Source organism: Chryseobacterium sp., from assembly GCF_019236175.1.
In the GTDB taxonomy this organism is placed as follows: Bacteria; Bacteroidota; Bacteroidia; order Flavobacteriales; family Weeksellaceae; genus Chryseobacterium.
Genome location: NZ_JAFAJM010000003.1, coordinates 1 through 57671 on the forward strand (window position 1 = coordinate 1; position 57671 = coordinate 57671).

The window sequence follows — 57671 nt, forward strand, 5'->3', positions numbered from 1 at the left end:
GCGGGTTCGAGTCTCGTCCGGATCGCAGAAGTTTTCTCAATTTCTTTTAAAAAAATTGATCCGGTAGTTCAGCTGGTTAGAATGCCGCCCTGTCACGGCGGAGGTCGCGGGTTCGAGTCCCGTCCGGATCGCAACTCAATCAAAAAACCTGTAAAGAAATTTACAGGTTTTTTTTGATTGTACTACAGATGAGGTAGATGGGGCAATGGTTTTTAAAAATATGGCTGCTGATTCATTTGTACACTGAAATCATAAGATAGTCCTGACAGGTCTTACATCTGTCAGGACTATGATTAAAAGAAGTATTGAGTTTGTTTTATGAACTTGTCTGATGAGATTTTATGGACATGAAGCGTTCAATGGGTTCTTAAGATAGCCCTTTCCTGGAGGAGGTTGTACAAAATAAGGGGTCCCATAAGTATTTCCCGGACGGAAAAAATCTGTAGATATCACCTGAGCACCGCTGCTGAAAGCAGCTTTAGACCGTGTGAAGTCATTGTTTTTTGCTTCATACGTTTCAATATCAGCTCTTGTTCGTACAATATATCCCTGTTTTATCAGATCCTGTATTTCTTTTTGTCTGACAATGGCATTATCCCGTAAAATAAAAGCAGCAAAAGAATCATCAGGTTCGCTGTTGAGAAACATCACTCTTTCTTTTAAAGAGCCGTTGATAAGATAGGGATTGTTCTTAGACGATAAAGTTCCTGCGCTGCCGGGTAAAAGCATGAAGATAAATTTACCGGAACTTTCTTTTAGCTTAGGCCAGTTGTTATGAGTCACCGCCTCTTTTAAAGTAGAGTAATTCCCCTGAACATCCTTCGGCATAATAATCTTATCTTTTCCCATGTATTTCACAATTTCTTCATCCAGATGATCGTAAGCATTCTTGTCAAAAGGTAAAACTTTAGTACTGTTCTCAAAAATAGGAAATCCGGAGTCCTTAGCTTCAATCATCATGAAAACAGGTGTATGATCAGGATGCAGATCAGACCAGTTTTTAAGAACTGTAAGGGCCTCTTTTAAGGTAGGGTAGTGGGTTCTGAAATCAATGTCGGCCATATGCAGTACTTTAAAGCCAGGCTGATCCAGTCCTTTTGTATTGAAAGGGGCAAGATCCGTGATTCCTTTTGCCTGCAATGTCTGGTAGGAAACAGGATGACTGAATCTGCTTCCTTCAGGATCATAATACACGTCAATTTCCAGTCCGCGAAGGTTGGCATTCAGCTGTTGTTCAAAATCAGGATGATTATAATGTAATCCTTCTTTCAGATCCATTCCGTAAGGATGATATTCTTTAAATTTAGCTTTCTGCTCTTCGGACATCAGACTGCCGTATTTTTGCATCATTCCGTTAATAATAGGGGTGACTAAATCCAGTACCCGTGGATCTGCAGGTTGTGCATACGAATTATGGGTTCCCACGATTTGCAGTTGATTGATCCTTAGATTCGGGCATTTATCCTGTGCCTTCAGTAAAGCTGTCATACATAATGCAGCTCCGTATATATACTTTTTCATATAAATGAATAATTTTGATTAAAAATTGAAATTGAATCCCAACTGTCCCCGTATTCCGGAGTAGGATATATTTTCTACGCGGTTTTTTACTCCCATATAATAGCGGTTGGGCTCATTGAAAATATTATTAAGCTCTACAAACAGCCGTATTTTCCGGCTAATGCTGTAAGAGGTTGAAAAGTCTACCGTAAAGTTTTTATCAAAATATTGGTAATGATCTGCTCCTGCGGCCGCTCTGATTTCACTCACATAATTACCTTTGTAGTTTCCGGCCAGACGCAGCATGAATTTACTGGTTTCATAGAATAGTATAGTGTTGAAAATATGTTTGGCCTGATTAGGAATGGTGGTAGACATGGTTCCGGTTTGTTTTCCGTTTTCGTAGACCGGCATATTCATCTTAGAAGAGATGTAGGTATAATTTCCCTCGAAGCCAATATTTTTCAAAAAGCCGGGAAGGTTTTCGAAACGTTTTGAAATTCCGAATTCAAACCCGAATAGTGTTGCCCCTTCCAGATTTTTCGGAGCGGTAAATGTGTAAGCTCTTCCTCCGATATCTGCAACAGACTGATCTTTATAGATAAGATTGGTAATATCTTTATAGAAAACTCCGGCTGTGATAAGATCCAGTTTTCCGAAATAGTTTTCAAACATAATATCAAAATTATTTGAAAATGTAGGATCCAGTTTGGTATTTCCCTGTGTAATTGTATTGGTGATATCATTGACAATGGTTCCCGGGTTCAGATCATTGAAGTCTGGTCTTGCAAATGAACGGGTGTAAGCAAGTCTCAGAATACGGTCGTTACTGATATTCCATTTCATATTGATCATGGGAAGCAATACATTATAGGTTTTGTTGTCTTTAATATCTTCTGCTGTATTATTTTTATCAGATCCTACTTTTTTCCCCCAGAATGTAATGGCATTATATTCATTTCTGACCCCGCCTAAGACCTGAAGCTGATCTGTAATTTTCCATGTCCCCATTACATAAGCTGCCCATACATTTTCGGTACCTCTGTACGAGCTGGTTATATTTGAATTGCTGTCTTTAGAGTTTACCAGCACCAGTCCCAGTCTCTTTTGAGTATCAGGATCATACATCCTGTCAATTTGTGTATTGGTGATCTGATCCAGGAGAACCCCGTTATAAGGATTACCAAGAGGATTCATAAAACCTCCTCTGTAAGGGAATCCTTCACGCTCAAGCTGGTTCAGGTAAGTGACGGGAGCTCCCGGTATTCCCAGGGAAGATTGGGGCATCCAGACCAGTAAAGAACTACTGACTGTTTTTTCTTTATTGTTGTATTTGGTTCCGAACTTAAATTCAAAGCTGTCAGAAGCTTTATATTTAGCATCTACCTGTCCTCTGAGGTCAGTTTCGCTGTTACGGTTCTGGCTGAGAATAATCTGGTTTAATCTTAGTTTATCTGCGGCAATGGGCTGTTGATTATAAGGCAGCGTATAAGTGCCGGTGTCTCCGATGCTGTCCGGAGCATCCATCGCCATGTATTTTTTCCCGTCCGCGGATAAATTTCCGTAGGTCATGGGTTGTATGAAATTAATCATTGGATACCCTCTTTCATATTTGTCAAGATTTTCCGGAGAGTTAAATCTGAATTCTGAACGTGCTTTAGATAAGGACCAGTTTATTTCTATGCGTTGCCCTGTCTGATGGTTTCCTCCCAGCTGCATAGAATACAGATCGGTAAGATAATCAGCATGCCTTGCCTGAAGCATTACATTTTTATTATCAAAATTAAAATAGGTTTCCCGTACGGATTGTCCGTCTTTATATTGGCTGTATAAGCCTTTAAAGTATAATTTATTCCTGCTGTTGATTTCATAATCCAGCCCAGTATTGAATCCCAGGGTTCTCCGGTTGGCCAGATAATCACGTAGCTGAAGCTGGTTGATAGAATAAGACGCTGTTTTATCCTGAAGACCGTAATTGAAAATGTTCCTCATCTGATCTATGGCAGTAGAACGTTCCCAGATTACTGCAGAGGCAATAAATTTCAGCTTATTAGTGATTTTGTTTCCATAGACGACTGAGGTGTTATAAGTAGGGGATTTGGACATATTCACATAGCCTGAAGCCATGCTTATAGCCAGTATTTCTTTGTTGGGAGATGTTTTCGTAATAAAATCGATATTGCCACCAATGGCATCTCCATCCAGGTCGGGGGTTAATGCTTTAGATAGACGGACATTCTGAATGAGCTCCGAAGGAAAAATATCCATTTGTATCCCCCGATTGGCGTTATCACCACTTGCACTTGGCATCCTGTTGCCGTTTAATGTCGAAGCTGTCCATTGTACCGGAGTTCCTCTTACGGCGACAAAACGCCCTTCCCCCATATCTCTTTCGATGGAAACTCCCTGCATACGTTGTACTGCATCGGCAGCGTTACGGTCAGGAAGTTTTCCAATAGCATCTGCAGAAAGAACTTCAGTAATGGTATTGGAGTTTTTCTTCATGGCGATTGCTCTCGCCTGTGAAGCTTTGTACATACTGGTAACAATGACCTCCTGAAGGTTGTTCTCTTTAAGTTTTGTTCCCAGTTTGATGAGTCCGAGCTCCACTTCCTTTTTATTCAGCACCGTAATAGGAATAGAGAGGCTCTCATATCCTTTGTACTCGATAATAAGTTTATAATTACCATCATAAACATTACTGAGGATAAAAGAACCATCGGTACCGGAAGTGATTTTTTCACCTGTATTTTCAATATAAATCAGAGCGTTGGGGAGGTTTCCCACGGGATCTACAACAATTCCATGAACTGTTGTCTGTGCAAAGGCTAAAGGCCCAAGAAGAAAAAATGCTGCTTTTGTTAAAAAAAGTCTTTTGCGTGCCATCTTTGTAAAAATTTCTATGCAAAGATGTCTGCTCTTTTAAAAGTTTTAGTTCATTTAAATTTTATACAACTTATTCTCTGGAGTCCGAGGAAAACTATGCTGTAAATCAGGTAATTAATAATGTTAAATTATTGTAACTAATGGGCGAGCTGGGAAGGAAGACAGTCATATTCCTTTTTAAAATACTTATAAAAAGTAGATTTGGATTTAAAGCCACACTGAAAGGCAAGATCAGTAACACTGGCCGAAGGATCTTCCGACAAGATCTGTTTAAAATGCTGAATCCGGTTTCTGTTGGTATATTCGTGAAAATTGGAATTAAGATGTTTATTGAAAGTAATGCTTAAGTCTGTCTTACTTATTTTCAAATGGCCGGAAAGCTGGTCCAGAGTAAATTCTTCATCCAGATAAACCTGACTTTCCTGATAGAAAGCGATGATGGATTGTTGTACGGATTCAAAATCTATTTTAGACAGGTCTTTATACTGATATGTTTCTTTTGGAGCTGAAAAATGAGGGGTATGCAGAGTCTGTTTCTGTAGTCTGCTTTGGTACGTTAAAATATAAACGTACAAAATCCAGCCAAATTGAAACAGAAATAAAAGACTATAAATCTTTTGATATACCATCGTATTCCAGCCTAACAGATATACTGCCCAAAAAACCAGTACGCCAGCTAATACATAGCAAAGCAGGTAACGAAAATTTTTTGCCACCGGATGGCTGATGTTTTTACGATATTTTGTTAAAAAGTAAATACAGAGGGAAAGGCAGGCTACCCAGTAATAACTGTAGTAGCTGAAATATGATTTATAGGATTTGATCGCTATATCCGCCCAGGAGAATTCAAAAATTTTTGCAGAGAGAGCAATCGCATGATGAATAACAATCAATGAGAACGGAATGATCAGGTATCTGAGTCTGTCTCTCCACCGAATATTGATTAAATAAGTCGTAATGTACAGGAATATAAGGCCTTTAAAAACACGAAGACTTCCCGGAATTTCGTACAGTACAGATTCGTAACCGAATTTTTGAATGATAAAATATTCATATCCCATATCCATACTGACTACAATAATATACAATAGCAACATATTCAGTACAGATTCTCTGTTTTTGATAAGGCACATCAGTAAAGTTAGGGTGATAAGTGCCTGTAGTACAACTACCATAATGATGTATAACATGATAACTGATATTTTGCCAAAATTATAGATAATATGAGCATGGTATCTTTAACAAATTATTAAATATAGTACGATGTGGCTTTATTCTTTTTTTCGGTGCTGCCGCGGGTATTAAACAGAATTTTATTCTTAGATTTTTATTCTTTATACGGATAATATTATTTTTAATTTTAGTTTTGCATTCAAAATGAAATTCTGACGGACCCATTTAATATGTGCCATTCAGCTTAAAGAATTAAAAAATGCTTTTCAATAACGTAACAAGGATAATCAAGCAAATATTCACGATAGATATTGATGAAAACAGAGTTTTTGGACTGGATCTGCTGCGTTTTTTTGCTATTTCTTTTGTTTTTATAGGCCATGGTTTACATTATCTGCCGTTTTCTGATTTTCTGGTCCGTTTTATGCTGGACGGCGTTACTTTGTTTTTTGTTTTGAGCGGCTTTTTGATAGGAGGCATATTAATCAAGATTTTAAATGAAAATAAATTTGACAGAAGGGTATTATTTAATTTCTGGATAAGAAGGTGGTGCAGAACTTTGCCTGCTTATTTTCTGGTGTTGTCTGTTCTTGTCATTTTGGAAGTATTTTTTACAAACGATTCTCCAAAATCTGATTATGCCCAGTATTTTTTGTTTATTCAGAGTTTTGCTTCTCCTCATCCCGGGTTCTTCCCGGAAGCATGGAGTCTAAGTGTGGAAGAATGGTTTTATTTACTGATGCCTATATTTTTATATGGATTGATCAGGGTGTTAAAACTTAAAGTAAAAACTTCTATTCTTTCTGTTATTTTCTTTGTTATTCTTTTTGTTACCCTATTCCGGCTGTACAGATATTCTACAGATATTATCCCTCATGATCTGCGTTCCTGGGATATTAACTTCAGAAAACAGGTGATTACAAGACTGGACAGTTTAATGTATGGTGTTCTGGGAGCTTATATTAAATATTATTACCCCCGAATCTGGAATAAAGGGAAGGAAACAATGCTTGTTGCAGGGCTCATATTAATTATTATTAGCCATCTTTCTTTTATAGGAATCATTACAGAAGCACGAAGTCTCTATCTTTCTGTATTTTCTTTTTCATTGATGTCCGTAGGAACTCTTTTTCTCTTACCTTTTTTAAGCAGCTATACAACCAGTCATTTAAAGATAGCAAAGCCGGTTACTTACATCAGTCTTATTTCATATTCGATGTATCTCGTCAATTTATCTCTAATTCAACCTTGGATTGTAGATCGTATCCCCGGATACTTCAATTTTCCGATTTACATTTTTTTATGTCTGATGATCCCTTTTTTCATCTATAAATATTTTGAAATTCCAACAACGAAATTAAGAGACAGACTGATCATCAGAAAAGCAGTTTAATCTTAAAATAATGAAAAGTGGTAGTGTCCTTTTTATCGGGAGCTGTTGTAAAAGAGTCTGAAAAAAAATTACTGTCTGGCAAGACAGTAATAGAGATAGATCAGCGATATGGTGCTTCGATCAGTTTTTGACTTTTAAGCAGTAATACTGTTAAAAAGCTGATCTTTAGAGCTGCTGTAATTCGGTCGTCTTTCTTTAATATCTTCAGTCTGAATAGATCTTCGTATTCCAAGTTATTTACGATAAAAACTTTATGGCAAAACCTATTTTTTACTTTAACCGAATTTGTTAGACAGCTTCTTTATATCATGGTTATTGATAACAGAGAAGAAGTGCTATTTTGAGCCTGTCTTGTGATGGTGTTCTAAAAAAGGTACAATCATGTAATTCTGTTGGCAAAAGTAAATCACTGTATTTTGAAAACTACTACACTTTTGTGTAGATTTGTGGTATTGTAGTTAAAACTACTCCTTTGGGTAGTTGACATACGAATACTTATAAGCATATGGAGCAAATTAACAGATTTTTTAATGATAGCAATGAAGTAAGACATGATGCAGATATTGACTTTAGCCAGTCGGGAGACTACCTGGAAGCTATAAGAGCTCTTTCCAGAACAACGTACCAAAGTCTGTATGTCATCAATTATCAGAACAGAGGATTTGAATATGTTTCAGATAATCCGCTCTTCTTGTGCGGGAAGACTTCGGAAGAGGTAAAAGCGCTGGGTTATGCTTTCTATTTTCAGAATGTAAAACCAGAGGATGTAGAAATGCTGATTAAGATTAATGAAGCAGGATTTAAATTTTATGAAACCATTCCTGTTGCTGACAGGAAAAAATATTCTATTTCTTATGATTTTAATCTGATCAACAGCAGAAAAAACCTGATTTTGGTAAATCATAAACTCACTCCGATGTTTCTTACCGAAGAAGGGCAGGTTTGGAAGGCATTATGTGTTGTCTCTCTTTCCAGTAACACCTCTGCGGGAAATGTGATCCTAAGCAAAGATGGTTCTGATGAAATCTGGAAATACGATCTGGATGCAGATACCTGGGAGAAAAGTGAAAAAATGAAGCTTTCATCCAGAGAATATGAAATCTTAAGTCTTTATACCAGCGGGCTGACGATCAATGAAATAGCTGAAAGACTTTTTATTTCAGCAGATACGGTCAAATTTCACCGAAAAAAACTGTTTGATAAAATTGGAGTAAATAATATTGCTGAGGCATTATCTTACGCTAAAACAAATAAACTACTGTAAAAAATACACTTAATTAACTTTTTTTTAAGATTTTTTTAAGAATATGTTTTGAATTTCAATTTTAGGTCTGATATTTGTACTGGGTAGCCAAACTACATGACCTAATTTAGTTATGAAAAACATATCTGTGAAAAAATCATTTTTTTATGCCTGTTTATGCGGGGTATTTCTTATTTCATGTAAAAAAGAAATAGAAAAAATAAGCGATACTTTTAAAGACACAGTTTCTTCTGTATCGGAAACTCCGAAAGCGGAAGCAGATTCTATTAAAAAAGATTCTGTACCTGTGGTGAAGAAAGAATCAGCTCCGCCTGCCATGCAGGAAGATGGTTTTTATAATGCTTTTGTACTTCCAAAAGATAAAAAAATGAGGGATTCTGTGTATGCAGCATTCAGCAAAAAATATAATGAAAAAGAACGAACCGCTATTTTAGCCCTAAACAGGCTGGATTCCAAAAGTAAATGGAATGCAGATACTCTTGTTGTACCGGCAAAAATAGATACAACACTGATGGCTTATTCTCCTTTTCCTATGCAACTGGATGTATTGAGCGGCGTGAAAAAATTTGTCATCTTTTCATATCCTATTCAGGCTTTCGCAGTGTATTCAAATGGAAGCCTTGTAAAATGGGGACCTACAAGTATGGGGAAAAAAGCAGCTCAGACGACAAGAGGTCTTACTTTTGCCAACTGGAAAAAGAAACTGTCAATCTCTACCGTAAGCAGCGAATGGAAACTTCCTTACAACTTCAATATTCATAATATAGGAGGAATCGGATGGCATGAATACACTCTTCCCGGATACCCGGCATCACACTCATGTTTAAGATTATTAAGGAAAGATGCCCAATGGTTGTATTCATATGCGGATACCTGGATATTGAACCCCGGCGGAGCTACTACAAAGGCCAGAGGAACGGCTGTTATGGTATTCGGAGACTATAACTGGGGCGGAAGAAAACCCTGGAAGAAACTTTTAAATGATCCGAATGCCAATAATATCTCAGTGGAAGAACTTACAAAGTTATTAGAACCGGATGTTCCTAAAATGCTGAAAGAACAAAGCAACAGAGAAAGAGTGGCGGATTCTATTAAAACAGCAAAAGCAATGGCTGCTCCTGTGGTCAGTGAAAAACCTGCGGAATCTTCGTCTAATTAACTTTTTTCTCGAATTGTAAAGTAGATTCTTCAGCGAATTTTCTTAGTTTAAGCATTTCTTCTTTTCCTTTATGCTGTCCGAATCTTGCAGCAGCATAGGTGAGAAGAATAAAAAATATCATGACAAAAGAAGCGCTTAGTGCCCAAGGGTACTCGGCGCTTTTTATTTGTTTTTCTACATAATACATCGTAAAGAATGTCATCCAGAGAATAGAAAAAGAAAAATAAAGGAACATGAAAAATGTCCAGACTGCAGAACTTGGCCCGAATACACCCCGGATGACCGTATGCTCATCCTCATGTTCGACACGCAGAGAAAGACGGGGTTTCCAGTAATTATCATACTTTGTTTCTACGCTGATTGTGGCTACTTCTTTATTGATATTACCGGAAAATTCATCTTGATGTTCCGCAAGGTATTTTTTTAAATTTTCAGCATACTCTTCTTTGGTAAGATGGGTAAACATCTTAAATCTGGGTCTGGTTCTTATTCTGTCTAAGGTGGTTTCTTCGGTTTCCATAGGCTAATCTTGATAAGGGATCGGATCTTCTAAGGTAAATCCTAAAGTTAAAGTTTCATTTTTTCTCTCAATAACAAGGGTGATATTTCGGCCCTCAGAAGATTTCACAAGTTCAATGATTTTTTCCATCGTCATATCCGATGCTTTGTTTCCATTGATACTGATAATTTTGTCATCTTTTTTTAACCCTGCTTTATCTGCCGGAGAATCTTTTCTTACCCCTGCGATCGAAAAAACAGGTTTCAGAATAAATTTATACTGGAAAGAATCCGGTGAATAGGCTTCATTCATTTTAATGGTGGACGGCTGAGTTTCAATTTTTACCCTCTCTTCACTCCATTCCAGCCCATCCTGTCTGAAGTCTAATCCACTCATGTTAAAATGAAAAGGATCATCAAAAAATCTGTTTTTCTTTATATATAACTTTTTGTTAGTGTAATCAAATATAACAAAAAATCTGCGCATAATTTCTCCGCCCACAGATCCTTTTCTGTTTTCCACCAAATTGACGTGCTGAATGGAAAACTCATCAGGCATAGAAGTGATGGGCTTTTCAAACTTAAATTTTCCGAGATAAAAGTTGTGGATTCTGCTTCTTTTGCCATAAATATCGCCATTGAATCCCCGGCCGAGAAAATCATCAATATTAGGTCTGTTATAGACAAAATTTTTAATTAAAGTAGGGAAGAGCCATAAAGCGTCACTATTGCCAAGATCAATCAATAATTTTGAGTTTTTCTTTTCATTGGTCATTTCTATATCGGCATAGAGATAAGGTTTTTCTTTTTCTATGCTAATGGAAAGTTCATCAAACTTTCTGATCTTCTTTGGAAGGGCATCCTGATTTTCATATACCGTTATTTTTTTTGCGGCATAGTCTATCGAAATAGGATGATTTTTAAAAAAATGATACCCAATCATTCCATTGACCGGAATTCCTACATGGGAGGAGATATTAAACTCTTCATCAATAATAATATAAAGAGACATGGAGTTATTAATGATATGGTCACCTATCCGGGCTAAATTCCGTTCAGATTTTAAGCCGTCAATACTTTTGCTGCCTCCCAGTCCTGAAAATTTCACCTTTTCTACATTAGCCAGCTTGACTTCCTTATTGTCTACACTGAAAAGCAGGGTTTCCGAAACACCGGTATCCAGTAAGAAAGTGAGTTCAGCACCATTAACGTTGATGGGAATAAAAATAAGATTATTGATGAACTTAAACGGAATCACTGCTTTGGAAGCATTGGTCAGTTCAAATGAATTCTGGGCATTGATTAAAATGCTTATAAATAAACCCAATAAAAGAACCCTGAATTTCATTTACTGAATTTAGTGAAAAAATACAGATTATCAATAAAAAAACATTCCAAATGCAGGAATGTTTGTATAAATTACAATAAATTGCAATACGTTATTGATTTATTTCAAATGGAATTAAGCGTTTTTAGAGAAGAATTCCATGAGGTCCATATAATTCTTCTGGTTCACTCCATGCCCACTCATATATTCTCTGAATGTGAAATAACAGCTCAGATCATACAACAGATCCGCAGCTTTTCTTCCCCATTCTAAAGGAATAACAGCATCATCAGTACCGTGTGAGATGAAAAATCTTAATCTTTCCAGTTTCTTTTTATCCTTTACAATACCATCCAGCAGCTTTTCTTCCGGATAGGTACTCAGGCAGGCAATATTATTAAAAAGCTCAGGATGTTGTAACGCTAAGGCATAGCATAGCATACCTCCCTGGCTAAAGCCGCATAAGTGTACTTTGCTTTCGGTAAGCCCATAGTGATTGATGATTTTTAATATACTTTCCAATACTGAATTAAAGGATTCCTTCGCCTGGTCTATATCAATAAAATTTTCAGCATTGTTAAAATCAATATCAAACCAGGAATATCCTTCAAACTGGGTATCTCTGGGTGCTCGGAAGCTTATAATAAGCCAGTCATTAGGCAATGTTTCTCTAAAGCTGAAAAGATCTTGTTCATTGCTTCCGTAGCCATGAAGCATAAAAAGAACAGGAGTAGTGGAAGTAATATTTTCCGGCTCTCTTACTATATAATCTAAATTCATACAGCAAATATAGCCAATAAATCATATTGTAAATTCTATGTTTTATTATTCATGTAAATAAGTTTGGCAATCAGATGCCGGATGTTTAATGATTGTTCATTTGAACTGTATTATTGTGTGTTAGACTGTTTTTTTTTGTTTTTGCTGATTTGATATTATTTGTAATTCTTTATTGAAAATTTTCTATAAAAGTTATTTTTATATTAATAAAAAACCTATATTTGGAACATTAAAAATCTATTTGGAGAAATGAAGCAATTTTACAAATCAAAAAGTTTACTAAGACTTTCTTTTTTATTCGTTTTATTATTTTCTGTAGTTACTGTTGTCAGTTCTTGTAAAAAAGATGATGATGACGGATCTCAGGATCACATGGTTCAATTTGAAGTAAAGACTAGTACCGGAGGGGTTATTAAAACAATTGTAACTCAGGTAGGAACTACTAAAACTGATATTTTTGATCCGGTAGGAACAACCTGGAAAAGTGATGAGTTTTTTGTGAACTCAAGCCAGGCACAATTAAATCTGGATGCTAATGCATCACTTCCGGATGTTGATTCAGAATTAACGATCAATCTTTGGATAGATGGCGAAATTGTAAAAACAGATAAGAAGAAAGGAAAAGGTGTACTTGTTGCTTCTATTGATTACAGCTTCTTAGAATTGTAAATTTATTATTAAAATAAAAAAAGCCGCTTTGAGTCAAAGCGGCTTTTTTATGGGGTATTTTCAAGCATATTCAGTTGTAATGCCAAATTGATGAGCTCGGTTGAATTTTTGGCCTGAAATTTCTGCAACAGATTTTTACGGTGAGTGTCTACTGTGAGCGGGCTGAGAAACAATTCATCAGCGATCATTATACTTGTTTTCCCTTCTGCTACCAGATGAAGGATCTGTTTTTCCCTTTTGGTAAGCCTTGGAACCGTATGGTCATGGGGTGATGGTTTACTGATAATCTGTTTTGTCTCATTGCAAAAAACAATATTTCCCGAATAGGCTCCCTGAAGGCAGGCAGCCAGTTCATCGATTGAAGTATTTTTAAGAATATAGCCACTGGCTCCATTTTGTACAGATTGCATGATAATACTTCTTTCAGAGCGATTACTGAACATGATTACTGCAGTGGCCGGGGATATTTTTTTTATTTCACGGCAGATTTCAGCACCATTGGCATCCGGCAGGGTGATGTCAAGAAGGATAATATCCACCTTATGATGCTGAATAAAATTGATAATTTCAGAACCTGTAGTAAAGCTTTCAGAAACCGTAAAATGAAGATGATTGCTAAACATCCTTTTCAATCCTTCGATAACGATGGGGTGATCGTCTACAATGACAATATTTATTTTTTTATTCTCCATGGATATTGAGTTCTATATTAATACTTGTTCCCTGAAGATCAGAATTAATTTCCATTTTCCCTTTCAGGTAATTGACTCTGTTTTTCAGATTTCGAAGCCCCATACTTTTGGTCATTTTTTCAATACCTTCTTTAAAGCCTTTCCCGTTATCTTCAATGGTGATCAGGAAGCTTTCCGCAGCCTGAGAACATTGTAATAAAATATTGCTGGCTTCTGCGTGTTTGATGGCATTGGCCAATAGCTCCTGTACAATCCGGTAGATATTAAGCTGAATATTCAGAGGGAGATTTTTTTCAATATCAATGGCCTGGAAATCAATTTCGAGATCTTTACGGCCGTAAAATTCGCACAGATCATTCAATGCGGTCTCCAGTCCGAAATTCAAAAGGGATTCAGGCATTAAATTTCTTGCTACATGACGAAGTTCGCTTACAGAATTATCCAGTTGTCCCAGAATTTTATAAAATTCCTGATTTTTTTCGGGATCTAAATGATTGGAAGACCATGTAGAAAAATTGATTTTTACGCCGGCCAGCATTCCACCCAGGCCATCATGAAGATCTCTTGCAATACGTTCTCTTTCTCTTTCTTCGCCATCCAGGATGGCTTTAGTCAGTGATAATTCTTCTTTTTGTTTAATCTCATGTATCTTTTGCTTAGAGATTTTTTTATTCTTCCTGAAAATAATAAGAAGGAAAATCAAGAGGCTTAAAGCCAGTAAAAGAACAAGGCTTAGTCCCCATAAATAGGAGTTTTTTTTGTTTACCTCTAAATCCTTTTGATTTTTTTCTGCATTTAATAAAGCTATTTTCCTTTCTTTTTCCACAGCATTATACTTCGCTTCAATTTTATTGATCTCCAGTTTCACATTTTCAGTATTCAGACTGTCATTGAGTCTGGAATATTTTTGTTCCCATACTAATGCTTCGCGGGGATTTCCCATTTCTTCACTGAGTGTGGAAAGCTGTTTATAAAAGGTTTTCCTATTGTTTAGGTCCAGGACAAGAGATTTTTCTGCCAAAACGTTTTCCAATACTTTTTTGGCTTCTGGATATCTTTTCAATTTTCTTAAAATATCATATTTATTGAAATAAAACATTTGAGCCAGCAGATTCTGATTAAATTTTTTTGCATAAAATATTCCTTTATCAATGACAGGTAATGCTTCCGAGTTTTTTTGTTTGGTAATAAAGTAAAGCGTTTTACCATAATAGTAGAAAGCATTGGAGGAAGACTCAGGATAAGGCTGAATTAGTTTTTCCGCTTTGTCCAGAAATTTTCTGGCTTCATCTCCTTTTGCCTGATAACAGAAATTACTGGCAGAATTGAGATAAGTGTAAAATAGTTCCGAAGAATTCGGATAGTTTTTTTCAAGAATTTCTAAAGCCTTTTTATTATAGTTTTCTGCTTTTTCAAACTGGGCATTATACGTAAGAATAATAGCAAGCTGGGTATACAGAAAACCGAGGTTTCTGCTTTTATCATATTTTTTAATCAGCGGAAGGGCTTTTTCAAGAATAATTTTAACAAGGAAGGGATAACCTTCTTTGTCTTTCCGGGTGACACCGTAGCTGTACCATGCGAGTGCCTGAAAAGTTTCAGATTCCTCATTTTTGAATTTGGATAATGCTTTAATTGCCTGTTCATAGAAAGGAGCCGCTTTTTCCTTATTCCGGTCCAGATAATACTGTCCTTCATAATAAGAGCCTTTTGCAGTCAGGAAGGGGCTGTTTTTAACTAATATTTTTCCGTTTTCCAGGTACTTTTTACTCAGCAGGGAATCACTATTCCGGTAATAGTTGGATAAAATAAAAGAAGCATTTCCTTTTGAAACAGCTGCGGACGGTCCTGTTATAATATGTTGTAAACTGTCTAAATAAGATTTTTCATGAAGCGGGATAATTTGCTGTGAATGTAAACTGAAAGATAATAAAATGCTTAATAGGATCAGTAATCTCTTCATGATGGGTCAATTCTGTATAATATTTTTTAAAATGCTGAATTTAATTAAAAAAATCAGCAAATAAAATACCTGAATTTAGGTAGAAAAAATTACCCTTTTTTTAGGATTGATAAAGTTTGAGGACTCTAATAGCTTTGCAGGTATCAAATCACTAATCATAGAATATTAAATAAAGTAACTAAAATTTAAACAAAAAGATTATGAAAAAAATGAGAATGAGCCGACTGTTGAAGGGAACATTTGTTGTATTGTTAACAGCAATGCTGGTAGGATTTGTGTCCTCTTGCAGTAAAGATGACGACGATAATGTACCGGGAGTGGGTGCAGGGAAAAGTCATAAAGTTGTTTTTAAAGCGATCGCTTCTGCAGGAAGCAATATAGATGTTGCAGCTTATGGAATTGACGGGAGTGCTACTACGGCAACCAGCCTTAGCGGAACAACCTGGTCAAGCCCTGAAATTACAACACAACCCGGAGCTTATACTGCGAATGTTGCGGTAAACGCCATTGGAGCGAATGCTTCTTCCACTTTAAAAGTTCAGATCTGGGTAGACGGGGAACTGAAGAAAGAAGGAACTTCAAGCGGACAGATTTTAGCAGCTTCTGCCGGTTATGGATTTTAATAATTAACGACCTTTCAAAATAGAATCGGTGCTAAGATTGATCTTGGTACCGATTTTTTTGTTTAACGGTAAAAAAACGGTCTTTCTTTTTTGCGGATCCGCGGAATATGATAATTATTCAATATTTTTTAGATATATCCATTACAAACAAAACCGGTGCTGAATCTGCCTCAACACCGGTTTTTTATATTGTATACCACGTTAAAAATTAAATTACCTTTACGATAAAGTAGCTTTTTTTACCTTTTTGAAGTAATAGGAATTTTCCGTCGATAAGGTCCGTTTCATTTGCTGTAAATGTGTCATTTACTTTTTGTTTGTTTACAGAGATTGAATTTCCTTTGATTTCTCTCTGTGCTTCACTTTTAGATTTTAAGAATCCTGATTTTTCGGAAAGAAGATCAATCATATTAATTCCCAGTACATCTGCTTTAGCCACCTCTTTTTGAGGAACCCCGTCAAATACTTCAAGGAATGTCTCTTCATCAAGGCTTACCAGATCTTCTGCTGTAGAACGTCCAAAAAGAATCTCTGAAGCTTTCAGTGCTTTTTCATATTCTTCTCTTCCGTGTACCCAAACTGTAACTTCCTCTGCCAGTTTTTTCTGTAGTTTTCTTTCGTGTGGAGCGGTTTTATGCTCTTCGATTAAAGCTTCAATTTCTTCTTTACCCAGGAATGTGTAGAATTTAATAAACCTTTCAGCATCTTCATCGGTAGCATTCAGCCAGAACTGGTAGAATTTGTATGGAGAAGTCTTCTTTTTGTCAAGCCAGTAGTTTTCACCGCTTTCAGATTTTCCGAATTTAGAACCATCTGCTTTTGTGATCAGAGGAACAGTTAATGCAAAAGCCTCTCCCTGCGCTTTTCTACGGATTAGTTCTGTTCCTGTGGTGATATTTCCCCATTGGTCAGAACCTCCCATCTGAAGTTTTACATTATTATTCTGATACAGGTGAAGAAAATCATACCCCTGAATCAGCTGATAGGTAAATTCTGTAAAGCTCATTCCGTCTGCACCAGATTCTCCTGAGAATCTTTTCTTTACGGAATCTTTGGCCATCATATAATTTACAGTAATATTCTTTCCGATATTTTTAGCAAAATCAAGGAAAGAAATATTCTTCATCCAGTCATAGTTGTTTACCAGTTCAGCTTTGTTAGGTTCATTTCCTTCAAAATTTAAAAACTGAGAAAGCTGGTTCTTTAAGCAGTCAACATAATGTAAAAGAGTTTCTTCATCCAAAAGATTTCTTTCCGCTGACTTTCCAGATGGATCTCCGATCATTCCTGTTGCTCCTCCCACCAATGCGATCGGCTTATGGCCATGCTGCTGGAAGTGAGCCAGAATCTTTATCTGAATAAGACTTCCGATATGTAAAGAATCGGCAGTAGGGTCAAAACCAATATATGCAGTAGTTACCTCTTTATTCAGTTGTTCATCGGTTCCGGGCATCATATCGGCAAAAAGACCACGCCATTTAAGTTCTTCTATAAAGGAATTCATTGATTTTTACTTTAAAAATTTTACGGGGCAAAGATAGTAAATTCAGAAGTATAAAGACAAAAGGGTGAAAGGCTAAAATTACAAAACCGTAAAATGTTCATATTAGCAGGAAATTCAGGACTACGGCTTACTTTTTTGCAAATTTGTCTTTTCCCGCCAAATGCACTATATTTGTTAGTAATGAACGACGAACAGCTATTTCTGCTCATCCAGCGGGCCAAGGATAAAGACCAAAAGGCCCAGACGAAACTCATTAATATTTTCTGGGTGGATGTTTTTTCTTTTGTTATGAAAAAAGTAAGGGATGAAAATGATGCAGATGAGATTACCGTAAATGTTTTTTCTAAAGTACTCTCTAAGCTGGATATGTTTGACCCGCATTTTCAGTTTAAAACATGGATTCTGACGATTGCACAGAATACAGTGATTGATTTTTGGAGAAAAAAGAATCGCGAAAATGAAGATTCCATTGATAATCTGGATGAGGTTAAAAATCAGTATGCGAAATCTCCCGAAGAGCTCATGATTTCTGATGAAGAACAGAAGAAAATTATCAAAACCATAGAATCTCTGGATGCCAATTATCAGGATATTATCAGGCTGAGATTTTTTGAAGAGAAAAGCATTAAGGAGATTTCAGAAGAACTGGGAATTTCAGTGGCAAATACCAAAGTAAGGGTGATGCGTGCTAAAAAAGTTCTTGCCGAGCTTCTTAAAAATAATGAGTTTGAGGACAACTAGGTTTCTGACAGAAGAATATATCGCATATCCGGCACAATCAACTATCCTTTTCAAAGAGAGTATAAAAAACAAACAGACTGATTATAAGTAATCAAGTCCGGCTTTCTGAATTCCTGTTAAGAAATGGAGAATGAGTAAGAAAAATAGAGAATGCATTTCATTTGTAGCCTTTAATTTTTTCGTAACTTTCGGTGGTTAAAAAAGAAAAAGAATGACTTCAAAGGAAAAAGTGGCTGCACTTCGTGAAGAAATGCAGAAAAATAGTGTTGATGCATTTATAGTATATTCTGCAGATCCTCATATGAGTGAATATCTTCCTGAAGAATGGCAGGAAAGAGCTTGGTTATCAGGTTTTTTAGGTTCTGCCGGTTTTGTGGTAGTAACCCAGGATAAAGCAGGTCTATGGACAGACGGAAGATACTTTACACAGGCTGCTATTGAGCTGGATGGTTCAGGGATCGATCTTTTTAAAGACGGAATGGAGGGGACTCCTAACTATATCGACTGGATCATTTCTGAAATTCCTGCAGGGGGTAAAGTGGCCGTAAATACTTTAGCTGCTTCAAATGCTAACTGGGAACTCCTTTCTCAAAAATTGAATTCAAAAAATATTACACTGGAAGATCTTCCGCTTTTAAAGGAAGTCTGGAAAGAAAGAACAGCCCCTTCCACAAATCCTATTTTTGTACATCCTGTAGAAAGAGCCGGTAAATCTGTAACAGATAAACTGTCTGCTATCCGCCAGAAAATGGAAGACCAGGAAGCGACTGTTCATATCATCTCAAGTCTTGATGACGTTGCATGGACATTAAACCTGAGAGGGAGTGATGTAGACAGTAACCCCGTATTTCTGGGGTATATCGTGATCACAAAAAATGATGCAGTTCTGTTCACAGGTCTGGAAAAGATGGAAGTGGAAGCAAGAAAACAGATGGATGATGCTTTCGTAAAGATGATGCCTTATGAAGAGTTTTACAATTATCTGAAAACATTCAAAAATGAAAAAGTATTGGTTTCTCCTAACAGTAACCAACAGATTTTTGAAACACTAAAATCTGATAATCAGTTTATCAAAGCTCCGGTTCCGGGAAATCTGATGAAAGCTCAGAAAAATGAGGCTGAACTGGAAGGATTCAGAAAAGTAATGGTAAGAGACGGTGTTGCCATGGTGAAATTCCTTTATTGGTTAACTCACAATGCCGGAAAAGAAGCCATGAACGAATATTCTATCGGTGAAAAACTGAGAAGTTTCCGTTCAGCAGGTGAAAACTTTGTTGGTGAAAGTTTTGGTTCTATCGTAGGGTACAAGGATAATGGAGCCATCATGCATTATTCTGCAAAGAAAGAAGGAAGCAAAGAGGTGACCAATGAGGCAAGCATCCTTGTTGATTCAGGAGGTCAGTACCTTGAAGGAACTACAGATATCACGAGAACTTTTGCTTTAGGAAATGTTTCTGAAGAATTCAAAAGAAACTCAACACTGGTATTGCAGGGGCTCATCCGTTTATCAATGGTGAAATTCCCTAAAGGAACAAAAGGAGTACATCTGGATGCTATTGCAAGACTTCCGCTATGGATGGAAGGAAAAGACTTCAATCATGGTACAGGACATGGAGTAGGAAGTTTCATGAACGTTCATGAAGGCCCGCAAAGTATCAGAAAAGATTTAAATCCTCAGGATCTTCTTCCGGGAATGGTATGTTCCAACGAACCGGGGTACTATCTTGAAGGGCACTATGGAATTCGTCATGAGAACCTTATTGCTGTAAAAGAAGCCGAAACAACAATTCACGGAACATTCTATGAATTTGAAACTCTAACCTTCTGCCCGTTCTTTAAAGATACAGTGGTAAAGGAAATTCTTTCAGAAAAAGAGATTGCATGGTTAAACGGTTATCATAAAGCCTGTGAGGAAAAAATCGGACCTTACCTTGATGGTGACGTTAAAGAATGGTTCCTGCAACTGGTAAGCCCTCTTTAAATGATTGATGGAGAGTAGCCATAAGCCGTGAAATTTTAAATTGTAACAGAATATTGTTAGATAAACTAAAGTCCTGTAAGTTTTCTTACTGGGCTTTTTCTTTTACACAACCCGTATTTTTACGGATAATATTTTAGGGATTCCCCTGATACAGGCTAATGACGGCTTGCCTATATTTGCATCAACACAAACATCATATCTTCATATAACTAACTCAATCAATTCAAAACGGTTGTAAAATCATCCCATCCCGGGATGATTTTACGTTTTTATCAGGACCTGATATTAGGAATGATCATGTAAGATATTTATTAAACCTGTTTTTTTATTTATTTTCGCTGTATTCAATTAGGAATGATATTAATTTTTAATAACAATGATACAGGAGTATTTCCAAAGTTTTAATCTGTTTTCAGAAAACGAAATTAAAGAGGTTTTGAACCTGTTTGAAACAAGAAAAATATACAAAAATGATTATTTTGTACGGGAAGGGGATCACTGTAAGGAAATTGCATTTATAGAATCCGGAATTTTCCGTTCGTATTATATTTCAGATGAAGGAAAAGATATGACATATTGTTTCAGATTTCCAAATGATCTTATGGCTTCCTATTCATCATTTATTTCCGGAGATCCAAGTATGGAAACCATGCAGGCTATTTCTGATTCGAACCTTCTGATTCTAAAGAAAAACAAGATTGAGGAACTTGTTAGGAACCGTCCGAACTGGACTGTTTTTTTAAAAGCAATTGCTGAACAGGAATATATGGAACTTGAAAAGAGATTCTTTCAGCTGCAACGCAATAATGCAGCCCAACGATATACAGCGCTGCTGAAAAACCAACCGGATTATATACAGAATATTCCATTGCAGTACCTCGCTTCTTATCTCGGAATTACCCAGCGGCATCTGAGCCGTATCCGAAAGGAAATTTCGTTTTAGACATTTGTCCTGTCAGCTGAAATGTGATCTGTATAGTTTTGTAAAAAAAAATAAATGGAACACAATATTCTGATCATAGGCGGAAATGGATTAGTAGGCAAAACAATTGCCAGAATTTTACATACGAGAAATCCTCATGTCAATATTTTTATTGGCGGAAGAAAAGAAGGAAAAACAGATAAAGACCTGAAAATAGATGTGACCGATCCCGGTACTTTTAAGGTGATTTCTGATCATAAGATTGATATGATCATTCTTTCAGTGAATGATAAAGCAGATCATATTCTTAAGTATGCCATAGACCACAAAATTGATTACCTTGATATTACCAAACCAACTCCCGATCTTGTAAAAGCTTATGATCTTGCAAAAAGAAGGGAGGTTAACAGCAGAATTGTATTCAGTTCAGGATGGATGGGAGGAATTGTTCCCGGATTGGTAGAAGCGGTTTCTGATGATATCGGGGATGTTCGGGAAGTAAAAGTCTTTGTGTATTATTCTGTTAATGATCTGGCCGGAGAGAGTTCTGCTCATTTTATGGCCGAAAATGTAGCAGTGCCTTTCCATGATTATAAAAATGATAAACCTGTTCCCATCAGACATTTTCTGAACACAGAGCCTTTTGAATTTTCCTTTGGAATAGGGAAAAGAGATGCTTATAATTTTGATGTACCGGATCTGTATATTTTAAACCGCATTGAAAGAATTCCGAATGTAAGTGTAAAAATGACCTATAATTCGAAATTGATTACATGGCTGTTGGGAACCTTTCAATATTTAAGGATTTTCAGTATTCTGTCTTTAAAAGAAAGAAAGATGATTTTTGGATCCAGCGGAAATGGTGATCAGTCTGTATTTGAAATTGTCATAAAAAGCAAAAATGGTCATAGGAAATTAAGTTTGCAGAGTGAGAAAGGGCAGGCTGAACTCACCGCTTTGTCTGCTGTTCTTCATACTGAAGAATTACTTAGGAATCCTCATGGCAATACTGTTTATTTTAGCCATCAGCTGCATGAGCCCTTATCATTACTTGCTCAACTGAATGCTTACGAAACTATTAATACCTATTTGGAACGATGAAAAAAATAGTGATTATTAACGGACATCCCCATAAAGAGTCTTTTAATTTTGGAGTGGCTGAAGCTTATAAGACAGGAGCAGCTAGCTCAGGAACGATAATCAGAGAAATCACAATTGCCGATTTAAATTTTAACCCTAATCTGCAGTTTGGCTATCAAAAAAGAATGGAGCTGGAACCTGATTTGCTTAAAGCCTGGGAGATAATCCGGTGGGCAGATCATCTGGTCTGGATACATCCGGTATGGTGGGGAGGCTTTCCGGCTATTATGAAAGGTTTTATTGATAGGCTTTTCCTTCCCGGGCTTGCTTATAAATACAGAGAAAATTCTGTGTGGTGGGATAAACTTTTAAAAGGGAAAACAGCTCATATCATCACAACAATAGATCAGCCCGGTTGGTACTATCAATTATTTTTTGGCAGGCCAAGTGTGAATCAGCTCAAAAAATCGACTCTGGAATTTTGTGGAGTAAAGCCGGTAAAGGTAACTTATATAGGGGTTGTCAGAAATTCTACAGAAAAACAAAGGATTCAGTGGCTGGAAAAAGTAAAGAAACTGGGACAAAAGCAAAAATAAATGTATGATAAGGAAGAATTAGCAGAAAGTTATAACCGGTATAACTTCTGCTTCCGGCTTCCGGGCCTTCCTTTACAGCCCTTTTTTACCTTCTATCCAATAGGCCTGTGATCTTATGCATCTGGGAGAGACCCCTTTTGTTTTAAGAAATTTTCTTATTAAAGTCATTCTGTTGCCGTTTCCCGTGAGGTAAAAAATGACATCGTCGTTGTAAATGGCCTGTTTTTCTTCCCTTAAAAAATCGGTTAATGATTCGATAAGGCTTACAATATTGTTTCTGGATGTATGATATCCGTATAAACCCAGTGCTTCCAGTGCAGAAGGCTCTTCCAGCTCATGAAGACATCCGAATGAAAGGTTATTCTCTTCCGCGGCTTCTTTGATGGAAAGAGAACTTCCCAGTGATGTTTCATCGCCTATGGAGAAATGAATCATCGCCTCAGGCTCAAAAAAACGTTTTCCCCTGGGAATTAGAATTTTTACAGAATTACCTACTGATAAATGATTAATGAAATGACTTCCAGAAGCTTCCGGGTCATGAATATGGAATACAATATCAAAGGTACCTGCTTCTTTATTGAAATTAAAAGGGGAATAATTACGGAAATCCCTTTCATTGACCCTTATTCCTATGGCATAGGCAGGCTCATAGTGAACATCCTGTAAATCGGCGGCAAAACGGATACGGCGGAGCTCGTCAGTAATGGTTTCTATCTGAACAATACGGCAATCTTTAAATTTTGAGGACCAAACACTTTCTACAGTATCATTGATCCATTTGGGTAGGCTTGGCATAAATAATTTTTATTGCAAAGAAAGCTGCAAAACGATTATCCGGCCATAGCGGTTTCAGGGAATTAATTGGACTATTCGTGGTTTACTGTCTGTTTTTATTTTTGTTCCGAAATTCTGAAGGAGACTGATTTTCAAGTTTTGAAAATAAACGACTGAAATAAGTATGATCACTATATCCCAATTCATAAGCAATTTCTTTAACCGAAAGATGAGTGAAGACCAGAAGTCTTTTTGATTCTGTCAGAATTTCCTGATGGATCCAGTACTGAGCCGGCTGACCTGTCGTCTCACGGATAACTTCCGTAAGATATCCTCTCGATATATTTAATTTTTCAGCATATTCTGATGGACTTTTCACTGTTTTGAATTCTTTCCGTACCAAAATCCTGAATGCCCTGGCCAGTTGAAAAGAACGGTTTTCACCTGAAGTTTCTGAAATTCTTTTATGGGAATAGGCAAATGCAAACAATCCAAGGAATGCATGAAGTAAGGACTGAATAACCAAAAATCCCTCTTTAGACCCGATCATTTCTGCAGTGTGAGAAGAATACAGTATTCCTGCTGAGGTATTCAGTGTTTTAATCCAGTCTTTATCTACAGACAAAGGGCGGATTTCTTCCAGAGATTCTTCAAAAACAGAACGTACCGTGTCGGGAATCAGATCTGCTTTTATTGCTAAAAACCAGCCATTCACTTCATTCATAACGAATCCCTGATGAACCTGTCCGGGAAGAACACAGAAGATACAACTGTCTCTGCTTTCAATAGTATTAAAATCTACCATCATTTTTACATAGCCGCTTTCCATGCAGCTGAAGATATAATGACTGTCACGGTGAATTCCTTTATTTAAAAGGATATCTTCCGAATCCTGAGTGCGTTTTTCAATCCTTTCTATGACAAATCCCAGTTGGGAAATATCATTGAGATCATAAGTAGGAATTGTCTTTTTCATTACTTAAAAAGATTTGTAAAATAATGCTGTCCTTTTTATTTTGCTTTTGACAGGGCCATTTTCACTGCCAGATAAGTCAGAACACCTGCCATAAACCATTTCTGGACTTTTAACCATACTGGATTTTTAGAGAAGAACACAGCCATTTTGGCTGCGGTAAGAACGATTAAAAAATTAATACTGAAACTTATTATTACCTGAATAATCCCAAGCTCTAAGCTTTGCATTAAAACTGAGCCGTATTCAGGTTTAATAAACTGAGGAAAAAATGATACGTAAAATACAGCCACCTTAGGATTGAGAACATTTGTCAAAAAGCCAATGCTGAAAAGTTTTCCGGGCCCCTGATGAGTATTGTTTTTATCAACTTCAAATACGTTTCTGCTCTTTGGTTTAACAGCCTGATAAGCCAGGTACAAAAGATAAACGGTTCCAGCTGTTTTAAGAAGAGTATAAGCAACAGGAACAGCTAATAATACGGCCGTAAGGCCAAAAGAAACCATAATAATATGAAACAGAAAACCACATACCACTCCGGTTAATGAAATAAAGCCGGATTTTTTTCCCTGAGTAATCGATTTTGAAATTAAATAAATCATATTGGGTCCCGGGCTAATAACGAGTACAAATGCAGCTAAAATAAAGAATAAAAGCTCATGAAACGGAATCATATATAATGGAATATGAGTACAAGTTTACAAAAAAACAGGAGAATATTAATTTTTAATCAATAATATTTTATTTTCCACTTGAAAGTGATTTAAGATTAAATATAAAGGCATTTTACAGGGTTGTTTTTTACAAACATAAAACACCTGGACTTTAGAAGCGGAAATCTTGAAGTGATGGTCATGTTGGGATATGAGGTCCTGTATCTGGAAGAAAAAATGAGCAGAGGAGGGAAAAGAATGGAACAATGGCATAATATCAGGGTAGAAGATCATGTAGCCGGGTATGAAAGAATGGACGAATATTTTAGATGTACTATAGCTTATCGGACTAGGATTCTGTGAGGATCACTGGCCGACATATAAAAGACAATCAGAAAATACCGGTCTAAAGAAGGAAAGTACCCTGTTACAAGCAGGGTACTTTCCTTTTTATTGGTTGTTGATGAACCGTAATTTTTACCATTGAAAAAATGTAAATTAGCCCATCGAACATTTCTTAGAATTATAATCAATGCCCACACTAAAAACTGCAAGAGAACAGAAAAATCTGACCCAGGAAGAATTATCGGAAAAATCAAAAATTTCTGTAAGAACCATTCAGCGGATCGAAGCAGGCACAGAGCCTAAAGGACATACGCTTAGAGCATTGGCCCAGGCGCTGGAAATCGATGAGTCTTTATTGCAGAGTCCCGTTATTCCCCCGCAAGATGAAGATATACATAGAGAACCTTTGAAGGAAGCTGAAGCTGTTAATTATACTTCCGCCAAAATGATGAATCTTTCCTCTCTGTTATTTGTGGTATTGCCGCCACTTAATATTCTGGCTCCTTTTCTTCTGATGTTTATACTGAAACAGAGGAACAGTTTAACGAAGCAGATTATTTCTTTGCAGATGTTCTGGACTGCCATGGCACCCATTGTATTTATGCTTGGGATCTTTTTAAAGCTGGGGCGTCAGTTTACCCTTGTTCTTATGATTATTATTGTATTGTCCAATGTAGTCATGATCCTGAGGAACGCTTCAGAAATTGATCGCAAAAAGAAATTGTATTTTAAGTTGAAATTCAGTATGATATAGGCGTTGTCGTGACTTTGTCGGGTTTTTGTCAGGTGTGTTTTTAATGAAATCATGGATGAAAATATAACCTTTGTCAAAAATAGTAACAATGACAAAGTATATTCATTTTATATTCATCTTTTTTATTGCATCCTTTGGCAATACTGAAGCACAGATAACAAAAACTGATGCCCTATACAAAACAATTATGTCCGGAGACAGCTTGCTTTTTTCAGTTGGCTTTAATACATGCAATGCAGCACAAATGGAAAACTTACTCAGTGACCGGCTTGAATTTTATCATGATAAAGATGGCTTTTCTGATAAGAAAAAATTTATGACTGACTTCAACAACGGTTTATGCAGACCTTCAAAAACATATAAAGCCAGAAGAGCTTTAGTGGAAAAAAGCACTGAAATCTATCCGATGTATAAAGACGGAAAATTATATGCTGCCATCCAGAACGGAGATCATCTGTTTTTTGAAAAAGAAATGGGACAGGAGGAAAAGCTGACCGGTTCTGCCAAGTTTACCAACTTGTGGGTTCAGGAAAACGGTGTGTGGAAACTGAAACAATCATTGAGTTTTGATCACAGGGAGAAAAAAGAAAGGGAGGATACGGATGTTTTTGAAAATGATCAGTTAATGGAAAACTGGCTGCAAGAAAATAAAATTCCAACACTGGGGCTGGGAATCATTGATCATGGAGAGCTTAAACAGGTAAAAGTTTTCGGAAAAATAAAAAACGGGGTTTCAGCACCCTACAATACCTGTTTCAATGTAGCTTCCCTTACCAAGCCTGTAACTGCAATGGTTGCTTTACAATTGGTGAGTCTCGGAAAATGGAAGCTGGATGAACCTCTTGATCCGTACTGGATAGATCCTGATATTGCTGATGATTCCAGACATAAAAAATTAACCACCCGCCTTATTCTGACCCATCAGACCGGTTTCCCAAACTGGAGATGGATGAATAAAGATAAAAAACTGAATTTCCAATTTGATCCGGGAGCAAAATACCAGTATTCCGGCGAAGGATTTGAATACTTACGTAAAGCACTGGAGAAAAAATTCGGAAAGCCACTGGAAGCCCTTGCCAAAGAACTTATTTTTCAGCCCCTTAAAATGGAAGAAACGAATTATATCTGGGATCAGAATACAGATGAATCCAGATTTGCCATCGGATATAATAATGAAGGTAAGCCTTATCCGGTAGAAAAAAACAAAATTGCAAATGCCGCGGATGATTTACATACGACAATAGAAGATTACGGAAATTTTATGGTGAGTGTTATGAGAGGAGGGAATCTGAAACCTGAGGTATTTAAAGAAATGATAAGAAAACAGACGAAAATAAAGGAAAATAAATATTTTGGATTAGGTTTTGAGGTATATGATCTGGGAAATGATGACTATGTCTTATCGCATGGAGGAGCAGATCAGGGGACACAATGCATTAGTTTGGTTCATCCAAAGTCCGGAAAAGGGATTGTTATTTTTACCAATGTAGATGATGGTTCTAAAATCTATGAAAAGCTGGTTCTTCATTATCTGGGGGAAGCAGGAAAGAAAATTGTTGAGATAGAGAATAGATAAAGCCGGCCATACAATGCTTTGGCACAAAAAATCATAGGTATAAAACAAAATAAAAAATGCATTCTGCAAAATATCAATGTGTATCTTTGAAAAGCTGAGCCATCGGCTGTATGAATAATTTCTATTTAAAGTATGCTTTTAGAAAAATTACTTAAAGAGTTTAATGTAGACACTAATACCTTTAGTTCGGAAGAGTCTAAGTTATTTGATCAGTATTTTGAAAGATTACAGGTCAGGAAAAATACATTTCTGATTAAAGAAGGAGAAACAGAAGGGTATAGTTATTTTGTTTTTGATGGCATATTACGCTGTTGGCTATTTAATCACAAAGGAGATGAGCAGACTTTTTGGTTTTGCAAAAAAGGTACTTTTTCGTTGTCGAATATTTCATTTACATTGCAGGAGAAATCTGCCTTTAATGTGCAAACGATTGTAGATAGTGTGATTTATCGGATAGATAAAAAGAAAGCAGCCGAATTGTATTCTGCCATTCCGAAAGTAAAAATAGTTTTTGAAGAACTGACAGCCTTATTGTTGGATAAAATTTTAAAAAGAAATATTGATCTGATTAAGTATTCTCCCGAAGAGTATTATCTGCAGATGATACATGAATATGGGATTACATTAAATTATATTCCGTTAAAAGATATAGCTTCCTATTTAGGAATAACTCCACAAGCATTAAGCAGAATACGTAAGCGTATTTTTTAACCTGGGTTCAGTGTTTTACAGAGAGAAGTTCTGACCTTTGCTATTCTAAATTTATAATGATGATTAGAGAAATTAATATAACAGATTATCCGCGTTTAATAGAAATTTGGGAAAGTGCAGTGCTCAATACACATGATTTTCTTAAAAAAGAAGACTTTTTATACTACAAGAAACAACTTCCTGTATATTTTCAGCATGTCACCTTGCTAGGTTTTGAGAAAGAGGGTAGGTTAGTGGGTTTTATAGGAGTTGCTGAAGAAAATGTTGAGATGTTATTTGTTGATAATACATGTAGGGGTACAGGAATAGGGAAAAAACTAATCACTTATGCGATCGCTCATCTGCAGGTAACTAAAGTTGATGTAAATGAACAAAATGTTCAGGCTGTTGATTTTTACAAATACGTTGGGTTCAATATACTGAGAAGGTCAGAATTGGACGGGGCCGGTAAAGAATATCCTGTATTGCACATGGAATTGTAGTTGGTAACGATATAATAACTAAAAAAGCCTGTATTCAAAAAATACAGGCTTTTTTAATTATTATTTTACTTTTTCCAAAAGGTATAATTTGGCTCCTGAAAAAGCCAGTTTTGGCATTAAGTTGCCTTCTAAAACCATGGTTTTATTATTGGCATCAATTACTGAAATATAATTATTGGAATTGTATTCAATATAGTTTTCTTTCTCTTTCGTCAGAGGGTTTTTTCCGAATTCCAGAGAATATTTTACCCAGTCTTCCTTATCGGAGCTGCAATGTACAGGTTTGAATTTTGACTTTTTGGCATTGAAGATCATCTGATCAAAACTATTCTCGGTACAGTCCGAAGTAAATGATCCGTCAGGATTCTGATCTTTGGAAAAATCTTCAAAAGAACCACGATAAACACCTACTATTTTCCATGTGCCGTCTAAACGGTCTTCATCAATTTTACCCTTTGCTTTACTTACTGCCCAGCTGATTCCGTTAACAGTTCCTTTGACAGCTTTATAGCCTACTTTTGCAACACCGGTTACTACTTTTGTTGCTGTTCTTACAACGCAGGAATTGAGTACAAGTATGGCCGAAGCCAGAAATATTATTTTTTTCATTTCATCAAGTTTTATGAATCAGCTGCGAAGATAATATTTTTTGAAAAACTGGAAAGATCTTGAAAATTGTATAGATTAAATCATATAATTTGTTTTTAAATATTTGTTTTTCAGTTTCTTTGAGGGAGATTGATTTTCTTATCCGGTTCTTTGGTATTGCAGATAATCTGCCGAACGTCAGAGGAAGGAAGTTTCTTTATATGATGAAAAAAACCGACAATATATATAGCATACTGCCGGTTTGGAATATAAAGTTAGTAAGTATGCCGGATTCTAAGTTTTATATTCTTTTTATAGGTAAGACTACAGGATCAAAAATAGTTGCAAACGTGCAAAAGAACAACGCCTTTATTATTCAGGAAGTTTGAAGAATTATAACCTGTATTTTCAGATTTTATGAAGATGATTATAAAACAAACAAGCAATTGCTTGTTTTGATACTATAAAAAATCATCCTAACCCTTTAAGTTTGTATATCGTTTCTTTTCATAACGGAAACTTTATGATGATAAATCTTCAGCACTGTTTCCCAAACGGTGCTGACATTTTTTGAAATTTACTTTCGAATCCGGAAATGTAATATCATACTGATTCTTAAAGAGGAGGAGGCTGATGATGATTATATAATGGCTTTACTCATGGATTCCATGAAGTACCTCACCTCCCTGCAGGGAAAGTTCAACAGCCTGATTACTGTAGAATCTCATTTTATTTTCGTAATCAGCTATTGCTGCAGATATAGGTGTATTATTTACCACTGCCTGATTGATATTTTCCATTAATAAAGCAGCATCCATAAATGCCGTATTGGCGCCCACCCCGCCGGCAGGGCTCATGGTATGTACAGCATCTCCTAAAGCTGTTATATTTCCGGAAGCCCATTTTGGCTTCGGTAAAGACGATCTGATGGGAGTCACTGATAAGGACTTTGGTTCCGCCTGCTCGAATAATGCCCTAAGCTGAGGGTGCCATGTATGGGTTAGCTTGAGAACAGAATGGTAAATTTCTTCTGCCGGTTGCTTGTAGAAATCTTCAGACTGCCATCCAAAAACTTCAGGATTTCCAATAAAAGCCCAATAAAAATAATTACATATCGGGCTCAGAGGCTTCCAGGATTCATCCTTTTTTGTAAAATCAAATACCATAGAATCTACAATCAGAGAGAAATGACGGTTGACAATAACAGAAGTCCCTTTCCACAGTTCTGGAGATATAGTATTCCGGGTCTCCGGAGAATAAAATGTCCTGCCATAAATGGTTATATTTCCTGTATTGACTTTTTGATCTTTGCAGTATTCTGTTCCGATTTTTGAATGAACACCGTCCGCCGCAATTACAAAGTCTGTTATAAATGAAGTTCCATCTGAAAATGATAGTTCTACCTCTCCGTTTTCCAGTTGCTTCCAGCTGTTGAGCTCTTTTCCAAAATGAATATCCCGATGCAAATTCTGAAGTAAAATCTCCCGTAAAGTCAGACGGTTAGGTTTTAAGTCCGGTACTTCTTTAACCCCGTCACTCCAGGATTCCACAAGTTTATTTTCTGAAGGCCTAAGCTCTGTTGTTAATATATTCATACCGCTATAACTGGCCGCACATGTGTTAAGAAAGAGCTGATATAAATCTTTGGGAAGACAACTTTCTAATGCTTTTCTACCCGGTTCATTGATCCTGATTCTGTACCCCTGGGTACGGGTATTTGTAGCAGTGTCTTTTTCAAAAAGACTATATTCTATTCCCTGTTTTCTTAATCCCTGAGCAAGGCATAGCCCTCCTAATCCCGCACCGATAATAGCAATGCGTTTGTTTTTGTATTTATTTACTGTCATGATTTATTCATCAATCCTGGTATTGGTTTCTTATGATTGATGAGAACAAAATTAGAAGGAGAAGAGTGAAAATCCGATATTCATTTCATGGTGATGATGGGACAAATCATGGCTTTTTTGATCTGAACTCCAAAGCAGTCATTCCCGTTCCTTTTTTGAAGAAGCGTGAGAAATAAACAGGATCATCATATCCCAGTTCAAAAGCAATCTGTTTCACATCATTTTGGGTATAAAATAATAAACGGCGGGCTTCCAGGATAATTTTTTGACGGATCCAGAAGCTGGCCGGATATCCGGTAACTTCTTTTACCACCTCATTGAGGTAAAGTGGGGTAATGGTAAGAAGACGGGCATATTGCTGTACTTCTTTGCTGGTTTTAAAATTTTCTGTGATGAGCCTCTTGAATTGTCTTGTGATAGAATATTTCTGAGCTTTCTTTTGAATTTCTGAAATCCGCGTCTGCATCATTTTTGAAACAATGATTCCAATAGCCGATTCTGCGAGTGAATGTTCAACGGAAGAATTATTCAGGGTATTATCTTTTTCTATTTTTTCAAGAACCGGAGGAATATCAAAAATAAGATCATCTTTTTCAAGAATTATGTACTGATGAATCCACTGATACATATCCAGGATGTCTCTGTAAGATTCGGAAAGAACTCCTGCCTCTGCAAATAAAAACCAGCCTTCATTATCTTTCTGACGAATATAATGATGAATTTGTCCGGGAGCAACAAAACATACCGAGGGACCTTTCATTTCTATGGCATTGAAATCTACTTCAATAATGAATTCACCTTTCTTTTGTAAAATAAACATATAGTGATCATCCCTGTGAATTTCAGCCTGTTTCTCATGTAAAACAGAAAGGGGCATCACTTGTATGCCAAAGTTGTCCAGCTGATTGAAATGCGAAGGAATAGTCTGATGTTTTTTCAAAGGGTTAGAGATTCAGGAATTAAAGATATAAAAAAATCCTCCTTAGCAAGTAAGGAGGACATGTAAGCCAGTTCGTTTTATAGGTATGAGCTACAAAACGAAACTGTTTTAAAAACTAATATTAATCATTTTATGTATATCCAGAAGCATACAGCCGATAATCAGTACACCTGCCAGTACCGCAGATAAAATATAGGTGGCCAGCTTATAATAATCCATTCTGAATTTTTTTTCCTCGTGATTTCTCCCTGATCCTCTGTATTCAGCAAGTCCGTTTTCGTTGGGTGGGTTTTCATTTGAGAATCCCCGGGGTCTGGAAGAAGACAGAGAAGATAAGGATTCGATATCCTTATTTTGACTAATAATACCAGTCAGCAACTTTTTATTTTCATTGTGCCTTTTCTTCGCGGCTTCCGGTTTTCCGTCAGATCGCAATAGGGTAATTACTTCATCAATTTTTCTTGCATATTGATCATATTCCTGGCTGATGACTTCGAGTCCTTTTTTAGATTCTTTTATTTTCTCTTCATTTTCCCTATGTCGTTTTTCATTGTATTCAATCTGTCGGGTAAGATCATCAAGAAGCTGTTTTTTCTCTTCTTTCAGGTCTTCTTTTTCTTTTTCAAATGCTGCAATAGAATTTTCAATAGCACGAAGCTTTTCTTCGTGAAGATGGTCAATTTCCTTTTTAAAACCTACGGCATCAACAATTTTGAAAAGTCCTTTTTGTTTTACAAATTCACCGATTTCATGACTTTGAGTGAAATAAATAGTATCATAGGCATTCAGAAGTTCAAGGGCTTTACTGAAAAATATCTGCAGCTGTGCCGGATTGGTTTCGCAATAAACGACCAGGTAATGGTTACTGGTCTGAGTGAAATTCAGATCATCAGTATCGCGTACATTAAAACCTATTTTATCAAAATCTTTAGGTTTGCGTATGGAAAAGTTATCCGAGTGATTTACCGTAATGATCCCGTCGGTGAGATTGTTTTTTTCAAGGCTGTTCTGAAAATCATTCAGGGCATTGATGATAATTCCTTCTGAAGCAACTTTATTGATAAAAAGCAGGCTTGATCCTATAAATGTACCTCCTCTGTCTGAATTTTGCTCTTTGGCAAAAGTATACACAGAGTAGGAGATAAGATTACGGCCTCCTGCATAATCTTTCCTCACAGCATAAATACGACTCTGAGGGAAAAGTTTAATGGCATCGGTCTTCAGATCAAATGTTCTGATTTCTTTGGCAACTTCCTTATTTCCACCCAGAAAAAAGGATTGTCTGAAACCATTGGGATTTCCAAAAGTCCCGAATGCTGAGAAAAAATATGTATTATCCATTAATTTGTAAAACTAAATTTTAAACGTTCCCAGAATGTTCCTTCATAATCCAGGTCGTATCCTGTAATACTTCTGTAGAGCCATTTTGACAATACTTCCGCAGTAGAAAGATTGAGAAGATTTATTCTTTCTCCACCGGTTGCATTTTGCACACTTCCTACGGTGTAGTAGGTTTTGCTTAATCCATATGTGTCGATACGCTGTGCTGTCATAGGAAGACGGTCTGAAATAAAGCCATCAAGTTCTTCGGCACTTTCCACATCCATTCTTCCGGATTTATCCCATTTGGAAACAACCAGTATTGCGTTTACCGACTTCAGATTTTTACCCTTTCTTTCCAGTTCATCCAGAAATTCATTGATCAGAGAATCATCTTTGTAGGCAGATTCATAGCTTGTAACAATAATGAATGTAAGTGGAATATTGGCATTCAGAAAAGTTTCAATACTACTGTGGTAGCTTCCGCCTCTTCTGATATCGTTATGATTTTCGCCGGAAGTTTCCAGAAAAGTAAGGTCTATGGGGACCACTCTTTTGGATTTATTATTAGGTTCAAAAACAAGGTCCAGCCGTGTTACCTGATCTCTTGTGGTTCTGTTGGGAAGTACTCCCAGACGTATATTTTCAAAAAAATCAGAGAGGAGTACATTAGCCTCTTTGGAATTCGGTGTACCCAGTTTGGGTCTTAAGACTCCTGCGTAAGATCTGAGATAATAAAGCATTGAAGAAAGAATAACAGATTTCCCGGACTCCGCAGTACCAAAGAAGAAAACGAAGTTGCTTTCCTTATTTTTAATATCATTGGAAATGGTTTTGGCTATCGGAACAAAATCTTCTTTCAGGTCGTTCTGAAATTCAAAAGATAAGGGTTTTAAAGCTTCTTCAGTTTCGATTTCGAAAGATAACGGTTTTAAATTTTCGCTGTTTTCCATGGCTTAGTTGTTTGGGATTATTGTTTTTCCGCTTCTTTTATTATTGAATACACTGCCTCCGCTATTTCTGTTGTAACCTCCGGGACTTGTGACCAGTAAAATGATAATTACGATTACGAAGTCAAGTAAAATACAGCCTGCAAGAACTACAAACTGATACATTCCGAAGTTTTTAATAGCATGTTCAAAAGCGAAACCTATTTTTCCTACCTGCTGAGTCTTTGATACGACAGGTTCAAAATGGATTTTTTCATTTCCCAGTACGGTTTGAGCTCTGCTTCCCAGTTTGTTGTAGTCTGAAAGCGATTCATCAATCAGACCCTGAGACATTTCGTCTTTCTCTTTTTTAGATAAAAGAAGCAGGTCCTGTATGTTTTTATTCCATTTTAAAGCCGCATTATTGATATCTGTTTTTAAAGCTCTTTCTTCAGGCGATAGATCAGAAATCATATTGTCGATCTGTTTTCCCATTCTTTCTGAAAGGTCTTCATAGTCATTTCCTACAGGAGTCAGAAGATCCACCTTCTGGCCGGTCAGTTTTTCTATATCTCTGATTAATGACTGAGCACGGGTTCCAATTCCGGTATTTCCGGGATCTTTAATCTGCTCCATCAATTGTTTTTTCTTAATCTCAATATTTTGGGTGGTGATTTTGTTGTATTTATAACTTAATTTTGATTCCACATCATTTTCCAGAGTGGTGAAGTTTTTATTGATGTCCCGAAGTTCATCAGTATAAATATCCGTTTTCATAAACCTCGTGTATAAGGCATTGAAATTGGCAATGAAGCAGAAAGAAGCAATAAAAATGTAAATTCCGACAAGACTTCCGGTAGGTTTGCCTTCCAGTTTGGCATTTCTTAGCATCCAGCATAAGAACAGGAGTAATAATGAAAGTACTAATGCAATGACAAATGATGCGGGGCCAAAAATCTGTTGCAGGCCAAGCCAGGTCTGATAGAAACTTACACTGATCAGTAGTAATGCGAGAATTCCGAGAAAAAGATCTGCAGGAGTCGTTTTTTTATTCATAATGTATTGTTTGTTTTTTCGAATAGGATCAGATAAAACACCTTGTTTTATAATGTTCGAAACTACAAACAACGATCAGAAGAACATTACGGAAAACCGTAAAACGATGCCTCTTCGAGGGAGAAGGGCATAAGAAATTTATGAACCTGTAGAATAATAAAAATAGAGACTATGAAAAATAAAACGCTGTATCAAAGCAGTATGATCTGCCAATCTGAGAAAACCCTGCTTTTAAAACCCTGAATTTTCTCAGATTATACAGAAAATTATACTAACGGTTTTCCTTCAGATTTTAGTTTATTGATCAAAGGATTAGCGTACATGGTAAGAAAATATTCCCTGGAAACAGGATCTTTAGGATCAATACGCATTTCCAGTCTCCGGATAAACAATTGCTTTTCCTGTTCTGTATATTGTGAAGCGTAGGTATTGGTATTATGAATCAGATCGTAGGCAATATACTTGGTGGGCCATAATTTATAATTTCTGATAATAGAATCATCAATGATCTGTGCAATTGCCTGCAGCTGTTTGTTTTTATTATCAATATGAGCTGCAATTTCATCCAGTTCCTTATCAATTACGTGTCCTGCATGAAGATGAATACGCTTCTTTTGTCCTAATATTCCGCTGAGCATGGTGGTAAAATCTTCATTTTTACCCTTGATATATTCTTCATCTCTGTGCTGGGCCAGAAGCTGAGGCATTTTTAAAGAATCGGTAGGATCATACTCATAAGAAATGGATACGGGAACAATTTTCAGTGACTTAAAATAATCTGTCAATGGCTGATCTCCGGCGGCCATGGCCAGCATTTTTAAAACCCCCTGCTGAGTGGCATCATTCCCGTTTTTTGTACGGCCTTCTCGCTGGGCAATCCATACGGAGCGGTTTTCATGATGCAATTGCTGATCAATATATTCAGACATGGTTTGTGAACTTCTGAGCTGGTCGCGAAGAGATAATCCTCTTTGAACTAAAAAATTACGGTTCAGTTTGGCCAATACATTCAAAAAATTTCTCTTTACAAGATTATCACCGATAGCCGAGGCAGTCATAATATGTCCGCTTTCCAATAATACAAGATTAAGAAGTGAGGTATCCAAAACGATATCCCTGTGATTTGAAACGAAAAGGTAAGGTGTATTTTTATCCAGCCGGTCAAACCCCGAAGTCGTTAAACCATCAGAACTTTTGGCAAGAATCTGACGGACAGTATGTGCTACAAAATGATGTTGAAAATCACTTATAGAATGAATATTTTTAAACTGTTCCAGCCAAATCTGCTCTTCCGTTCCCGGAAAAGTAAAATTCATCAGTGCTTTCATCATCGGATCGCGGGATACTTCCGCTAATGCGTCATTTACTTCATCGTCATGAAAATACCGGATTTCATCAAACTTCGACATGTGATTATTTAAAAATTAAACTTTTTGCAAAAGAACAAAAATTTATCCGAGGTTCCTCTATGATGGATGTTAAAGTATTATGATAAACGTAATACTGTTAAAAAATCATGAGTTTTTTAAGATGGATGTGCTCATTGTTTATAAAAATGAGTCTTTATACCCATTAATTTGAATCATTTTTAGCAAAGGGTCTCGTTTAGACTGTATAAGAAAAAAACCAAAAGGATGAGATCCTGTTGGTTTCTGGTCACAATGTTAAGTAACATTAAAGGATGATCGTATATCGTTTCACTCACTTGTATTAAGGGGTCAGATAATAATAGGTAAAGGTTTTAGGTCCGGACGGAGCAGGAACAACTGCACCAATGCTTTGCCCATTTATACTATATTTCAGAACCATAGTGTAGGTATTTCCTGTAACATATTTCAGTCCGTTTGATGTTGCCATACTGGTGGTAAATCCGATATCCTGGGTTGTATAATTGGAGTATGCTATAGTATTTACCGAGTCTACCCAGCCTGTAACGGCGTCAGCAGGAAGCTGTACCTGTAAGTAATATTTATAGATGTCCGCAATATAAGTACCGATGGATGGATACCCCGGACTTCCAGCTTTCTGCAGGTATACAATTTTCTGATCGGTGGGATAAGGCGAGGGTACCGGAACCGTCGCTGTAAAGGGACCGTGGATGGTAGGTGCTCTCTGATATTCGGATTTAAAATCAGCAATCACTTTTTCTCTGTTACTGAGTGATATGGTACTTCCCTCATTGACTATGAAGTTATTCCCCATAAGCTGTCTTGTAAGATCATCACTGTTGATTTGAGGAGTTTCTTTCATGGCTGAAGATTCGTTTTCAGGGCTACGGGTGGGGTTTAATTCGTCCTGGTTTGAGCAGGAGATCACCGACAAAAAGACGGCAGATAAGAAAATTAGTTTTTTCATGGTAAAATATTTTGATGGGGTGTATGATTCTGTTATTTGAGAAAATCAAAGAAACTAAAAAGACGCTGTCTAAAAAATAAGAAATCAGCAAGTGTACGAGAATGACGGATAAGTGTAGTGGAATGACGGATAAGTGCAGTAAATTAAATAAATTTCAAACGGGGCTGTAAAATTTCCTGTAATTCAGAATTTCTACTAAATTGATTTTCATTTTTGCGGTCTAATAATTCTACAATCACTGTGAAACAATTATCAATTTTATGGGCTGTCTTTTTTATGGCATGGATGGTCAGTGCACAAGAGTTTGGAAATCAGGGAGAAATAACCGGAAGGGTTGTGGATTCCAATACGGGAAATGCAATAGGAAATGCCAGCATTGGGCTGCTTAATCCGAATAATAAAGAAATTAACGGAACGATTTCTAATGAAAAAGGCGCTTTTTTAATTGATCATATTGCAGCGGGAACTTATAAAATTGCTGTATTTTATGCAGGGTATAAAAATAAAACAATTGCCGATCTGCAGATCAGTACCAATACATCCCGTATTACGCTTGGCGATATTCAGCTGGTGAACGGAGAAACTGTTCTGGAAGGAGTCACGGTGGTGGGCAAAAAAGCAGTGATCGAAAATAAAGTAGATAAAATTGTATTTAACGCCGCTAATGATGTGACTTCCCAAAACGGAGCCGCTATCGATGTATTGAGAAAGGTACCTCAGGTAACGGTAGATGCAGACGGAAATGTGGAGCTTCAGGGAAATTCCAATATCCGGTTTCTGATTAACGGAAAACCGTCGGGTATTTTCGGAAATAGCCTTGCTGATGCACTGGCTTCCATTCCGGCCAGTCAGATTAAAAGTATAGAAGTGATTTCCAGTCCGGGTGCGAAATACGATGCACAGGGAACGGGAGGAATTATTAATATTGTTTTAAAAGATAATAAGATCAGAGGAATCAACGGAATTGTAAATGCTACAGGAGGAACATTGTTCGAAGCCGGATCACTCAATCTCAATTATAAAAACAATGCGCTCAGCATGAATGCTTTCTTCAGCGGAAATGCCCAATTAAAAGCGAAGACTCCTTTTTCTCAGGACAGAACATCAAGAGATGCTTCCTCAAACACCAATACCCATTTATTACAGGACGGGTATACTGATTTTCAGAGACAGGGCTACCGTACAGGATTAGGATTTGACTGGACGCTTAGCAAATCCAGTACTTTAAGCGGTTCATTTTCTTATAACAGCTTTTCCAACAAGAGCACGGGGCTTATCAATCAACAGCAGTATATTACAGATCATATAACTTCCGATGTAACGTCTATTATCGGATACAGAACTTCTGACAACCGTTCTTCTGTTCATTCCGTTGATGGAAGTCTTAGCTTTAGAAAGACTTTTAAAAAAGAAGGACAGGAGCTTACTGCTGATTATGTATTCAGTTATGGCTCTCCGAAGAGCAGTTATCTGCAGACTCAAAGTCTGTCAGGAGCAACGTTTCCGTATAATGGAATTTCAGGCAGCAATCCGGGAACGGATAACAGTCATAATCTGTCTGTGGATTATGTTCATCCGTTCAATGATAAGGTGACCTTCGAAATGGGAGCCAAAACCGTACAACAGCATATCACCAATGCTACGGATGTTCATATCCTGAATACTTCATCCGGTCAGTATGAAACAGATCCTTTACAATCTTATCATCTGAATTATGATATGGGAATTTATGCAGCTTATTTTTCTTCAAAGTTTAAACTGCTGGATTGGCTGGATGTAAGAGCAGGGCTGAGGTATGAATACACAACGCTCAAAATTGATTTTCCGGATACGAATATTCCGTCCTATGGCTTGCTGGTTCCGTCATTCATTCTGTCTCATAAGTTTGAAAGTGGCGAAACATTGAAATTATCATATACGAGAAGGGTAGAACGTCCTGAATACACAGAGCTTAATCCTTTCCTTAATTTCAGCGACCCTCATAATATTACCACAGGAAATCCTGCATTGAAACCGGAGATCGGGGATAATATGGAATTGGGATATACTAAGAATTTTGCTAGCGGAGGTAATATATCCCTGACTCTTGCTGAGCGTATCAATAGTCAGGATCTAAAGCAAATCACAACCTTTTATCCTGTGTTTACGGCTAATGGTACGGAATATACCAATGTATCAGTTACAGCGAGAGACAATATCGGAAAAGAATATAATTCCGGCGGAATTGTCTCGGTTTCACTTCCTTTTTTTCATAATAAAATGAATCTGAGAACAAATGTGATGGCATTTCACCGCTATATTGTGAGCCAGATTTATGTAGGCAATTTGGATATGGGAATGCGTTATCGGGTGAATCTGAATCTGAATTATCAGTTTCCGAAGAATTTTATCCTGGAAGTATTCGGTAACTATAATTCAGCTGCAAAAAATATACAGGGAAAAAATCCGCAGTCTGTTACCTATACCTTTGCAGGAAGAAAAGAATTCTGGAATAAAAAAGCAAGTTTAGGGTTTACCATTACCAATCCTTTTAATAAGTATATCCGACAGGTGACCACAGTGAACACCGGAGATTATGATTCTTATTCGGTAAGAGAACTGCCTTACCGTTCTTTCGGAATCAGCTTTAGCTATAAATTCGGAAAAATGGACTTTAAAAAGGAAAAAGACATCAGTAATGAGTACCTGAACGGGCCGCAGACTAATTAAACAGTACTTATTTGATTATTATTTCTAAAAAGTAATGTTTTATAATACCTGTATAAATAATCATAGGTAATCATTTCAAATAAGCGTTGTTCCGAAATAAATAGCCTGTTGACAGCCATATGGAAAATACTTTGGAAAAAGTACTGCAAAGTAATAGAGGGATCATTCTCAGAAAGCAATAGCAATTCCTCTAGGGTGTCTTTACTTAAAGCAATATTGGCTGTTACCATTTCTCTGAATTCGGAAAAGTCTTCTGATTGTAAGAAATCTGAGAATTTAGGATAAAATATTCTGTATTTTTTATCTAATTGCTGGTTAAGTTTTTTATCAGCGTTGAATTCCTCTTTAAAAAGATAATTGGTATTCTTGATCCATTCTAGTTTTTGAGCTATCGGTAAATTGATTTCACTAAGGATCTGATCAATATAAAACATGATGCACATCAGCTTTTCTTCGTCATCTATCCATAAAAAAGGTAAGGTAAGAATACTGTTATGATAAAATAAAACTTCGGCATGAGAAACTGCAGATTCTCCATATCGTTCGATCTCTCTTGTATAAGTATCACTCAGTATATTGGAAATTTCTCCGGAACTTACATAGTCTTTCATCCCTGACATCAATGCATGAAGGACTTCATCTGAACAGGTATGATCTGATACATATATCCGGAGTCTCAGATGAGAAAATTCATCCTTATAGCGGATAAAAAACCAATGACTGATCTTCTGATCTTCCAGAAGTGATTGGGTCAACGGTTCAATAACATACTGAAGAATACTGTCTGCCGTTTTTATACCGGTATAAATTTTCAAGTAAAGCCAGTGATCTCCCGGTAAGAAACTACGTTTAATTTCCATGGACTGTTTTGTAAGCGGTAAAAATGTACTCATGCATGAATGTTTCTTCCTTATGATATAAAAATTCTTCGATTGTAATGGTTTTTTTCCGTTTTATAATATCCATAAACAGTAAAGCCATTTCATGATTTTGTAAATTGATAACGAGTTTGTTATCTGAAATAACCCATTTGATCCAGTTCGGAATATTTCGTTTTTTCTGCCATTCTTTAAGCCCCTGAAGCAGAGCATTTTGATTGTCCGATAATGTGTTTAAATGTTGTAATTCTTTATCATATACCTTCCATATTGCTTTTGAAAGAATAATTCCATCATATTCCACTCTGGGCAGCGTATGATAGATCTGTTCCAGATCACCCCAGCTAAAAGAAAGAACGGTACGTTTGTTTTGTGAATGATAATCACTTAAAAAATGATATACCGGCAATGAATTTGCTGAGTAATTATGGGCATTGGTAAGATAAGGTTTTACCTCTCTGTTAAGTTTTTTTGAATATAGAATCATTTTGTCCTGTCGGATTCTGATGTATAAATCATTCACCAGGATCTGATGTTCCTGAGATAAATTAGATTTTGCTCCGTAAGGAATTTCATATTTTCTTAAAGCAGGACGTCTCAGAACATTTCCTATACGGGATTGCGGCAAATGAGCAATTTCTGCTGAAATAACATCAGGGTTTAAATCATTTTCTTTTTGAATAATGGCTTCTGCATGGTTTTTAATTCCATGTTTCTGTGAACAGAATCTGGCCAGAAGACTTGCTCCGCTGTTTCCGCCACCACCGGTAAAAACTAGTTTTTCTTCTTCATTATCTGTGATTATTTCAGATAAAAAAGATATTGTATCCGAAAGATCTGTCCAGTTTTCTGTAAACCCGTTAAAATCTTCATCAGTTAATTTAATTATGCATTCATCAGTGAGAAGCGCTTCCTGTATCTTTCGGTTAAGTATTTGCTGAGCGGGAGATAATTTCAGGTTAAGTTCCCGATGACCTGATGACCGGGGAAGAACAATATCTTCAAGATAAGGATGTATGCTGTTATTCTGAATATGCTGAAGATACCCTATGCCTATTTCTGTATCCATTACGTAAGATAGGGAAGCTTCCTGCATTTCAAATCTTTTGTAGAAGGCCTTTTTAAATTTTGTAAATGCCGTTTCTTTAGGAACCGATGTAATCTTATTTAAAAACGTTACTGCTTTTTTAAGCTTCTTTTTCCATTCATCACTAAGTTCCCTATTATTCTGATAATACAGGTCTGTTTGTAGTAAATATTTTCTTTCGTATTCTATAGGGAACTGATTAGCAGCTATTTCTATTTCCTTATATTTTGCAGGATTATTGCTGGTATTCCCGTCGAGTTGCTGAATTTTTTCATATATTTCTTTGATCAGGATCAATTCAGAATCCGCTCCGGTTTTTTGAAGAATAGTGATCATATTTTCCCAGAAACTGTCTCCGGTAACATTAGGTTCGAGCTCGCTTATTAAAACCTGATTCTGAATGAGTTCTTCAACAAATTCGAGGGCTTCTTCTCCGGAAATAGCATCACTTTCAAGCATGTTGCCAAGTTCTGAAATCGTAAGTCCGTTTTGTGCTTTTTTCAGAATGTTTTCCAGCTCTTCAAATAAAGAGACTGTTGAAATGACATGTTCTCTTTTCCCTTTATAATATTCATATTCAATATATCGTATTTTATGTCCGGTATAATACAGGCTGTTATTAGGATAGAATAACAGATTTTTTCTGATGTGTGGAAGTGTGTTCAGATACTCTGCCAAAGCTACAAGAAAATGCATATCCGGTTTTGTATCCCGGATAAGAGACTGATGTTCACTGGTTGCTGAGGAAACTGCATTTTTTGAAAAATTTCCCAGATCCACTCCTGAAAATAAACCAAAAGGAGTACAACGTGTACTCATCCGGATGAAGTATTTTAAAAGGGTGTTTTTCAGATCTTTAGATAGAGGAGGAAGTGTCTGTTTTGTTTTTGCAGCGTTTTGCCACTTTAGCACTTCTTCATATAGATCCGGCGAAGCAAGATATAATGCCTCTAAAAACTGAGGCGAATAATATTCACGGATAAGGAGTTCCGGTGTTTTAAGGATGTTCTCAAACTTTTTAAAAGAAAAAAAGGGAGTACGGATAATAAAATTATCAAAAAACTGATAAGTGATGCGTGCCATTACTTTATTTCTTGTCTTTGAATTGGTAATCCGGATGTCCTAATTGCCAGAATGCAAATGCAAAAATATCTGCTGCATCTTCATACGCTTTTTTCTTAGAATTATCTATTCCGTGTCCTCCTTCAAAATCTATTTTTAATAAAACCGGGTTGTCAGATGCATTATACTCCTGAAGCTTAGCTGCAAATTTGGCAGGCTGCCATGCTACTACCCGGGGATCGTTATAGCCGCCTGTTATTAAGATAGAAGGGTATTTAACCCCTTTCTTAAGATGATGATAGGCATCCATTTCATACAGATAACTGAATTCTTCCTTAGTTTTTACTGTTCCGAATTCTTTTGTGGAGTTGGCTCCATTGGGTGTGTTTTCCATTCTTACCGCATTCATCAGCCCTACTTCTGCAATGGCTGCTTTTACCAGATCCGGTCGTTCGGTTATTGTTCTGCCTATAAGTAAACCTCCGGCACTGGCTCCCCAAACTGCCGTTTTATCGGGTTCGGAATATCCTTTTTTATGCATGTATTCAATACAGCTGATAAAGTCTTTCCAGCTGTTGGGTTTTGTTTCTTTAAAACCGCCTAAATGCCATTCTTCCCCTTTTTCTCCTCCTCCTCTTACGTGAGGATAGATCACAATACCTCCCTTTATAGCCCATAATAATGCAACTTTGGCATAAGTTGGGCTGAGAGAAACTCCGTAAGCTCCATAGCCTATAGCAAGCAGCGGCAGTTTTTCTTTTGGATTTAAATCTTTATTATAAATTATAGATAAAGGGATTTCTTTTCCATCATGAGATTTTACGGTGGTTTCTAAAATTTTTACATTTTTAAATTCCTCGAAATCAACAACAGGGTTTAAATTTTCAGGTGTGAATCTTTGATTCGAAATTTGAAATTTATATCTTCGGTTAAGACTATTCCATCCGGAACAGGCCACCCAGATATCCGTATAATTATTTGACTTGGTAGTGATGCTGATGCTTCCTGCGGAAACGGGAAGTTCAATCTGTCGGATTCCGTTTTTGAAATTATAAAAATATAATTTGGCTTCTACACCGTTTTTAGTTGTTGTTATAAATAGCCCGTCTTTTGTGGAATGAATGGTTTTAATCACTTCATCATCCATTTCTTTTATGATTATTTCCGAATGAATAAAATCAGGATTTTTCAATGATGTGCGGGCAAGAATATTGTTTTTTGAATCTTTTGCACTTATAAAGTAAATATCATTTTGTACAAAAGAATAGTCTGCAACCTTATCCTCCTTTCTGAATAGCGGTTTCCAGGTGATATGCTTATTATCGGCCAAATCGGATGAGTGAGCATAATAAGTATTGGAAAAACTGGCGGCTCCGCCAATCTTGGCTATTAAGTAACCGGTATTGTTGCTGTTAATAGAAACGATCGGGAAATCTTCTTGTTTTAAATTAAGTTCAGGATAATCGGCTTTCGATAATATCGGCTTGATTTTTTGTGGATCATCTCCGATTTTATAGAATACAGAGACCATATTTTTTAGAAATAACTCGGATTTATTATCCACAACCGGGTAGTGTAAATAGATGAACCCGCTGCCGTCTGGTAGCCAGGAAACTCCGGAATCTGATGGCCAGCAATGAGTAATAGTATAAGGCAATATTGTTTTTAGAGCAACATCAATAATGATCATTTCTCCAATTTCTTTTCCACTTTCAGTGAGACCAACGACAACTTTTGAGCCGTCATAATTAGGCTTCATATAGTTGATAACATATTCCTTATTGTTTTTTTTGTAGCCGGTGGGAGTAAATAACAGCTCCTCTTTTCCGTTAAAACCATTTCGGATATAGAGTTTTTGAGTGTTTTCAGTGGCTATTCTTTTGAGATAAAAATATTGATCATTATTTGTAATGCGTACATCATTAATGGTATATTCTTTCTTACTGTCAATTTCGTCTAATTTATCCAGCATGTATTGACGTGCAGGAATGGTACTGAGTACCTGATTCGCGTGCAGACTTTGCTCTTTCATCCAACTGATGACGGCAGGGTCTTTTAAATCTTCCAGATTACGATATTCATCTGTTACTTTTTTATCAAAATAGGTATCTGTAGCAGATACGGGGTGTATGAGTGTCTGAGAAAACAAGGTATGACAAGAAAGTATAAGGATGATTATATATTTCATAGACATTTTAAAATTACCGGATGATTGGTTTCTGTTTTTTTTGAAGCCATATAAAAGGCAAGATTTTTTACTGAATAAAAAATCTTGCCACTTCATAATTACTTATAAATTTAATATTGAAGTTCCCTGTTGTTTATCAGTTGTTAATGTTGCATCATCGTTATCCTCCATGGCGGCAATTCCTCCTCTGATAGTTTTTAAGCTTGATACTTTAATTACTGACATTTTGTTCAAAGACAATTTTTTCTGAGCTTTTAAGCTGTTCTTTTTCATGTGACCAAATTATTAATTAACGGAAGCAAAAATAGATTCTTTTCTATCATCGACCTAAATAATGTTATCGGTATTGATCAATTTCGACACCCTGTTATCGTCAATGGTTTGATTTTAAGCATCTTCGCGTAGTGCTTTTATATAGTAGGAAGGAAGGGTATCCGTCACCTGTTTGAAAGCTCTTGTGAAAGATTCGGCATTATTAAAGCCTATATCTTCAGCAATAGCAGCAATGGTTTTTAATCTTAATTTTTTATTTTCTTTAAGCTCTTTAACCACAAAATTTATTCTTAGCTCATTGAGGTACTGAGAAAAATTTTTCCCTTTTAATTCATTAATGATTTTAGATAAATAATCTCTGTTGGTTTCAAAATCTCTTGCCAGAGAATATAGGGTGATATTTTTTGAAGTAAATAATTGCTGATTCTCAAAATTTTCAAGTTTGGTAATAATGCTTTGTTTTACACTTAAAGGAATCTGATTTTTAGCTTCATTATTACCGTCCTCCTGGTTGTTTTCTAGGGAAGCCTCCAATTCAGCTGCAGCTATGGATGGCTGAACAGGTTCAGGAGCTGATACCGGATGGCTGATTGCTGTAGAATGAATTTCTTTTGAATGACTGACTAATTTCTGAGCTTTAATCCGGTAATGTTTCATCTTCTTCCGGTTCACAGTATATAAATACACAAATAGGCATAATAACAGAAACCCGCCGCCGAGCCACCAGTATAGTACGGTGTTTTGTAAACTTAAATTTGTGATTAGTTTTTCTTTTTGTTCCAGTAGTTCCGGGGTATCATATTTTTGATGAATTTCTTTAGAAAACGCATAATTGGACTCGTAAATGGTTTTATTTAATTCAATTAACCTATTGACAAGATAAAGCTGCTTTTCTTTATCATCCTTTAATTTATAATGATTTAGTGTGTTTTCGTACAGTCCAATCAGGTTTTTATCCACATTATTGGTGACTTTTTGTAACGAATCCAATTTATTGAAATAATATAAATATTGAGGCTCATCATGTATCTCATGAAAATTCATAGACAAATACATATAAGTCACCTGAAGATTACCAATTCCAAACTTTTTAAAAAATTCAATATTATCCTTCAGCCCTGTAACAGATTGCTGATATTTTTTTAAATAGTATTCTGTAACATGATTAGACAAATCAAACATTCTTGTATAATATTTTTTATCATACAGAATACTTTTTGATTTCCCGATATTCCCGTAGATATATGCGGAATCATATTTTTTTACAGAATTGTATGTATTCGTCAGACTGAATAAAATAGACAAATAGTTGTTGGGATCTTCTTTTTCCCGGTCTTTTATATATTCATAGTTCTGTCTGAATATTTTTATCGCCTCATCATAATCATTCGTAGTGTATTTTATATCCCCGATGGCATTTTTGATCAGGACAATACTTTTTTGATCATCATTTTTTTTGGCGTATTCTAATGCGGATAAATAAGAAGTGAGTGCCTGATTATACAACCCTGCATTATAATAAATATCTCCGGTCTTGAAATATCCGTATGATAGATCTCCTATGCTTTTGTTTTTTATGGCCGTTCTAATACTATCGGTATATTTCAGGTTCTTTTCTGATTTTAAAAAATGAAGAAAATATCCATCCACAATTCTCTTTATATTGTTTTCTTTTTTAGCCTTAACTAAAAAAGTATTGGCATACAGAAGTGCCGGATCAGACTGAAACGTTGTACTAAAAGACCTTTCTAATTGTTCGTAATTTTTGTTTTTTAGAGAATCCGGTGTTTTAAACCCCTTTAGGCTTTGCGAAAAACATATGTTGACACCGATAAAAGATAAATATAGACATAAAAAAAAGCGTAAATCTCTCTGCATATGCAATAATACACTTTTTTTATCATTCTTTCCGCTTTAAAATGATGATTAGTCTATTGCGTTGAAAATCAATATCATTAAGGCTTCTGAATAGAGTGGTGAAATACCTGAATTGATCAATTCACTGGAGGTATTGGGGTATATTGATCAAACCCGATATGCTTTGATTGTATTATAAAAGCAGGAGACCCATATTTGTTCCAACAAAAACACAGAATCCGATTTTAAGTATGTGTACAGTACAAAATAGGGGAATGTTTTACCAATCAATGATACAAAGAGATTAAGCAAAAAATCACAGTTACTTTATCTTGTTGTATGAAATATTTACTAGCAGTCTAAAAATTTAATGTAATTGAATTTATCTTTATTATGAATGATATTTATAAAGTCTCCAAATACGTATTTTTTTCAAAAAATATTATCTGTTCAAAATACTCATTAGCATATTCTACAATAACGAATAAAGTATTAGCTATTGAAAAAAACATGGCTACAAAAATCCAGAATCAGGAATTTGAAAATGTAGATTCTGATATCTTTCAAAAGCTTATTGATTATGAATTTATTGTTCCCTCTCATGTAGACGAGCTGAGAAAGGTGATCAATAAATTTAAATCCTTTATCAATGATGATGACCTGCTTTATCAGGTAATTCAGCCTTCAGCAAATTGTCAGTTGGGATGTGATTATTGCGGCCAGGTTCACAATGATAAAAAAATCAGCAACAACAATGTGGATGAAAAGATATTCAAGAGAATAGAGCACAACCTTTCCAAAAAGAATTATAAAACTTTAGGAATTTCATGGTTTGGCGGTGAGCCTTTGATGGGATTATCCCAGATCAAGAAAATGAGTAAAAGGTTAATTGCTCTTACTGAATCCAAATCCATGGGGTATACTGCTAAAATGGTTACCAACGGATTAAGCCTTAAAAAAGAAATTTTTTATGATTTGTTTCTGAATTACCAGATTACAAGTTTTGAAGTTACCCTTGACGGAACTGCAAAATTCCACGATGAAAGAAGGCATACTAAAAGCGGAAGAAGAACGTTTGATCTCATTCTGAAAAACCTTGAAGACATTGTGAATGATAAAAGATTTGCCAATTCCGGAGTGAATATCAATATACGGTCCAATATTGACGGAGAAAATTATAAGGATACCGAAAACCTTATTAATATTCTGGATGAGAAAAATATCCTTAAAAATGTTAATTTCTATTTAGCGCCTTTACATTCATGGGGGAATGATGCGCACAAGAAAACTCTCAACCGTGAAGAGTTTGCAAAATTTGAACTGGAAGTAGCATTAAAGCTTATCGAAAAAAATAAAAAAGTACAAACAGTTCCAAGCAGAGGGAAGGATATTGTGTGCATGAGTTTGTATAATAATTCAGAATTATTTGATGCCGAAGGTAATATATATAACTGTTCTGAAGTCTCTCAGGTACCTGTATATACGGAAAATGACTATGAATACAGAATAGGCAGTTTAACTGATCATTCTCATGCTGATATCGATAACAACAAACGCCCGTTTGCCAACTGGAATGACGAAATACTGGAGAAAAAGACTCCTTGTTATGATTGTAAACTTCTGCCAATCTGCGGCGGAGCATGCCCTAAACTATGGAAAGAAGGAATGTACCCTTGCCCTTCTATGAAAACCAATTTTGAAGACCGGATCTTTTTACAGTTTTACCAGGATAATCTGGATGAAAACAAGGAGTTTAGAATCAAAACAAAAGAATTAGTATAAATCGGTTTCAGTGTAAAACTGAAATATTATTAATATTTAAATTTTTCATTATGAACAAATTAGAAGACTTAAAGTCAAAATTAGAAATGGTGGAGCTGGAGGAAAGGCTGGAAATGGTTCAGCTTATTTCAGCGGAACAAGAATTAGAAGGAGATAACTACTGTTGTACGGGAAGTGATGCAACATGTAAGCCTTCTTCATCTGTCAATTAATTAAAACATTTTAACAATTTTAAATTTTTAACCATGAACAAATTAGATGTATTAAAATCCAAACTGGAAATCGTTGAATTAGAAGAAAGATTAGAAATGGTGCAGCTGATTGCTTCCGAACAGGAAATGGCAGGAGATAACTACTGCTGTACGGGAAGTGATGGCACATGTACGCCTTCTTCATCCAAGTAATTGTAACGAATAACATTGTGAAAACTAAAAACTCTTAACCATGAATAACTTAGAAATATTAAAATCCAAACTGGAAATTATTGAACTGGAAGAAAGATTGGAGATGGTGCAGCTTGTTGCTTCCGAACAGGAAATGGCAGGGGACAACTACTGTTGTACGGGAAGTGATGCATCATGTACGCCTTCTTCATCCAAGTAATTGAAACGAATAGGATTGTACCCCTAAAAAACTTTTAACCATGAATAACTTAGAGATATTAAAATCCAAACTGGAAATTATTGAACTGGAAGAAAGGTTAGAGATGGTGCAGCTTGTTGCCTCCGAACAGGAAATGGCAGGAGACAACTACTGTTGTACGGGAAGTGACGCATCATGTACACCTTCTTCATCTAAGTGATTCCGCTAAAAACATTGTAACAACTTAAATTTTTTATTATGAACAAATTAGAAAGCCTAAAGGCAAAATTAGAAATCGTTGAATTAGAAGAAAGATTAGAAATGGTTCAGCTTATTGCGGCTGAGCAGGAAATGGCAGGGGATAATTACTGCTGTACGGGAAGTGATTCATCATGTACTCCTTCGTCTAAGTAATTTAAATTATTAATTAACACTGAATTTTTATTATGAACAAGCTAGAAGACCTAAAGTCAAAATTAGAAATTGTTGAGCTGGAAGAAAGACTAGAGATGGTTCAGCTGATCTCGGCTGAGCAGGAAATGGCGGATGACAACTATTGTTGTACAGGCAGTGATGCTTCATGTAAAGCTTCATCAGTAAATTAAACCCTATCCGGACCGGCGTCTTACATACTTATTATTAAGGCGCTGGTCTATTTAAATGATTTTACCATGAATGAATATGCTCGTTTTGTAACCAAGGGGTCTATTATCAAAATATTTGGAAGAGAAAAATATGAAAGTGTCTTAAAGGAATACTTACAGTACAATTCTTTTAATAAAGATATTTTCCTTGAAAATACCACGATTCACAATACCATCAAACCAATTGAAAATGTCATTTATATATCATTCCATTTTGGTCCCTTTTTTAATATTCCTATTACGCTTTTAAGAAACAGGATTGATATAAATTTTGTTGCTTCCAGGCTATCTACAGAAAAACTGGATCGTTTCTCTCATACCATAACCAGTGAGAAACTGAATTTTGATAAAGAGAATATCCTGTTGGGGGATACGCCTACAGGAATGAGAAAAATTATAGCAACCTTAAAAAACGGGGGAAGTGTTTTTTCTTTAATTGATACCGGAGTGGGACTTGGAGATATCAGAAAAAGCAATAATGCCCAGATTTGTGATGTGCTGAATGCTCAGTTATATGCTAAAAGTGCAATCATTCAACTGGCATTCAAATTAAAAGTTCCTGTAGTTCCTGTTTTTAGTATATGGAAAAATGATCATGCTGTGCTTAGTTTTGAGGACCCTATATATCCTTCGGATGAAACCAGCCCGCAGGAAGTAACGGATAACATATGGAAAAGATTTGTGAATCATTATCTGGTTAAATATCCTGAACAATGGGAGTCTTATCATACAGTCTATAAATTATTTGCTTTCGATGATCCGGAGTATGTCATTGATATAGAAGATAAGAATCAGTATATAGTAGATGGTAATAACTTCGAAATTATAGAGTCTGACGGATTTATCCACATCTGTGCCTATTCAACTTTTCATATTTTCAGAGCTTCTGATAGAGTACGGCAATTCCTGAATATGACGGCCCGGGAAGGCATTACATTAAAACTCAGAGATGTCTATGAGATCCTTAAGGGAGAAGAGATTATAAGATTATTAATAGAAAATAACATTTTGGTGAAAAATGAAAATTAATGAGAACTGCAAAATTAACTTTAATAATGTTTCCTTAGCTGATAACGGAAAGGAGCTTGTTATGGAATACGAAGGAAAGTGCTTTGTCATCAATGATTTTATATTCAGTATTATCCATTTTCTGAAAAAAGAAAATAACATAGATAGTGACAAAGTATATGAAAAATTCAGTCTGAATCAAGAGGAATTTGATTTTGTCCTAAGTAATATCGAAGAGAAGCTGCAGGTAAAAGAAACTAAAAGTAAAGGCGGAATCTTTTTCAGGTTTACTATTTTCAGAAAAAACCATGTTAATACAATCACAGATTTATTAAAACATCTGATTCCTAAAAAGGAAAGTCATTTTTTTATGTTGTTTGTATTGATTTTTTCATTGTTTATATCAGCATTTATATTTGAAACCAATTCTGCTGTCGGGAAAAACTATTTAAAAATAACCAATAAGTATGAAGTATTCTATCTATATCTGTCTATTTTTTTTGCATCAGTTTTTCATGAATTTGGTCATGCCTCTGCTGCCAAAAGATTTAGACTCACTCCCGGAGAAATTGGTTTTGGCTTTTTCTTCATATTTCCGGTTTTTTATTCCAATGTAACCACAATATGGACATTGGATAAAATGAAAAGAATTGTAGTCAATCTTTCAGGAATCTATTATCAGTTAATTTTTGCAATTCTTATTTTTTTATTTGTAAAAGACACCAATTTTATCATATTATTTTTGAAGGCCAATCTGGCGATTATTATTTTTTCATTATTACCATTTTTGAAAAATGACGGCTATTGGGTTTTATCAGATTATTTTGATTTAAAAGGACTCTACGGAAGATCTTATACATACCTGATCAGCTTATGGAGAGGAAACGAAAAATTTAATAATTTTTTATTCATCTATAGCATTATACACTTTTGTATGGTCTTTTATCTGTTGTTTACTTTCCTGCGTTTTTTCATCTTAAAAGTGATCAATATTTATACGCTTACACCAAGTCTGGAATTTGATTATTTTCTGACTGTCGGTAAATTTATTTTCAATCTTTTTATTCTCTATACATTGAGCCTTAGATTATTAACCTTCTTTAATACTCCGAAAAATGTCTAAAGTATTTTTTATTGTTGCCGCCTTAATAGTGGGCTTTATTATCATAGATATGTTATTAACCAAAGATCAGGTTATTAACAGGAATTCTTTTTCCCTTACTGATCATGATTGTACTCTTGAGGGAAACGGAACTGTCCTTTTCTTTAATTCTGATGACAATACCGTGAAATATCAGATTGATGACAAAACCAGAAAAACCTTTACAATTGAACAGGAAGACGGAAAGACATTGCTGTATCAGAAAGTTCGTACCAATATCTATATAAGGCTTTTTAATAGAAATCGGGAGTATCCTGTTATCAGAGTCTATTTACCCAAAGAGATGAGCAAATTTGATTTTAAGCTCTACCGAAATGGTGATTTTATTTTTAAAGACCCGTTCAGAATAGATCAGTCTGTTTTCAGATTAGAAGGGAACGGGGATATGTTTTCTTCTTCTAAGCTAATGATAAAGCATTGTTTTCTCGAAGTACTGAAAAACGGAAGTATAAAATTGAATCAGATCAGCGGAGATGTATTGCAATACAGAATTACCGATAATGGTAATATAAAAGCATCAGGAGAATTCTTAACTAAAGAAAAATTATAAATACTATGAAGAAGACACTTATAGCAACCGGTCTTTTAGCTTCGTTATCTTTTCTGGCACAGGAAAAAGAAGTGGCAAAGGAAATAGAAAGTGTAAATATTAACAAAACTAAAAAAGCTGTTGAACAAAAAGCCGACAGAACTATTTTCGATTTTTCTGAACAACCTAATCTCAACTCAGGTTCTTCTCTGGACGGGATAAAAAAACTTCCGGGAATGGTCGTTACAGATGTTACCGGAATGATGTATCAGGGAAAACCCCTGGCTGTTTATATGGATGGCCGCCCGCTGAATATTTCCGGAAATAATCTGAATGCTTTTTTGGAAGGACTTCCGGCAGGTTCTATTGACCGGGTGGAAGTGATTACACAACCCGGAGCAGAATTTCCGGCAACTTCAGGAGGAGCTATTCTGAATATTATTGTAGCCAAAAGTGCCAGAAGTTACCTGACAGCTACTTATTCGGGAGGCTATCGTTTCAGTGACTACGATAAATTCAGAAGCAGATTCAATAATAGTATTGTTCTGAATTCCAGAAATAAATTATTCGGATGGCAGTTCAGTGCAGGACAAACATATGCTGAAGGATTTAGTACCGGCAAAATGGACGATTTATCAGATAATTTCAGTGATAAATATTCGAGAGGCTATTTTGCAAAAGTAGGATTGACATTCGACCTCGGAAAAGACAGAGTATTATTCAACTATGATTTTAACAATAATAATAACGATGCCCTTTTCAATAATAACGGAATAGCACTTTATAAGAATGAGCATTTTAACCCTTCCGCACCCGTTAGTGAAACAAATCCTGAAGGTATTGCAAAAGCATACTCCACCACAGGGAAAAATAAAAATAATAACTATAGAAATGAGCTTGCTTTAACTTATCAGAAAAGATTTAATGATAAAAATCAAAAGCTGGATCTTAAACTGATCTACTCAGATTATTCAGGTACTTTTGATCAGTATAGCTACTTTACAGAACCCGTTACCATTTATCAGGAAGGTAATAATGGATTTCGTCAGAATTTCTATAATTTCCGTGTAGATTATTCGCAACCGGTAAAATTGCTGGACGAAGGTAAAATTAATTTCGGAGGTTTATACGAAAGAATGGATTTTAGAACGGATAATACCGGAATCAAAAATCTGGATTACAAAAGACAAACAGCAGCAACGTATGCCGAAATCAGCACCAAATTAAAGAAATTTAGCTTTATTGCCGGTGTCCGGGCAGAAGACTATGATATTTCAGGAACGGTATTAAATAATTCACTGACTCATTGGGATAATCTGATGCCGTTCAAAAAAACTAAAATTTTCCCTAATGCAAGTGTACAATATGATTTTGCAAGAGCAGTCTATTTTAATCTGAATTATAACAAGAAAATTTCTTTACCCGGTATATCCCAGCTGAATCCCAATAACAATACTTTGCAGTCTCCGAATGTAAATATTACCGGAAATCCTGATGTACAGCCTACAATTTATGATAACTTTGAAGCTAAATTAAGTGCTTTTAATTATGCTTTTCTTAGCTATAATGTAAGCCATGTTAAAGATCAGGTGGTAATGTACATCGAAAGAGACGGATATAATCTTTCTCAGACCAATGTAAACATTCATCAACTGACACAGCATACATTTAATATCGGAGTTCCCTTACCGTTTCTAGTATTCAATAAACCTTTTCAGGATATTGTGAAGTTTAAATATAACCCGGATAAGATTAATTTTATTTATTTCTATGCAAGTTATCAGTTCCAGGATATTAAAGATATTCAGAATACAAAAGGGATATGGTTTTTTAATGCGGTAGGACAATTTATTCTTCCGAAAGGTATCCGGTTTTCTCCGACCCTGATGTACTCAACTAAAGGAAATTACTACCTGTTCCAGTCAACAAAACCAACAATGAATCGTGTTGACCTGACTTTAAGTAAAAAATTCAATCATGACAGATTACAGGTTACCCTGTATGCAAACGATATTTTTAATAGCACCAGAATGTCATTTAAATCAGTAAACACAGCCAGTCCTGTGTTTCTGGATAATCGTTATGACAGCCGAAGTTTTGGAATTTCTGTCAATTATAAAATTCCTACCAGAAACAAACTTGCAAAAGTGGATCAAAGTGTACTGAGCACCGAGAATACCAAAGAAGAAAGCAGTGAAGTGCTGAAACAGTAATGCTTTCAGCAGAAGCTCCCATATTGGATATAAAACCAGAAAAAATGAAAATTGGATTAATAGAAGTTTGCTTACAAATGAACCCGGATCATCGTAACAGAGATGAAAAATTAAAAAAAATAGGATGTGAAAAAAAATTATATATCACTCTGTCAAACGGGAAAGTAGATCCGCATGAGATCATACAATTGGTAGAAATGGAAATGATACGTCCCGGTGATGTACTTATTGTTTCAAGTTTTAGTATTATTAGTCACTTCAACAGGCTGCTGGAATATTTACAGTTGTATGGAATTTATATTCAAAGTGTAAATAATGATTTTGACCTTTATCACCCGCAGGATTCGTCTTTATTTTTTAATCACTTTTCCGATAAGGGCTTTTAATGATCATAATTGAGCGGATGTTGAAGAATTAAAGGCCATTTTTTGGTCTTTAATTTTTTTTTAAATATTTACTGAGGCCTTCGGAGGCTTATTAGGTATTAATAATAGTTTTTAAGTTTTAACTGGTTGATTATCATAGTTTAGTATTTTTACTGCATCCTGTGATTTTAAGTAAAATGAGGTTGTTTTCATCTGCATTTGGTGATATGAAATTTAAAAAGCACCCATGATCTTTAGAATATTTAAAAAAGCCGCGTTTAGTTGTAATTATAGCCTTTGGAAAGGGATGAAAAAGCAAAAGCACTTTTTGAAACTTTCAAAAAGTACTTTTGCTGTGATGCTGAGTTTTTATCCGGTCTTATCTATGAGGGGAAGATTAATCCCTAATTTAAAGACTTTGTGATAAACTGTAATCTGATTTTCAGTCTTTTCAAATTGCTTTTTAATGTTTGCAAGTGAAAAATCCTTCAGTAAGGATGATGAGGTGTTTTCCTGTTGACCGGCATTTTGCTGATCAAGATACGGGTAGATGATCAGGCAATCTATCACTTTATCTTCTTCCCATGTATTGTTTTTACTTTTTATTTCATTAATGACCTTTTTCAGACGGGAATAGCCTGAAACCTGACGGATATCTTTATGAATATGACTTTTAGTATATTTCAGTTTATACTTCGTATCAATAACCATTTCATAGCCCGGTTTACTGATCAGAATATCCAGATGATTTCCATAGGTACTAAACTGATAATGAATGTAGCGTTGATCCTGAGGATTAGCTTTTATCAGCTGACAATAAAAATACAACTCGAATAATCCCGGCATGTCGATCCAGAAGGGTGGGGTTTCTATTTTTTTACGGGTTGTTTTGGTGATGTTATACGAAAAACGTTTCAGGATAAGCTGACCGATTCTGATAGCTTCTCCATATTCATTGAAGAAAGGATTTTTCCGGATATTTTTCAACTGATCCTCATTAACACCGGTACTGATGTGCTCAAAAGCCGGTCTGCAATAATTCAGAATATGTTTAAATTCCGTACCGGACGAAAATAATAGCGGATTATTCCCAATATAACTAATTGAAAACGCTAAGACCTTCTTTAAAAAACGATTCTCCAGATGATCCTCTCCGAATACCTGAAACTCACAGAAAGTGGAAGTCAGTCTGTTTTTAAAAACATTCTTTTTAATATGCGGCCCTAGCAGCACTTTTCCCTTAATCCTGCTGTTCAGGTTTTCCTGAACTTTATAATA

54 protein-coding genes and 1 tRNA gene (1 of these 55 running past the window's edge) are annotated in these 57671 nt (G+C 35.9%); 29 read left to right on the forward strand and 26 right to left on the reverse strand.

All coding sequences use genetic code 11. The features are described 5' to 3' along the window. The first annotated feature begins 57 nt into the window (after positions 1-57). Positions 58-131: transfer RNA gene (locus JO178_RS01480), tRNA-Asp, on the forward strand. Between the two features lie 208 nt (positions 132-339). On the opposite strand, the gene JO178_RS01485 is transcribed toward JO178_RS01480, so the two are convergent. The 3 genes from JO178_RS01485 to JO178_RS01495 form a co-directional block, all read right to left on the reverse strand. After that, the gene (locus JO178_RS01485; protein ID WP_291930690.1) at positions 340-1521 is read right to left on the reverse strand and encodes a phosphatidylinositol-specific phospholipase C domain-containing protein; all 1182 of its coding nucleotides are present in this window, start codon (positions 1519-1521) and stop codon (positions 340-342) included. Positions 1522-1539: 18 nt separating this feature from the next. Then, positions 1540-4386, reverse strand: coding sequence for a TonB-dependent receptor (locus tag JO178_RS01490; RefSeq protein ID WP_291930692.1), 2847 nt, complete (start codon positions 4384-4386; stop codon positions 1540-1542). Positions 4387-4523: 137 nt separating this feature from the next. Continuing rightward, positions 4524-5576: a helix-turn-helix transcriptional regulator gene (locus JO178_RS01495; protein WP_291930694.1), complete on the reverse strand. Its 1053-nt coding sequence runs from the start codon at positions 5574-5576 to the stop codon at positions 4524-4526. A 242-nt stretch (positions 5577-5818) separates the two neighbouring features. Between JO178_RS01495 and JO178_RS01500 the strand changes: the two genes are divergently transcribed. The 3 genes from JO178_RS01500 (at position 5819) to JO178_RS01510 (ending at position 9375) form a co-directional block, all read left to right on the forward strand. Further along, on the forward strand, positions 5819-6952 hold the full coding sequence (locus JO178_RS01500; RefSeq protein WP_291930696.1) for an acyltransferase: 1134 nt from the start codon (positions 5819-5821) through the stop codon (positions 6950-6952). Between the two features lie 505 nt (positions 6953-7457). Further along, the gene (locus JO178_RS01505; protein ID WP_291930698.1) at positions 7458-8216 is read left to right on the forward strand and encodes a helix-turn-helix transcriptional regulator; all 759 of its coding nucleotides are present in this window, start codon (positions 7458-7460) and stop codon (positions 8214-8216) included. Positions 8217-8343: 127 nt separating this feature from the next. Beyond that, the gene (locus JO178_RS01510) at positions 8344-9375 is read left to right on the forward strand and encodes a L,D-transpeptidase (RefSeq protein ID WP_291930700.1); all 1032 of its coding nucleotides are present in this window, start codon (positions 8344-8346) and stop codon (positions 9373-9375) included. Here the strand turns inward: JO178_RS01510 and JO178_RS01515 are convergent. The 3 genes from JO178_RS01515 to JO178_RS01525 form a co-directional block, all read right to left on the reverse strand. Next, a complete protein-coding gene (locus tag JO178_RS01515) occupies positions 9368-9895 on the reverse strand; it encodes a hypothetical protein (RefSeq protein WP_291930701.1) in 528 nt (175 codons plus the stop codon). The genes JO178_RS01510 and JO178_RS01515 overlap by 8 nt on opposite strands. A gap of 3 nt (positions 9896-9898) precedes the next feature. Then, positions 9899-11221 carry a PDZ domain-containing protein gene (locus JO178_RS01520; RefSeq protein WP_291930703.1) on the reverse strand — a complete coding sequence of 441 codons (1323 nt, stop codon included), beginning with the start codon at positions 11219-11221 and terminating at the stop codon, positions 9899-9901. Between the two features lie 114 nt (positions 11222-11335). Next, positions 11336-11980, reverse strand: a complete 645-nt coding sequence (locus JO178_RS01525; protein ID WP_291930705.1) for an alpha/beta fold hydrolase — start codon at positions 11978-11980, stop codon at positions 11336-11338. Between the two features lie 249 nt (positions 11981-12229). Here JO178_RS01525 and JO178_RS01530 point away from each other — a divergent pair, with 249 nt between their 5' ends. Further along, on the forward strand, positions 12230-12649 hold the full coding sequence (locus JO178_RS01530; RefSeq protein WP_291930707.1) for a hypothetical protein: 420 nt from the start codon (positions 12230-12232) through the stop codon (positions 12647-12649). A gap of 47 nt (positions 12650-12696) precedes the next feature. On the opposite strand, the gene JO178_RS01535 is transcribed toward JO178_RS01530, so the two are convergent. Together JO178_RS01535 and JO178_RS01540 are read right to left on the reverse strand one after the other, a co-directional pair. Beyond that, entirely contained in the window at positions 12697-13341 is a 645-nt protein-coding gene (locus JO178_RS01535) for a response regulator transcription factor (protein WP_291930710.1), read from the reverse strand. After that, positions 13331-15304, reverse strand: coding sequence for a tetratricopeptide repeat-containing sensor histidine kinase (locus JO178_RS01540; protein WP_291930712.1), 1974 nt, complete (start codon positions 15302-15304; stop codon positions 13331-13333). The genes JO178_RS01535 and JO178_RS01540 overlap by 11 nt, the downstream gene beginning before the upstream one ends. Positions 15305-15504: 200 nt before the next feature. On the opposite strand from JO178_RS01540, the gene JO178_RS01545 reads away from it, so the two are divergent. After that, complete coding sequence (locus JO178_RS01545) at positions 15505-15927, forward strand: hypothetical protein (protein WP_291930714.1); 423 nt, start codon at positions 15505-15507, stop codon at positions 15925-15927. A gap of 208 nt (positions 15928-16135) precedes the next feature. On the opposite strand, the gene tyrS is transcribed toward JO178_RS01545, so the two are convergent. Then, positions 16136-17431 (reverse strand): tyrosine--tRNA ligase, encoded by a 1296-nt coding sequence (gene tyrS / locus JO178_RS01550; protein ID WP_291930716.1) that lies wholly within the window; start codon positions 17429-17431, stop codon positions 16136-16138. 180 nt (positions 17432-17611) lie between these two features. On the opposite strand from tyrS, the gene JO178_RS01555 reads away from it, so the two are divergent. The 5 genes from JO178_RS01555 to JO178_RS01575 all read left to right on the forward strand — a co-directional run bounded on the left by JO178_RS01555 (position 17612) and on the right by JO178_RS01575 (position 22751). After that, positions 17612-18172: an RNA polymerase sigma factor gene (locus JO178_RS01555; RefSeq protein WP_291930718.1), complete on the forward strand. Its 561-nt coding sequence runs from the start codon at positions 17612-17614 to the stop codon at positions 18170-18172. A 211-nt stretch (positions 18173-18383) separates the two neighbouring features. Next, the gene (locus tag JO178_RS01560; RefSeq protein WP_291930720.1) at positions 18384-20153 is read left to right on the forward strand and encodes an aminopeptidase P family protein; all 1770 of its coding nucleotides are present in this window, start codon (positions 18384-18386) and stop codon (positions 20151-20153) included. Between the two features lie 376 nt (positions 20154-20529). Beyond that, positions 20530-21096: a Crp/Fnr family transcriptional regulator gene (locus tag JO178_RS01565; protein ID WP_291930722.1), complete on the forward strand. Its 567-nt coding sequence runs from the start codon at positions 20530-20532 to the stop codon at positions 21094-21096. A 54-nt stretch (positions 21097-21150) separates the two neighbouring features. After that, the gene (locus tag JO178_RS01570; protein WP_291930725.1) at positions 21151-22176 is read left to right on the forward strand and encodes a saccharopine dehydrogenase; all 1026 of its coding nucleotides are present in this window, start codon (positions 21151-21153) and stop codon (positions 22174-22176) included. After that, positions 22173-22751, forward strand: a complete 579-nt coding sequence (locus tag JO178_RS01575; RefSeq protein ID WP_291930727.1) for an NAD(P)H-dependent oxidoreductase — start codon at positions 22173-22175, stop codon at positions 22749-22751. The genes JO178_RS01570 and JO178_RS01575 overlap by 4 nt, the downstream gene beginning before the upstream one ends. A gap of 72 nt (positions 22752-22823) precedes the next feature. Here the strand turns inward: JO178_RS01575 and JO178_RS01580 are convergent, their stop codons facing one another. The 3 genes from JO178_RS01580 to JO178_RS01590 all read right to left on the reverse strand — a co-directional run bounded on the left by JO178_RS01580 (position 22824) and on the right by JO178_RS01590 (position 25172). Next, positions 22824-23546: an FAD-binding oxidoreductase gene (locus JO178_RS01580; protein ID WP_291930729.1), complete on the reverse strand. Its 723-nt coding sequence runs from the start codon at positions 23544-23546 to the stop codon at positions 22824-22826. A gap of 82 nt (positions 23547-23628) precedes the next feature. Beyond that, on the reverse strand, positions 23629-24501 hold the full coding sequence (locus JO178_RS01585) for an AraC family transcriptional regulator (protein ID WP_291930731.1): 873 nt from the start codon (positions 24499-24501) through the stop codon (positions 23629-23631). 35 nt (positions 24502-24536) lie between these two features. Continuing rightward, positions 24537-25172, reverse strand: a complete 636-nt coding sequence (locus JO178_RS01590) for a LysE family translocator (protein WP_291930733.1) — start codon at positions 25170-25172, stop codon at positions 24537-24539. Between the two features lie 120 nt (positions 25173-25292). Between JO178_RS01590 and JO178_RS01595 the strand changes: the two genes are divergently transcribed. The 5 genes from JO178_RS01595 (at position 25293) to JO178_RS01615 (ending at position 29019) form a co-directional block, all read left to right on the forward strand. Beyond that, positions 25293-25514, forward strand: a complete 222-nt coding sequence (locus JO178_RS01595; RefSeq protein ID WP_291930735.1) for a hypothetical protein — start codon at positions 25293-25295, stop codon at positions 25512-25514. A gap of 169 nt (positions 25515-25683) precedes the next feature. Beyond that, entirely contained in the window at positions 25684-26250 is a 567-nt protein-coding gene (locus JO178_RS01600) for a helix-turn-helix domain-containing protein (protein WP_291930737.1), read from the forward strand. Between the two features lie 88 nt (positions 26251-26338). After that, positions 26339-27826, forward strand: coding sequence for a class A beta-lactamase-related serine hydrolase (locus JO178_RS01605; protein ID WP_291930739.1), 1488 nt, complete (start codon positions 26339-26341; stop codon positions 27824-27826). A 132-nt stretch (positions 27827-27958) separates the two neighbouring features. Next, positions 27959-28537, forward strand: coding sequence for a Crp/Fnr family transcriptional regulator (locus JO178_RS01610; RefSeq protein WP_291930741.1), 579 nt, complete (start codon positions 27959-27961; stop codon positions 28535-28537). A 59-nt stretch (positions 28538-28596) separates the two neighbouring features. After that, positions 28597-29019 (forward strand): GNAT family N-acetyltransferase, encoded by a 423-nt coding sequence (locus JO178_RS01615; RefSeq protein WP_291930743.1) that lies wholly within the window; start codon positions 28597-28599, stop codon positions 29017-29019. Positions 29020-29079: 60 nt separating this feature from the next. Here the strand turns inward: JO178_RS01615 and JO178_RS01620 are convergent, their stop codons facing one another. The 8 genes from JO178_RS01620 to JO178_RS01655 form a co-directional block, all read right to left on the reverse strand. Continuing rightward, positions 29080-29628, reverse strand: a complete 549-nt coding sequence (locus JO178_RS01620) for a hypothetical protein (RefSeq protein ID WP_291930746.1) — start codon at positions 29626-29628, stop codon at positions 29080-29082. A 632-nt stretch (positions 29629-30260) separates the two neighbouring features. After that, entirely contained in the window at positions 30261-31454 is a 1194-nt protein-coding gene (locus JO178_RS01625) for an FAD-dependent monooxygenase (protein ID WP_291930748.1), read from the reverse strand. 106 nt (positions 31455-31560) lie between these two features. Continuing rightward, positions 31561-32394 carry a helix-turn-helix domain-containing protein gene (locus tag JO178_RS01630; protein ID WP_291930750.1) on the reverse strand — a complete coding sequence of 278 codons (834 nt, stop codon included), beginning with the start codon at positions 32392-32394 and terminating at the stop codon, positions 31561-31563. Between the two features lie 108 nt (positions 32395-32502). Then, the gene (locus tag JO178_RS01635) at positions 32503-33735 is read right to left on the reverse strand and encodes a hypothetical protein (RefSeq protein WP_291930752.1); all 1233 of its coding nucleotides are present in this window, start codon (positions 33733-33735) and stop codon (positions 32503-32505) included. Then, positions 33735-34667, reverse strand: coding sequence for a hypothetical protein (locus JO178_RS01640; RefSeq protein WP_291930754.1), 933 nt, complete (start codon positions 34665-34667; stop codon positions 33735-33737). Before JO178_RS01640 ends, JO178_RS01635 begins: the two co-directional genes overlap by 1 nt. 3 nt (positions 34668-34670) lie before the next feature. Further along, entirely contained in the window at positions 34671-35699 is a 1029-nt protein-coding gene (locus JO178_RS01645) for a hypothetical protein (protein ID WP_291930756.1), read from the reverse strand. Between the two features lie 266 nt (positions 35700-35965). Beyond that, entirely contained in the window at positions 35966-37108 is a 1143-nt protein-coding gene (locus JO178_RS01650) for a 1-acyl-sn-glycerol-3-phosphate acyltransferase (protein WP_291930758.1), read from the reverse strand. A gap of 301 nt (positions 37109-37409) precedes the next feature. Then, complete coding sequence (locus JO178_RS01655) at positions 37410-38054, reverse strand: hypothetical protein (RefSeq protein WP_291930760.1); 645 nt, start codon at positions 38052-38054, stop codon at positions 37410-37412. A gap of 240 nt (positions 38055-38294) precedes the next feature. Here JO178_RS01655 and JO178_RS01660 point away from each other — a divergent pair, with 240 nt between their 5' ends. Further along, positions 38295-40763: a TonB-dependent receptor gene (locus JO178_RS01660; RefSeq protein WP_291930762.1), complete on the forward strand. Its 2469-nt coding sequence runs from the start codon at positions 38295-38297 to the stop codon at positions 40761-40763. Here JO178_RS01660 and JO178_RS01665 read toward each other — a convergent pair. From JO178_RS01665 to JO178_RS01685, 5 genes are all read right to left on the reverse strand, one after another. Then, entirely contained in the window at positions 40760-41656 is an 897-nt protein-coding gene (locus JO178_RS01665; RefSeq protein WP_291930764.1) for a thiopeptide-type bacteriocin biosynthesis protein, read from the reverse strand. The two genes, JO178_RS01660 and JO178_RS01665, sit on opposite strands and share 4 nt — an antisense overlap. Then, positions 41613-43811 carry a lantibiotic dehydratase family protein gene (locus tag JO178_RS01670; RefSeq protein WP_291930766.1) on the reverse strand — a complete coding sequence of 733 codons (2199 nt, stop codon included), beginning with the start codon at positions 43809-43811 and terminating at the stop codon, positions 41613-41615. Before JO178_RS01670 ends, JO178_RS01665 begins: the two co-directional genes overlap by 44 nt. A 4-nt stretch (positions 43812-43815) precedes the next feature. Next, entirely contained in the window at positions 43816-45978 is a 2163-nt protein-coding gene (locus tag JO178_RS01675; RefSeq protein ID WP_291930768.1) for a prolyl oligopeptidase family serine peptidase, read from the reverse strand. Between the two features lie 102 nt (positions 45979-46080). Further along, complete coding sequence (locus tag JO178_RS01680) at positions 46081-46251, reverse strand: hypothetical protein (protein ID WP_291930770.1); 171 nt, start codon at positions 46249-46251, stop codon at positions 46081-46083. A 114-nt stretch (positions 46252-46365) separates the two neighbouring features. Then, positions 46366-48129 carry a helix-turn-helix domain-containing protein gene (locus JO178_RS01685; protein WP_291930772.1) on the reverse strand — a complete coding sequence of 588 codons (1764 nt, stop codon included), beginning with the start codon at positions 48127-48129 and terminating at the stop codon, positions 46366-46368. 489 nt (positions 48130-48618) lie between these two features. Here JO178_RS01685 and JO178_RS01690 point away from each other — a divergent pair, with 489 nt between their 5' ends. The 12 genes from JO178_RS01690 (at position 48619) to JO178_RS01745 (ending at position 56414) form a co-directional block, all read left to right on the forward strand. After that, on the forward strand, positions 48619-49890 hold the full coding sequence (locus JO178_RS01690) for a radical SAM protein (RefSeq protein WP_291930773.1): 1272 nt from the start codon (positions 48619-48621) through the stop codon (positions 49888-49890). Between the two features lie 50 nt (positions 49891-49940). Further along, positions 49941-50102: a hypothetical protein gene (locus JO178_RS01695; RefSeq protein WP_291930775.1), complete on the forward strand. Its 162-nt coding sequence runs from the start codon at positions 49941-49943 to the stop codon at positions 50100-50102. A 33-nt stretch (positions 50103-50135) separates the two neighbouring features. Further along, positions 50136-50294 (forward strand): hypothetical protein, encoded by a 159-nt coding sequence (locus JO178_RS01700; RefSeq protein WP_291930777.1) that lies wholly within the window; start codon positions 50136-50138, stop codon positions 50292-50294. Positions 50295-50334: 40 nt separating this feature from the next. Next, on the forward strand, positions 50335-50493 hold the full coding sequence (locus JO178_RS01705; protein ID WP_291930779.1) for a hypothetical protein: 159 nt from the start codon (positions 50335-50337) through the stop codon (positions 50491-50493). Positions 50494-50533: 40 nt separating this feature from the next. Further along, the gene (locus tag JO178_RS01710) at positions 50534-50692 is read left to right on the forward strand and encodes a hypothetical protein (protein WP_291930779.1); all 159 of its coding nucleotides are present in this window, start codon (positions 50534-50536) and stop codon (positions 50690-50692) included. A 38-nt stretch (positions 50693-50730) separates the two neighbouring features. Continuing rightward, on the forward strand, positions 50731-50886 hold the full coding sequence (locus JO178_RS01715; protein WP_291930781.1) for a hypothetical protein: 156 nt from the start codon (positions 50731-50733) through the stop codon (positions 50884-50886). A 32-nt stretch (positions 50887-50918) separates the two neighbouring features. Further along, on the forward strand, positions 50919-51077 hold the full coding sequence (locus JO178_RS01720; RefSeq protein ID WP_291930783.1) for a hypothetical protein: 159 nt from the start codon (positions 50919-50921) through the stop codon (positions 51075-51077). A 66-nt stretch (positions 51078-51143) separates the two neighbouring features. Then, positions 51144-52145, forward strand: coding sequence for a hypothetical protein (locus JO178_RS01725; RefSeq protein WP_291930785.1), 1002 nt, complete (start codon positions 51144-51146; stop codon positions 52143-52145). After that, positions 52135-53247, forward strand: coding sequence for a hypothetical protein (locus JO178_RS01730; protein ID WP_291930787.1), 1113 nt, complete (start codon positions 52135-52137; stop codon positions 53245-53247). Before JO178_RS01725 ends, JO178_RS01730 begins: the two co-directional genes overlap by 11 nt. Further along, positions 53240-53836, forward strand: coding sequence for a hypothetical protein (locus tag JO178_RS01735; RefSeq protein WP_291930789.1), 597 nt, complete (start codon positions 53240-53242; stop codon positions 53834-53836). Before JO178_RS01730 ends, JO178_RS01735 begins: the two co-directional genes overlap by 8 nt. A 5-nt stretch (positions 53837-53841) precedes the next feature. Continuing rightward, complete coding sequence (locus JO178_RS01740; RefSeq protein WP_291930790.1) at positions 53842-56028, forward strand: TonB-dependent receptor; 2187 nt, start codon at positions 53842-53844, stop codon at positions 56026-56028. A 44-nt stretch (positions 56029-56072) separates the two neighbouring features. Next, the gene (locus tag JO178_RS01745) at positions 56073-56414 is read left to right on the forward strand and encodes a hypothetical protein (protein WP_291930793.1); all 342 of its coding nucleotides are present in this window, start codon (positions 56073-56075) and stop codon (positions 56412-56414) included. 348 nt (positions 56415-56762) lie between these two features. On the opposite strand, the gene JO178_RS01750 is transcribed toward JO178_RS01745, so the two are convergent. Beyond that, positions 56763-57671 carry the 3' portion of a restriction endonuclease gene (locus tag JO178_RS01750; protein ID WP_291930795.1) on the reverse strand. Its footprint extends 567 nt past the window's final position, so 909 of the gene's 1476 nt are visible here — the last part of the coding sequence; the start codon falls outside the window, past its right edge; its stop codon occupies positions 56763-56765.

Excerpts from the sequence above, each read along its gene's own strand:
- JO178_RS01485 (WP_291930690.1), bottom strand. The coding sequence starts at position 1,521 with ATGAAAAAGTATATATACGGAGCTGCATTATGTATGACAGCTTTACTG.
- JO178_RS01490 (WP_291930692.1), bottom strand. The coding sequence starts at position 4,386 with ATGGCACGCAAAAGACTTTTTTTAACAAAAGCAGCATTTTTTCTTCTT.
- JO178_RS01495 (WP_291930694.1), bottom strand. The coding sequence starts at position 5,576 with ATGTTATACATCATTATGGTAGTTGTACTACAGGCACTTATCACCCTA.
- JO178_RS01500 (WP_291930696.1), top strand. The coding sequence starts at position 5,819 with ATGCTTTTCAATAACGTAACAAGGATAATCAAGCAAATATTCACGATA.
- JO178_RS01505 (WP_291930698.1), top strand. The coding sequence starts at position 7,458 with ATGGAGCAAATTAACAGATTTTTTAATGATAGCAATGAAGTAAGACAT.
- JO178_RS01515 (WP_291930701.1), bottom strand. The coding sequence starts at position 9,895 with ATGGAAACCGAAGAAACCACCTTAGACAGAATAAGAACCAGACCCAGA.
- JO178_RS01520 (WP_291930703.1), bottom strand. The coding sequence starts at position 11,221 with ATGAAATTCAGGGTTCTTTTATTGGGTTTATTTATAAGCATTTTAATC.
- JO178_RS01525 (WP_291930705.1), bottom strand. The coding sequence starts at position 11,980 with ATGAATTTAGATTATATAGTAAGAGAGCCGGAAAATATTACTTCCACT.
- JO178_RS01530 (WP_291930707.1), top strand. The coding sequence starts at position 12,230 with ATGAAGCAATTTTACAAATCAAAAAGTTTACTAAGACTTTCTTTTTTA.
- JO178_RS01535 (WP_291930710.1), bottom strand. The coding sequence starts at position 13,341 with ATGGAGAATAAAAAAATAAATATTGTCATTGTAGACGATCACCCCATC.
- JO178_RS01540 (WP_291930712.1), bottom strand. The coding sequence starts at position 15,304 with ATGAAGAGATTACTGATCCTATTAAGCATTTTATTATCTTTCAGTTTA.
- JO178_RS01545 (WP_291930714.1), top strand. The coding sequence starts at position 15,505 with ATGAAAAAAATGAGAATGAGCCGACTGTTGAAGGGAACATTTGTTGTA.
- tyrS (WP_291930716.1), bottom strand. The coding sequence starts at position 17,431 with ATGAATTCCTTTATAGAAGAACTTAAATGGCGTGGTCTTTTTGCCGAT.
- JO178_RS01555 (WP_291930718.1), top strand. The coding sequence starts at position 17,612 with ATGAACGACGAACAGCTATTTCTGCTCATCCAGCGGGCCAAGGATAAA.
- JO178_RS01560 (WP_291930720.1), top strand. The coding sequence starts at position 18,384 with ATGACTTCAAAGGAAAAAGTGGCTGCACTTCGTGAAGAAATGCAGAAA.
- JO178_RS01565 (WP_291930722.1), top strand. The coding sequence starts at position 20,530 with ATGATACAGGAGTATTTCCAAAGTTTTAATCTGTTTTCAGAAAACGAA.
- JO178_RS01570 (WP_291930725.1), top strand. The coding sequence starts at position 21,151 with ATGGAACACAATATTCTGATCATAGGCGGAAATGGATTAGTAGGCAAA.
- JO178_RS01575 (WP_291930727.1), top strand. The coding sequence starts at position 22,173 with ATGAAAAAAATAGTGATTATTAACGGACATCCCCATAAAGAGTCTTTT.
- JO178_RS01580 (WP_291930729.1), bottom strand. The coding sequence starts at position 23,546 with ATGCCAAGCCTACCCAAATGGATCAATGATACTGTAGAAAGTGTTTGG.
- JO178_RS01585 (WP_291930731.1), bottom strand. The coding sequence starts at position 24,501 with ATGAAAAAGACAATTCCTACTTATGATCTCAATGATATTTCCCAACTG.
- JO178_RS01590 (WP_291930733.1), bottom strand. The coding sequence starts at position 25,172 with ATGATTCCGTTTCATGAGCTTTTATTCTTTATTTTAGCTGCATTTGTA.
- JO178_RS01600 (WP_291930737.1), top strand. The coding sequence starts at position 25,684 with ATGCCCACACTAAAAACTGCAAGAGAACAGAAAAATCTGACCCAGGAA.
- JO178_RS01605 (WP_291930739.1), top strand. The coding sequence starts at position 26,339 with ATGACAAAGTATATTCATTTTATATTCATCTTTTTTATTGCATCCTTT.
- JO178_RS01610 (WP_291930741.1), top strand. The coding sequence starts at position 27,959 with ATGCTTTTAGAAAAATTACTTAAAGAGTTTAATGTAGACACTAATACC.
- JO178_RS01615 (WP_291930743.1), top strand. The coding sequence starts at position 28,597 with ATGATTAGAGAAATTAATATAACAGATTATCCGCGTTTAATAGAAATT.
- JO178_RS01620 (WP_291930746.1), bottom strand. The coding sequence starts at position 29,628 with ATGAAAAAAATAATATTTCTGGCTTCGGCCATACTTGTACTCAATTCC.
- JO178_RS01625 (WP_291930748.1), bottom strand. The coding sequence starts at position 31,454 with ATGACAGTAAATAAATACAAAAACAAACGCATTGCTATTATCGGTGCG.
- JO178_RS01635 (WP_291930752.1), bottom strand. The coding sequence starts at position 33,735 with ATGGATAATACATATTTTTTCTCAGCATTCGGGACTTTTGGAAATCCC.
- JO178_RS01640 (WP_291930754.1), bottom strand. The coding sequence starts at position 34,667 with ATGGAAAACAGCGAAAATTTAAAACCGTTATCTTTCGAAATCGAAACT.
- JO178_RS01645 (WP_291930756.1), bottom strand. The coding sequence starts at position 35,699 with ATGAATAAAAAAACGACTCCTGCAGATCTTTTTCTCGGAATTCTCGCA.
- JO178_RS01650 (WP_291930758.1), bottom strand. The coding sequence starts at position 37,108 with ATGTCGAAGTTTGATGAAATCCGGTATTTTCATGACGATGAAGTAAAT.
- JO178_RS01655 (WP_291930760.1), bottom strand. The coding sequence starts at position 38,054 with ATGAAAAAACTAATTTTCTTATCTGCCGTCTTTTTGTCGGTGATCTCC.
- JO178_RS01665 (WP_291930764.1), bottom strand. The coding sequence starts at position 41,656 with ATGAGTACATTTTTACCGCTTACAAAACAGTCCATGGAAATTAAACGT.
- JO178_RS01670 (WP_291930766.1), bottom strand. The coding sequence starts at position 43,811 with ATGGCACGCATCACTTATCAGTTTTTTGATAATTTTATTATCCGTACT.
- JO178_RS01675 (WP_291930768.1), bottom strand. The coding sequence starts at position 45,978 with ATGAAATATATAATCATCCTTATACTTTCTTGTCATACCTTGTTTTCT.
- JO178_RS01680 (WP_291930770.1), bottom strand. The coding sequence starts at position 46,251 with ATGAAAAAGAACAGCTTAAAAGCTCAGAAAAAATTGTCTTTGAACAAA.
- JO178_RS01685 (WP_291930772.1), bottom strand. The coding sequence starts at position 48,129 with ATGCAGAGAGATTTACGCTTTTTTTTATGTCTATATTTATCTTTTATC.
- JO178_RS01690 (WP_291930773.1), top strand. The coding sequence starts at position 48,619 with ATGGCTACAAAAATCCAGAATCAGGAATTTGAAAATGTAGATTCTGAT.
- JO178_RS01695 (WP_291930775.1), top strand. The coding sequence starts at position 49,941 with ATGAACAAATTAGAAGACTTAAAGTCAAAATTAGAAATGGTGGAGCTG.
- JO178_RS01700 (WP_291930777.1), top strand. The coding sequence starts at position 50,136 with ATGAACAAATTAGATGTATTAAAATCCAAACTGGAAATCGTTGAATTA.
- JO178_RS01705 (WP_291930779.1), top strand. The coding sequence starts at position 50,335 with ATGAATAACTTAGAAATATTAAAATCCAAACTGGAAATTATTGAACTG.
- JO178_RS01710 (WP_291930779.1), top strand. The coding sequence starts at position 50,534 with ATGAATAACTTAGAGATATTAAAATCCAAACTGGAAATTATTGAACTG.
- JO178_RS01715 (WP_291930781.1), top strand. The coding sequence starts at position 50,731 with ATGAACAAATTAGAAAGCCTAAAGGCAAAATTAGAAATCGTTGAATTA.
- JO178_RS01720 (WP_291930783.1), top strand. The coding sequence starts at position 50,919 with ATGAACAAGCTAGAAGACCTAAAGTCAAAATTAGAAATTGTTGAGCTG.
- JO178_RS01725 (WP_291930785.1), top strand. The coding sequence starts at position 51,144 with ATGAATGAATATGCTCGTTTTGTAACCAAGGGGTCTATTATCAAAATA.
- JO178_RS01730 (WP_291930787.1), top strand. The coding sequence starts at position 52,135 with ATGAAAATTAATGAGAACTGCAAAATTAACTTTAATAATGTTTCCTTA.
- JO178_RS01735 (WP_291930789.1), top strand. The coding sequence starts at position 53,240 with ATGTCTAAAGTATTTTTTATTGTTGCCGCCTTAATAGTGGGCTTTATT.
- JO178_RS01740 (WP_291930790.1), top strand. The coding sequence starts at position 53,842 with ATGAAGAAGACACTTATAGCAACCGGTCTTTTAGCTTCGTTATCTTTT.
- JO178_RS01745 (WP_291930793.1), top strand. The coding sequence starts at position 56,073 with ATGAAAATTGGATTAATAGAAGTTTGCTTACAAATGAACCCGGATCAT.